The sequence below is a fragment of the Mammaliicoccus sp. J-M40 genome (assembly GCF_022386395.1).
GTDB lineage: Bacteria > Bacillota > Bacilli > Staphylococcales > Staphylococcaceae > Mammaliicoccus > Mammaliicoccus lentus.
In genome coordinates, this window is sequence record NZ_JAJNIQ010000013.1 from 1 (window position 1) to 57,671 (window position 57,671).

Sequence of the window (57,671 nt, forward strand, 5' to 3'; positions counted from 1 at the left end):
CATCAGAGTCTTGTTCTACGTCAGAAGAATTGTCTTCAGCAGTGACATTATCAGATGTAGTGTCATCAGAAGCATTGTCATCTTCCGCTTGCTCTTTAGTATTTACATCAGAGTCTTGTTCTACGTCAGAAGAATTGTCTTCAGCAGTGACATTATCAGATGTAGTGTCATCAGAAGCATTGTCATCTTCCGCTTGGTCTTGATTATTAACGTTTTCATCAGAGTCTTGTTCTACGTCAGATGCATTATCTTCAGCATTAACATTATTAGATGTAGTGTCATCAGAAGTATTGTCATCTTTGGCTTGCTCTTGATCATTAGGTTTTTCATCAGAGTCTTGCTCTACGTCAGATGTATTATCTTCAGCATTAACATTATCAGATGTAGCGTCATCTTGGACCTTTTCTTGATTGCTAGAATTTTCAATAGGATTATTAGCTACATTGGAATAATTATTTTCTTGTGTAGTCTCATTTGAAGTTTGTTGTTCTGTAGTTTCAACGTCACCAATAATTGATGGGTCTTTGTATTCTTTACTACCAGAAATATTTAAAGATTGGTTTTGTAATTCTTGTTTTTCTTTCTGAATTTGATTTGCATTATCGTGTTGTTCAATGATGTTCGAATCTTTATTGCTCTTTGTTTCTTCGGCATTAACTTGATGAGTTACAAGTGTCGTACCTGCTAACGTCATGGCAACAATTGCGGGTGTCTTATAATAGAATTTTTTATCCATATACAATCTCCTTTGAAATAGGTATTATATTATTTAATACTAAGTATAAAGGTTATTAGAAGAAATAATCCTAAAAACACAGATTTGTAATCTAACTTTAATATTTTGTATTAATAATTTTTATAACTTAAAAAAGCTTTTTCATGTAAAAGTGGGGGATGTTTTCTTCTAAAAATTCCTCGCCTTCAGCTTTATACCCTAATTTTTCATAAAATACTTTAGCATGTGATTGTCCATTTAATGCTGTTCCAATGAAACCATCTTCTTTTGCTTTTTCATTTATAAAATTCATCACATCTTTGCCGTAACCGAAACTTCTAAATGGTTTTAACACTGCTACTCGTTCTACTTTAGCTAAGCCATCTTCATATGCTCTATATCTACCAACAGCAACAGGTTGGTTTTCATGATATAGAATAACGTGTTTAGCTATATCTTCAAATTTATCTATTTCAGCTTCTAAAGCTACACCTTGTTCTTTTACAAAAACTTCTTTTCTAATGTTAAGCGCATCATTTTTCTCTTTATCATTTTCAACTATTTTTATCATAATATTTCCTCCTAAAAGTGAATGGATTTATTATACATTAAAATGAAATATAAAAAAAAGCTCATAATCCAATTGTTGAAAAACAGTGGATTGTGAGCTTTTTGTAAGGAAAGAGATTTCCGAACTTTATCTATATTTATAATGCTTCTCTTCTGACGATAGCTGTATATTGCCAAAAAAGTCTTAGTTGGTGAATGTTCCAATTTGTTACACCCATTGTATAGCCGCTTGGTGTAAAAATTTGAATTTGACTTGTTTCAAGTGCTGCTGCTACAAGGTATTGTAAGTGCACACTTAGTGATTGCATTTCTTCAGTTAAGCCTGTTTCTGTATACACCCATGAAAAAGGAAGTGGATTTTCAAAAATATTGATGACATTAAATATTTCTGGTATCGCAATGACATAACATGCGCCATCAACAACAGGGTCATTTTCAGCTTGACTATAATAAACTATTAAAGCTTCATAATTTTCCCGATGTTCATGATTAACGAAATATAGATTTTTTCTGAAGTGTGATAAATCTCCCGCATGAACAATTTGATTTTCTAATGCATCGAACATTTTATTGATTTGTTCATATTTTTCGTATGTTTTTCGCTTTGTCATATTATGCCTCCTTTCTTAATATTGGTCTGGGCTAGGTTCTGCACTTTGATTAAATCCTTGATTATTTTGAGATGGAGCTTCCTGAGCTGGTGCATTCTGCTGTGGTACTTGTTGTTCCTGTTCTTGTGCAGGTGCATCATTGGAAGGAACATTTTGATCTGGTACTGCTTCTTGTTGTGGTACTTGTTGTTCCTGCTCTTGTGGTGGTTGTTCTACAGACTCTTCAGGTGCCGGTTCTACAGCAGGTTCAACGGTATCATTACCATCTGTATCGGCTGTACCGTCTTGTAACTGCTTTTTAGTAACTTCAACATACGGCATTAAATCACCATACGCTTGAATCATGAGATAATTCATAAAATCTGTTTTCTTAGTAGTTGACAATTTTAAGTCTTTTCTCAATTTATTTGAGAGTTTAACTAAATTATCTAAATCTGGGTTGAAGAAATAAACACCATTCACATTAGAATCTGTACCAACTAGTTGTTCAGATTCGATTTTAACTTTACTAGATGAATAAGTTGTTGCTAAATTTTGAATATCTTTGAAAGAGAAATTATGTTTAGCATTTTTACCAACTATTTTCACTAAGTCATCTAATTTATTAATAGAATTTGTTTCTTGCGCTTTTCTAATGATTGCTTTAATCATTTCCATTTGACGTTTACCACGTTCTAAATCTGAATCTTGTTTTCTAGAACGGACAACAGCTAGTGCTTCATCACCGCTTAGGTTATGTTTACCTTTTTTGACTTTTATTCTACCTTTATCTTCCGTGTTAGGTTCATTTAAATCAAATGGCACATTAAATTCTACACCGCCAAGTTCGTCTATTACTTCAACGAATGCTTCCATATTTATTCTCGCGTAGTAATCAACAGGAACATTTAAAGTTGATTCTACACTATCCATTGAACCTTCAGGACCGTCAATAGCATGAGCATGTGTGATTTTGTCATAATATTTCACTGCTGGGACATAACTCAACGTATCTCTTGGGATACTAACCATTCTAATTTGTTTTTTATCTCTATTAAATGTTGTATAAATCATAGCATCTGTACGTGATTGATTAGCTTTTTGGCCACCTTCACGTCTTGATGAGCTATCATCGACACCTAAAAATAATACTGATACATGATCTAAACTAGGATCTACTGGTTTATCTCTTAAAGAAGATTTGCTTTTATTGGATTCTAGGAAGGAATCATTAATAGCACCTCTAGTTTCAAGATAAAGCATTAGGCCGAATACAACAGGTAAAATCATAAGAACGACTGACATTAAAATTAAGCCTATTTTTGCGAATCTCTTCATATTATATATATACCCTTCCGTCTGTAGTCTTTATTTATTTTTGCATATTATACATCATACTCGATTTTACAAGTAAAATTCAACAATTTAAATGAATTATGTTTATTTAAACCAATTGTTGTAATGTTAAATTGTTGTAAAATTTATGGAAATGGTGTAAATTATAGTGAAGAATGTGAGGTGAGACAAATGGCAAAAGTGCTTGAAAAAGATTTAAGTAGAGCGAGTGAGCAAATAGTACTGAATAAAGATAATACTTACGATGTTATAAAACCACAAACGATTAATGTGCTTGGTTTGCCATTTGCAAACCTAACGGCAAATGAAATATTAGATCGTGTGAAGTATTTTATCAATCAAGATACATTTGATAATCTCTTTATCGTAACTGCAAATCCAGAGATTGCTCACTATGCATATAACAATAACCATTACCAAAGACGCATTAAACATGCAGACTATATTGTTCCAGATGGTATTGGTATTGTGAAAGCTGCCAAATATTTAAAAACACCATTAAAAGAACGCGTACCTGGTATTGAATTAATGGAAGAAATGTTGAATATCGCAAATGCTAGCAGTAAGAAGGTGTTCTTACTCGGCTCTTCAAAAGAAGGCGTTAAAGAAACAAGAAAGATATTAGAAGAACAATATCCTAACATTACATTTGATCATAAACATGGTTATAAACATGTATTAGATTATAAAGTAACGAAGAAAGTAAAAAAATTCAATCCTGATTTTATTTTTGTTGCAATGGGCTTCCCTAAACAAGAAGATTGGATTTATTACAACCGTCACCATTTTGAACACACAGTTATGATGGGTGTAGGAGGTTCATTTGATGTTATTAGTGGTAACGTTAAACGTGCTCCTGAAGTCTTTCAAAAACTTAACTTAGAATGGTTATATCGTATTATTACAGATTTAAAACGAGTTGAACGTGCGATGAAAATACCACTCTTTATGAAAGAAGTTCAAATTCAAAAACGTATAGTGCCTAAGAAAGGCAAGCATGATTATATGAAGACGAGATAAATCAAAATGATTTTAGATACCTTGTTATATGAATTAGCTATTTAATTAGTTTAATTTATAACAAGGTATTTTTTATTATTTATTTTTGAAAGTGATAAAATAAAACTAACTTAATTAGAAAGTGAGTCACTTTTATGAATATATTATCATTAATTGAGAGACAAGTAGTAAACAAGAGTAAACATGCAGCTATGATTGTTGGAAATGACCAAGTGAGCTATCAAAAATTATGGCTAGATTCACATCATTTAGTTTATAAATTAAAACAATTTCCTAATAATGCGAAAATAGGTATTGCTATAGAAAACCCAATATCATTTATAAAGTGGTATGTTGCTATTTTAATCAATAAACAGATACCGTGTGTAATTGACCCTCATTTAAACAAAGATAGATTGGATTCCTTAATCGACGAATATAACCTTGATGGATTGATTAATAATAAATCAAATGTATTTAAATATAATGTGCCACATAAAGAAAAACTAGAAAATATATTGCATATTGGATTTACCTCAGGAACAACAGGATTACCTAAAGCATATTTGAGAAATCATGAATCGTGGGTTAAATCTTTTGAATACAATGATATGTTAATTGATAATAATATCGATGTGTTAGTTGCGCCAGGGCCTCATGCTCATTCATTATCTTTATATGTTATGATCTATGCACTATGTACTGGTAGAGCATTTATTGGGCAGGTACAATTTGATACGTTATCTTTGTCAAAAGTATTACAACAAAATACAGATTCAAAAGCAATGTTTATAGTACCTACAATGTTACACAGTATGATGAATCATAATCTAAAATTAAATAAAGTTGAGACTATATTTACTTCTGGTTCTAAACTTTCTCTTCCAATGTTCAACAAATTTAAAGAAATATATCCTGAAATTAAATTAATTGAGTTTTTTGGAAGTTCTGAAGCTAGTTTTATTAGTTATAATATAGATGGTAAAGCAGCATATAATTCAGTAGGCTATTTATTTCCAAGCGTGAAAGTGAAATTAAAGGATAAAGATCAAAATAATATAGGTAAATTGTACGTTAAAAGTGATATGACTTTTAGCGGATATTTAGATGATAATATAGAAGTAAATTGGGTGAAGGTTGGTGACTGGGCTTCTCTCTCTGAAAACGGAGAACTATACTTATACGGTAGAGAAAGCAATCGGCTAATTATAGGAGGAAGAAACATCTACCCAGAAATCATAGAACAAGAACTAGTTAAATTAGATGGTATTGATGAGGTAATGATTTTAAGTGAGAAACATAATAAATTTGGTGAAATAGCGGTTTTGTTATATAAAGGAAGTACATTTCTTTCTCATGTGGAATTGAAACGTACATTACTAAGCATAGGTTTAAACCGATATGAAATTCCATCAAAACTCATTAAAATTCAAAAATTCTTATATACATCTAGTCATAAAATAGCTAGGAATTTGATAGAAGAGGCTTATAAAGAAGGCGGTGCAAAATGGAAGCAGTTATTGTAGAAGCAAAAAGGACTCCTTTTGGAAAATATGGCGGCATTCTTAAACATTTGGAACCTGAAGAATTATTAAAACCACTCTATAATTATTTGAAAGATAATCATAATGAAGCAATAGAGTACTTAGAAGAGGTTGTTTTGGGAAATGTGATAGGGAACGGTGGAAATATAGCTAGAAAATCTTTATTAGAAGCTAAACTATCACAACATATACCGGGGGTAACGATAGATAGACAATGTGGCTCGGGATTAGAAGCTGTTACATATGCTTGTAGGATGGTTCAAGCAAATGCTGGAGAAGTATATATAGCTGGAGGTGTTGAAAGCACGAGTAGAGCTCCTTGGAGAATAAAACGACCACAATCAATATATGAAACTGAACCTCCACAGTTTTATGAGCGAGCTTCATTTGCATCAGAAGAATCCGATCCTTCTATGATTGAAGCGGCTGAAAATGTTGCACAAGTATATAATTTATCTCGAAAATCTCAAGATGAGTATGCTTATAGTAGCCATCAAAAGACTTTGCAGGCTATTAAACAAGGACATTTATTACAAGAAATCTTACCACTAAAAGTAAGAAATGAAACTGTTGATAAAGATGAAAGTATAAAACCTAGATTAAATTTAAAGACTTTATCTAGATTAAAACCATTTATTCAAAATGGCACGGTCTCAGTAGGTAATAGTTGTATGAAAAATGATGGCGCAGTATTGCTGCTTATTATGAGTAAAGAGAAAGCTATTTCATTAGGCTATAAAGAAGGTTTAGAATTTGTGAATAGTGCTGTTTCTGGCGTGAATCCTAATTTGTTAGGAATTGGACCTGTACCAGCAGTTGAAAAATTATTAAAAAGAGAACATTTATCAATTAAAGATATTGATGTCGTTGAATTTAATGAAGCATTTAGCTCACAAGTACTAGCATCAAAAGAGTTGTTAAATATTCCAGATATTAAATTTAATATTTATGGTGGAGCATTGGCAATAGGCCATCCATACGGAGCTAGTGGAGCACAACTAGTAACGAGATTATATCATATGAAGCAAATGGAATATTCCATAGCTACGATGGGTATAGGAGGCGGTATGGGAAATGCGATATTATTTAAACGATGGAAAAGAGAAGATTGAAGTTTCGTTTAATCTTAAAGATGTAGAAAATTATAAAATGTTAGTTTCTATAAACGAGGATAGTCTTTATGTTCCACCATTGTATATTGCAAAAGTTTGGCCTAAATTCAAAATATTTAGTCGCTATATTAATAAGGAAATTTTATTAAGAGAAACTGAAGTTAATTCATACAAAGGATTAAAAGTAGACATCCCATATAATGCAACATTATATAAAGAGACTTCAAAGCAATTAAAAAAATATAAACTGCATACATTTTGCTTAATGATTTCAAAAGATAAAACAACTTATTTAAAAATAAAACAAACATTTGTCGAAAAGAGTGAATATTAATGAAGTTTGATCATCGAATGGTTCAAAACTATTTAGAATTGATTGAGGATTCAAACCCAGTACATGATGAAATTGTTCCAGGACAACTTGTTTGTGAGTGGCTATTACATAACGTTGAATGGAACAGTTTCAAAATAAAATATAAACAACCAATTTCAATAAATGAAAAGTTATATAAAGAAGAACAAGAAACGTTAATAAGATGTTCAAATAGTGAAGGTGTAACAAAGATAGAAATAATGAAATGTTAATAAAAAAGTAGGAACGGGACAGAAAATTTTTTTGAAAGATTTCGTAGAATTGTCTTGCCAAGAATGACTAGGGTTGAAAAAACTTGAGATAAGTACATTTTTAATCCAGTCAGCTACTTCCAATATAACAAAAGAGACTGAGGCATTCATTTGTGTCTCAGTCTCTGCTATTAGGGTGGGAGTATGAAATCTTTTTATTTAACGTAAAATCTTGTAGCATCTAATTCGTCTTTAAAAGCTTTCTTATCTTTAGCCGATTTTTTATTAAATTCTTTTAGGAAGGATTGGTATTTTGGTAGCACTTCTTCTGTATCACCAAATTCTTTCAGTCTTCCCCCCTCAATCCAAGCTATTTTTGTACAGAAATCTTTAACTTGATTAATATTATGACTTACAAAGAATATTGTTTTTCCAGCTTCTTTAAATTGGTTCATTTTGTCTAAACTTTTCTTAGTAAATGTTTGGTCTCCGACTGATAAAGCCTCGTCAATTACAAGAATATCAGGATTAACCGTGACATTTATTGCAAAACCAAGCTTAGATTTCATACCACTAGAATATTTCTTGACCGGTTGGTATATAAACTCGCCTAGCTCTGAGAATTCGATAATTTCAGGTGTTAGTTTTTTTATTTCTTTTTTAGTAAATCCTAATAAAAGCATTTTATATTCAATATTATCAACGCCATTTAATTGTGCATTCAAACCAGAATTGATAGCTATAACATTTACATCGCCATGACGTTCTATAATACCTTCAGTGGGCTGTAATGAACCGCCAATAATATTACTCAATGTTGATTTGCCTGATCCGTTAATACCGACTAGACCGATGATATCTCCTTCATAGGCAGTAAATGTAATGTCTTCTAATGCAAAAAAGCGTTTAGATTTAAAATTTGGGATAAAAACGTCTTGTAATCTTTCTTTATTAGTTCTGAAAATTTTATATTCTTTTGTTAAGTTTTTAATAACTACTGATTCTTTCATTTGTATCCATTCCTTAAAATTAGTAACATATCTATTATGCATTATTTTATCGATTTAGTAAATTTATTGTAAATTATGTGAGAATAATGTAAATTATATATATTCTATAATTCTGTTATTAACCGTTATAAATATATCATCTAACGTAAAATGATGCTATATTTATGATTAGGTTATAAATGTAAAAGCGAAAGAGTGATATTAATGCAAGCTGTATTAACAGTGATAAAGGAACACTTTAAAAACTTTTATTTAATTCAAAGGTTAGCGCGCTTTCAACTGAAAATTTCTAACCATGATAATTATCTAGGTTTAGCATGGGAATTAATTAACCCTATTCTACAAATAGGTGTTTATTGGTTTGCATTTGGTTTCGGTATACGTCAAAATGAACCAGTCGACGGCATACCATTTATATTTTGGCTATTAGTAGGTATTAGTATGTGGTTCTTTGTAAACCAAGGTATTCTTGAAGGCACAAAATCTATATCTACCAAATTTAACCAAGTAGCAAAAATGAATTTTCCTTTATCAGCAATTCCTGCTTATATTTTAACAAGTAGGTTTTATGGACATATTATTTTAGTTTTAGTTATTATTTTAATTTGTATGACTACAGGAATATTCCCGTCTGTTTATGTTTTTCAATTAGTTATATATTTACCAATGGTATATGCATTTGCTTTTTCTGTTTCGATGTTAACATCAACTTTAGGTGTGTTAATTCGAGATACTCAAATGGCCATGCAAGCAGTTCTGAGAATGTTATTTTACTTATCACCAATATTATTCGTACCTGATAAAGGTTCTATAGTAGAAATGTTTATGAAATTTAATCCCGTATACTTCTACGCTCAGGCGTATAGGGCATCAATATTATATGATTATTGGTACATAGTTGAGCATTGGAGACTAGCTCTTTATAATGTCTCCGTCATTGCTTTATTCTTTGTAATTGGATCGATACTACATGTTAAATTCAGACAAAGATTTGCTGACTTTATTTAAATCTAAATAATTCAAATAAGGATTGCTCAAATGAGTAATCCTTATTTTATAAATTCAACTTAAGTTAGGTAGGTTGTGTAACTATGTTAAGAAATATCATTAAACAAATATATTTGTATTTATTATATGGCTTGGATAAGCTTATTAATCATAAAATTAAGCAAGACCATGTGGTCGTTTTTATGACATTTAAAGAAGACGTTTTACCGATTATTAAAGCATTGAAGCAAGAAAATTATAAAATAACGATTATTGCACATCCAAGATGGATGAAAGAAGTAGAATCAATAGATGTTGAAAATGTAATTAATTTGAAAAACAAATACTTATATCAACAAATTAAAGCTATTAAAAGTAGTAAAACAGTAATTATCGATACATATTATTTATTATTAGGCGGAATTAAAAAAAATAAAAACCAAAAAATTATTCAGACATGGCATGCAGCTGGAGCTTTAAAAACATTTGGGCTTGAAGACAAAAGTATTAATCAAAATAATAAACGACAAATTAAAAATTATTTATCCGTTTATCAATTTACAGATTATTATTTAGTTAGCTCAGATATCATGAAAGATATATTTATAAGAAGCCTTGGTGCTAAAGAATCGCAAATGTTACCATTTGGTTTACCAAGATTAGATCAATATAAGCATAAAATAACGAGACCTAAACAAGATAAAAAGATAGCGTTATATGTTCCAACATACAGAGATTATACAGATCAAATTGTAACTATAAATAAACAAGCATTTGAACAAGCATGTCCTGAATATCAATTAATCACTAAACTACATCCTAGTATAAATAGTGAGAAATCAGACAGTCGAGATATCCAAACTTTAGTTGAAATAGCTGATGTAATTATTACAGACTATAGTTCTTTAAGTGTAGAAGCTTCTTTATTAGATAAACCTATTATTTTTTATAGTTATGATGAAGATATGTATAATGAAAAAAGAGGTTTAAATGAATATTATTATGAAATGACAAAGATGAACAAAGCATTTAATGAAGACGAATTGTTCGCACTTGTAAATCAAAACAAAATAAATAAAGATATAAAACCAATGTGGCATAAATATACAGATTTTAATGCAACTGAAAAGTTAATAAATTTTATACAAAAGGATGAATGATGTTATGAAAGTAAGTATTATTATCCCTGTTTACAACGCTGAAAATACAATAAAAGAAACAATAGCATCTATTTCCAGTACATATGGCCATGAAATTATTTGTATTAATGATGGTTCTAAAGATAAAAGTGCAGAAGTAATAAGTGATTTATCTCAAGATAATATTGTCCTGTTAAATAGAGAAAATAAAGGTGCTGCAGCGACAAGAAATGAAGGTATAAGTATAGCGACTGGCGAATACATTATGTTTTGTGATGCTGATGATAAGTTAGGTGAGGGCATCGTAGATAAAATGGTGGAAGCAATAGAAGCAAATAATACTGATATTGTCGTTGGGCAAATATCACATCTAGTAGGTGAAGAAGTACGACCTATTAAGACATTTAATGACTTGAAGCCAATCTCAGATACAGATTTAAATCATTCTCCAGAAATTATTCAATCTATAGGTCCATATGGCAAATTATATAAAAAGAAAGTATTAGAAAATATAAGATTTGATGAAGATATCACATTTTGTGAGGAACATACATTTAATTTAACAGCTTGGGCTAATAGTAAGATAACAATTATAGATGAATTAACTTATTTATATAATATTGGAAATGAAGATTCAATCGTAGCAACAAGTTATAAAAATATAGATAAGTATTTAAATGATGCAACTAAAGTGAGAAAAAGAACTCTAAATATATTAAAGAATTTAGAGGATAATGTATCCCAATATTATAGTTATAGAATGGATTATCTAATCATATATTTCTTAATTAGAAATAATTACTTAAAAACAGAGAATTTAAATAGTTTACTTGATGCAGCGACCAATTATTTAAAAGTAATTAAAGATGTAGATAACGAGCACAAAGAGAAATTAAAAGACATAGTATTAGCAATATCTACTCATGTAGGACATAACAAATTTGTTAGTATATCTAGAGCATTAAACATGTATCATACTAAAAAAACATACAGAACTTACCAAATGAAAGCAATAAAATTAAAAACTAAAATGACATTAAGAGATTTGAAAAATAAAAATAGTAAATCAGCTCATTAAAATTCTAAAAACACCCATTCCATAGTTAATTAAACGGATTGGGTGTTTTTATTTATAAATTTAATTTTGAAAACTTTTTAATTTTATTTCGGTAATAATTTTGTTTCTTCTGGTACACCGTGTAAAGTTTTATAAAATTTAGTCATATATATACCTTCAACAGGGTCAGGCATATGATGATACGATTTAAAAGGAATTTGATCTATTTTTATAACTTTGTCATAATTATCTAAATTATTTAAATAATTATCTCTACTAATTTCAGTATATTTATTAAATGATAAAGGAATGATGTAAAGTAACACAATTAAAATAATTATAGATGTGTTCACATATTTTTGAATATACATATTCATATGTATATCTTTCGTTTCTAGTATATTTAAAATGAATTGCGACATGTCTATAATTATCATGACGAAAAAAATAAGACTAGCAAATGTACATCTACCACCATATGGTGATATAACCAAAAATGGAAGAGTTAATATAATCATACTAAAAACATAGAACAACAATCGGTTGTAATACAAAGTACCTTTAAAGTTAATAACAATAAAAATAGTTAAAGAGATTAACGAGCAAATTAAAAGTGTAGATGGTATGACATTGTTTAATGAATTTATATATTTGAATTGATTGAAAAATATACTAACAATTATCGAAATAATGAATACACTACAAATCAAGACATTAACTTTTTTGTTTTTGTTAACTAACTTTGTAATAGTAATAAGCAATATAGTGAGCAATGATAATAATAACCCGTTATGTGTAAAGAAATATAACGTCATTTCATCATTAAATACTTTAATTGCACTAGTAAAAATATTATCATGGTTATTAAGTTTTTGATAGTCGTTTTTTCCTGTAATTGATGAGATATAAGCTTCATTTGTAAACATGATAAGAGATCCTATTAAGTGACCAATAAGAATAACAAAGTATAACCCATTTAGTTTTTTATTTTTCACATAATAAAATGTATTTATTAGAAAACTAATGAAAAGTAAATATAATGTAACGTGTTCTACTACTAACATAGCTATAATACTAAATAAAAAATAAAAAATAATTTTTAAGAAGTTAAGTTTTGTTAAAGTTTCTTTTGTATATAACCTTATAAAAGATAGCATTATAACAACAGAGATTACATAATTGACATATCCTGCTGTCCAACCTAATGTTTGTTTGAATACTGATAAAGGCATTAATAAAACTAAAACTAAAATATAAAGCATAAATATTGGGTTCTTCTTAATAGTTGAAATTTTATACATGTAGTAAATCAATAATGTTGAACCAATCGCCATAGCTAATATTCTAACGAAAGTAAATCTAACGAATATTAATTCTAGTATATTACTTATGTAGCGACCATTGTAGTTTTCGAAAAAGGATTCCAACCTTTTAATACCAATATAAGATTTCCAAGTCCAATCATCTCCAGTTAAAGGAGTGAGTGAACTCAACAATAGAAAAAAAGCAAATATTGATAAATAAATATATGAAATTTTATTAAATTTTGTAAGCATGTAATGTACTCCTTAATATGGTGTTGTTTAATCTTTTAAAATTCTTTTTGACAACAAAAAAGTTATAGGTATTGTTATTAGTAATCCTATAAATGGTGCAAAATCTGCATTAAGTTTTAGTATTTGAACAAATATAAATAGTAAAATAGTTTGCATCCCCATATTTATAACTTGAGTTAAAGGAAATTTAATGAACTTTTTTAAAGTAGGTGTAACTTTATAAACAAAATAACAATTCAAGAAATATGAAAGTATAAAACTAACAATAAAAGCACTTATATGGCTTAGTAAATAATGAACGGTTAAAATATCTAATAAAAAAATATATATAATATAGTAATTTAAAGTATTGATAACGCCTACAATTATAAATTTAATGACTTCGATATAACTTATTTTATTTAGCATTGTAACCTTCCTTTGTTTCTTTGTTACTATTAACATTAGTATCTTCTATTAAATAGTGGGGTCTAGCTTTAACTTCATAATATATTCTACCTACATATTCACCAATTATACCAATAGAAATAAGTTGAACGCCGCCTAAAAATAAAACAGCAAAAATAGTTGTAAAATAACCTGGCAAGTCTATTCCATTAACAAGAATGTTGATAAAATTATATAAAATGTAAATTATACTAAACAAACATGTCAAAAAGCCAAAATATAATAATAGCCTTAATGGTTTATTATTAAATGAAATAATACCATCTACTCCATAATCTAATAATTTAAAAAAGGACCACTTAGATGTTCCTCCTACACGCTCTTGATTTTTATAATTTATAATTTCTTGAGAATAGCCTACCCATGAGAATATTCCCTTAGAAAATCTTTGAGATTCATTTATCATGGCTATGGAACGTACTACTCTATTACTTAAGAGTCTGAAATCCCCAATACCATCAATGATTGGTACATCAACAAGTTTATTTATAAATTTATAATAAAATTTAGTATAAAGCTTACGAATGAATTTTTCTCCTTTACGATCTCTCTTTGCAATAACTTGATCAGTACCTTGTTTAAACTTTTCTATCATAACTGGAATAAGTTCAGGAGGGTGTTGTAGATCGCAATCAATTATTATAACAGCATCATAAGTTTGACTATGTGTTAAACCAGCAAACATTGCTGATTCTTTACCAAAGTTCTTACTTAATGAAATATAGTCAACTCTTTTGTCTTTCTCAGCTTGTTTTTTTATTAGTTCAATAGTTCTATCACTACTACCATCATTTATAAATAATAAGTTATATTCATAATTGTTTTTTCGAGAATCATTGTCTAAAATATCAGTAATATGCTGATAACTTTGATCTAAAATCGTTTCCTCATTAAAACAAGGAATTAAAATTCTGATTTTCATCTTTTACCTCCTATATATAATACTTTCATATTTATTATATATAGACTATACTACATGATTAATGCTTTTTAAATAAAAATATTTCTTTAAAAGATAATAAAAACATTTAAAGATGGATAATTTAACAATAAAACTTCTAAATCCTGAAATTGTAGCTGGTTTGCTCATCATATTATTATCAATAGCTGTAAGTGTTGTAACGACAAAATATATTGAAACACCTATTAGGAACACAAAATTTAATAAACTTGCTTTTAAACGTATAGGGTTTATTTCGCTTATTAATATCTTATTAATTACTGGGTTAGTATCATACAATCAATACGTGAAAATACAAGATAAGAAAGCAGTTGCAAATAAAGACTATCCAGGAGCTTTATCAATCAATTTAGACAAAGATAAAATTAAAGAAAACAAACCCAAACCTGAATTTGCTAATGTCTTTGATGATTTACCACAATCTCATTTGGAAAATAGTAACCAAAGTATGAGCAAATCTGAAGTTAAAGTAGGTGAATATGGTAAGCAAAAGGATTATAAAGCAACTATTGCGTTAGTTGGAAGCTCACATTCAGAGCATTGGTTAGGTGCCGTTATTAAGGCAGCTGAAGAGAATGACTTTAGAGTCATAAATATTACTAGGTCTGGAACAAGGTTCTCAACTGGATACAAAGAGAATACATTGCAAGATGATTGGGTGAAAAATGTCGAAAATTATCTAGAAAAAGCTGATGATATTGATTTAGTTTTAGGCCATGTTACAGCTTCAGATACAGAAAATGAAAAAACCCAACAGCAGATGGTAGATCAGCTGCTTAAAGTTAAAAACAACTATGGCATTGAAGTAATGGCTATAAGAGATATTCCTAGATATGATTTTAATGTATCTGAAGAATTAGAAAAACGTGGTGAAAAAGATACGATAGAGAGAATGAATAAAGGAAATAGACAATTAGATGAGGCATTCTGGGAAAAGATATCTAACGAAGAGAAAGATTTACCACAATTTGATCCTTCAGAATATTTTAAAGTTAATGGTAAATACCGACCGATAATAGGTAATATTGTAATATACAGAGATATGGACCACATGACGAATACTTATTCTGAAACATTTGGACCAATTTTAGGTGATGAAATTAAAAAAGTAGTACAAAAATAGAGTATGTTAAATAATTATAAAAAACAGCAAAATTCTTTTATAGAATTTTGCTGTTTTTTATAAATGATTATATTGGCTGGTTCAATATATTAGTGAAAATATGTTCTAATGCTTTTTCAGTATTACCATCGTAAGGCTGATCAAGCTTATTACAAGCTAACGTAATAATATAATTATTATTTGCATAAGCTACTATATCATTAGCAAAAAAGATACCTCTTACTCTTTGATGATGTTTGTATTTATAAAAACCATACCTATAAGGTTTGGGATAAGTATTTTTACCATCTTCTGATAATAAACTTTGGGTAGTTGATTTATTTAATAATTGATTTGTTCTAAAGGCGTGTATTAACTTTGTCATGTCATTTGTGGACATATATACGTTACCGGCGCCGTCATATTTGTCTAAATTATATGTAGGTGTATGAATATTTTGAGTAGGCCGGGATTTATAGCCGCGCACCAAATATTTTCATGTTCCAAATCATCATACCTTGAAGTAAAGTGTAAATCTGCTTTATTAATAATTCTTTCTTTTAAATTCTGTTCGAAGGATTTATTTGTAGCAACTTCTATTATTTTCGCAATTGTTATGTAATTGACATCATTATAATTATATTGATGATATTTCTCTGGTAAAACACCTTTTTGTTTAATGCTTTCAATTGCACTGTCTAAACCAAAACTATTTGAATTAGGTGAGAATTTAGCTAAACCACTTTGATGAAACATTAAATCTCTAACTGTAATTGCATAGTAATTCTGGAAGTTAGGTATATATTTATTAACATTATCATTTATATTAATCTTACCCTCATCTTCTAATTGTCTTAGCATTATTCCAGTTAAAAATTTGTTTGCAGAACCAATAAGATACATTGAATTTTCATCATTAGGTATATTATGTTCTATGATTTTTTGACCATATGCTTTTGAAAACATTGTATTATCTTTTCTATATATTGTGACATTTCCATTAAAGTTTATTGATTTTAAGTATGCATCGACATCTTTATATACTGGATCGTCATCTTTTCGTTTGTAAGTTTCTTTATTAGTAGCGCTATTTTTATCTTTTGTTTCACTTTTTTTCTTTTGGGTTGAAGCGATAGGTTTTGATTGTTGCTCCTCAACTTTTGAACATTTGATGTTCAATGATATATAAACAATTAAAGCTACAATGATTAAACTCATTAATATTAATAGTATATTTTTCATTTGTTACTCCTATTTTACTTATAAATACATTACTTCTAATATTTTACAATATTCCTTTTAAAAATAGAACACATAATGTGTTCTATTCGTTGCCATATAATTCTTTTTTAATTTGAGTAGTTGAAATACCTTCTGTTCTTTTTAAATAAATAACTTCGCATTCGTCTTTTAAGAAGTCAAATTTGCCTTCCCAATCATGACCCATTAAGAAAGTATCCACTTTGAAAGTTTTTACATCATCAACTTTTTGTTCCCAATTGTTCTCAGGGATAACTAAGTCAACATATCTAATGGATTCAAGCATCATTTTTCTTTGTTCGAAATTATAGTAAGATTTTTTGCTTTTTATTTTATTAAACTCATCAGTAGATAGAGCAACAATTAAATAATCACCATATTGCTTTGCTCTTCTCAAAAGTTCAATGTGACCATAATGTAATAAATCATATGTACCATATGTGATAACTCTACGCATATTTTCACCTCATTTAATATATATTAAAGCTTAATACATAAATAAATATATGTAAACAATTTGTATACTTAGTAAAAATGATGTTAATATTTAAAATGATATAATCACTATTTGAATAAATCATATTTTTACACGTGTCCTTAGTTTTATAGTGTTTATTATTAGTGTATTATATAAACGGATATTAAATTCAGTTGAAACTAAAATAAGAGGAGTATGTATGAATAAGAAACTTTTTTTAATGACCGAGGAATCGTTTAAAGAAACGATAATATTTTATAATAAAAATGAAATAAATCAAGACGGTAAGATTAAATTAAATACGTATTTAGACAAAGTGCTGAATCCTCTTTTTCCTTATAAATATGATTTTATACTTAACAATAAAGACCAATTTATACGATTAATAAATAAGATGGAATATCAAACTTCAAAGAAAAGTTTCTTTAAGTATTTAGAAATCAAATTTATGAGCCAAGGAAAATTTTATTTTTCTTATTTATTCTCACGTATCAGGAAATTATTGAGTTCTTTGAAATCGAATTATTATTCTGCAATGATCATTCCACAGAAAATAGAAAACATAATTATTTATGAATCATTTAGTGGAAAAGCATTCTCCGATTCTCCCAAAAAACTCTATCAATATTTATCTAGCCAATTAAAAGGATATGAACATGTAGTAGTAGTGGACGATGAGAAATTAAAAAATGAATTAAATAAGTTAAATATTCAAACGGTAAACAAAAATACAAAAGAATATTTTAAATTGTATAATAAAGCTAAAATATGGATATCTAACATTAGATTATCTCCGCAAATAGAAAAGAAATCTAATCAAATTTATATTCAAACTTGGCATGGTACACCATTAAAGAAATTAGCAAATGATCAAACTGTTATCTCGATACCAGACGTTACTTTAGAAGAATATTTATATGGGTTCACGAAAGAAACTGAGCGTTGGGATTATTTAATATCACCTAGTGAAATTGCTACAAGTAGATTTAAATCAGCTTTCAAGCTGAAAGATGACCAAATCTTAACATTAGGTTACCCACGTAATGATGACTTAATCAATTTCAATCATAAAAATTATATAAATGAATTGAAGAAAAAACATAATATTCCTTCTGGTAAAAAAGTTATATTATATGCGCCTACATGGAGAGATAATGATAGAGAAGAAAAAGGTCAGTATAATTTGAATTTAAAATTAGATTTGAAAGATTTTAAATCGAAACTTGCTGATGAATATATATTAATTATACGTGCACATTATTTGGTTTCTAAAAATTTAGAATTAGATAATTACAGCAACATTTATGATTTATCAAATGCAAATGATATAAACGAGTTATTTTTAATGAGTGATATACTGATTACAGACTATTCTTCGGTATATTTTGATTATGCTAATTTAAAACGTCCTATTTTATTTTTTGCATATGACAAAGATGAGTATGCAAATGATATTAGAGGATTTTATACACCGTATGAAGAAGGGTTACCAGGTCCGATTTTTACAGAAAGCGAAGCCTTAATAAAATATATTGAAAATAAATATTACGAAACACTTCCATTAGATGATAAATATATTAATTTTAATAAAAAATATAATTATTTAGATGATGGTGAAGCAACTAATAGAGTTGGTAATGAAATCATTGCTTCTCTACAAACAAAAAAGGAGTTACATTGATATGAAGACTTTAAACATATATCAAGTAGGAGAACTTTTAACATTAGAATTTGATCAAACAATAGATAATATTAAAAATGTATATGTAAAAAATGAGTTTGATGAGGTTAGTTTTGAGCAAACAGAAGTAAAAAACAAGTTCGTCATCAACTTATTTGAAATTCTTAATGTGTTTGATAAATACGATAGAGAAACAATCTTTTTCTTACTTGAAAAAACAGATGGTATTACTCAATCTATTCAAAAAGTAAACGTAAAAAAATATGATTATGAGATTTATAACTTTGAATCAGTTGTTAATGAAGAGGCTACTTTAACACCATACTTAACAAAAAATGGCGTATTGCAATTTACTAAAAAAACACAAATACCAATTTCGACTTATTTTGCAAGAAGACATATAGATAAAATAACAATAAACAATAGACATGCATTTATAAAAGGGAAGTTTTCACTTCAGAATTCATCTTTAGAAGACGCTAAATTATTAATCACATCAAGATTAAGCGAAAACGTAATAGAAGTTCCATTAAATACAACGGTATTTAATGTCTATAAATCTTTAAATTCAATAAGTTATGATTTTGAAGTAGATATTATTAACAACTTAAAACAATTTTTACTTAACGATTTTGATTCTGAAGATATAATAGATTTATTTTTAGAAATTAAAATTCAAGAATTTAGAGAATCTATTAATGTTAAATTAGGTAACCCTAGAATACTCGTGGAGAGATTATCTAAAGGCGAAATATCAATAGAACAAAATGATAAGATTAAAACAGCAGTACCTTACTTTACAATGAAAGGTAGAAACTTATCATTTAGAATAAATGAATATGACATCGAAGATTACAATGCATATAAAAAATTAATGCACGATTATCCAACTTTAATAAAAAATACATTTAACAAAAATAAAATATGGATCGTTGGTGAAAAGTCTTATAAAGCTCAAGATAATGGTTATCATTTCTTTAAATATATGAGAACACAACATCCAAATGAAGAAGTTTATTACGTGATAGATAAAGATTCCGAAGAAAGAAAGAATGTAGAACCATTTGGTAACGTCATATACTTTAAATCAAAAGAGCATTTTGAATTAATGGTTAAAGCTGACATAATATGCAGTACGCATCATACAGAGTTGTTGTTCCCAAGTCACGAAGCAAATTATATCAAAAAAATCAGGGCCAAACGTATATTCTTGCAACATGGCGTGCTAGGTACTAAAAATTTAACTCAGATTAATGGTAAACAGTTAAAAGACTTTAACGTCGATATGTTTATAACAAGTTCACCAAGAGAGAAACAAATTGTAAATAGAGATTTATTATTCGATGACTACCAAATTAAATCAACGGGCTTATCTAGATTTGATGAATTATTTAAGGATAATGTAACTCAAAAGAATCAAATACTCATTATACCGACATGGAGAGATTGGATAACTAACATCAATAGTTTATTAGAATCAGATTATCTACAATACTATAATGATTTATTAAACAAACCAGAATGGGAACAGATAGCAAACAAACAAAATATAGATATAATTTTCTGTTTACATCCAAATATGCAAGCATTTGTCGATCTGTTTAATATACCTGACTACATTAAGGTTATTAGACAAGGTGAAGTAGATGTACAATTATTAATTAAAGAAAGTAAATTAATGATTACGGATTACTCGAGCGTAGCATTTGATTTTAGCTTTTTAGAAAGACCAGTTATTTACTATCAATTTGATAGGGATAGATTTATAGGTAATTTACCATCACATCTTGATTTAGATGAAGAATTGCCTGGTAGAATATATGATGAAGCAGAAGATGTACTAGTAGCGACAAAAGAATATATTGATAATAATTTCATAAATGAAGCATCTATTATTAAAAAAGCTAATAATTTTATTGAACATAAAGATACTGATAACTCTAAGAGAATTTACCAAGCAGCAAAAGATTTTAAGCGTAAAAATAAAATTAAAGATATACTTAAATATGATATATTATCACAACATATATTTATGAGATTTAGAAAAAATAAACGATATTTTGATGCAATGTCATATATGAATAAGTTTTTAGTGAGGTTTGCAAAAATTGATGAAAAGCTAATCGTAATTGAAAGTAATTTAGGAAAACAAGTTACGGATAGTCCGAAAATGATTTATGATCAAATTAAGCAATTAGACAAAGGATACAAAATTGTATGGGTAACAAATAAAATTTATCCATTTGACGATGAAAATGTCATTACAGTTAAAAGGTTAAGCCCAGACTATTATAGATACTTATCGATTGCGAAATATTGGATAAACAATCAAAACTTCCCTTATTACATTAAAAAGAAAAAACAAACTGTATTTATTCAAACGTGGCATGGTACTCCACTTAAGAAGATGTTAAACGATGTAGACGAGTTTAAAGGTAGAGACGAAGGTTATATTAATCGTATTAATGAGTCAGTTTCTAAATGGGATTATTTAGTTTCTCCAAGTCCATATGCTACAGAATGCTTTAAATCAGCATTTAGATTTAATAAAGAAATGTTAGAAGTGGGTTATCCGAGAAATGATATATTCTACCAAGATGAAAAATTAATAGAAGAACAGAGAAAGACAATTAAACGAAAATTATCTATACCAAAAGATAAAAAAGTGATATTGTATGCACCAACATTTAGAGATGATGAAGTTTCTGCTGCTAAAAAACATCTCATCAATTTAAAATTAGATTTACATCAAATGAAAGAACGACTAGGTGACGAGTACGTGTTATTGCTAAGACCTCATATCATAATTAGCAATAAAATAATTATAGATAAATCATTAGAAGACTTTATTTATAATGTTGCTGATTACGAAGAAATTAGCGATTTATATTTAATCAGTGATATATGTATTACTGATTACTCATCAGTAATGTTTGACTTTGCGAATACAAGAAAGCCATTACTATTTTTCACTTATGACTTAGATCATTATAAAGATAACTTAAGAGGATTCTATATGAATTTTGAAGATGAAGCACCCGGACCATTGCTAAAAGACAATGAAACTTTAATTGATTCTATTAAAAACATTGAAACAATAAATAAAAGCTATCAAGAAAAATATGATAAATTCTACGACAAATTCTGTTCATTTGAAAAAGGTAATGCAGCAAAACGAATTGTAGAAAAATTATTTTAAAAATAAAAGCAGAAAAAATTCGTATTGATTGAATTTTTTCTGCTTTTTATTGTGTGTATCGTATAACCTGTTTGTACTCGCATCTAATTAAAGGTATTATTTCATTAGTTAGTGTTTCATTGTTAAGAGTAAGTCAATTTTATTAAAAGTATGAAATAGGTTGAGGTGTAATATGATTAAAATAATTGAATTGAACAATGATGAAAAAATCATAGAAATAATTAATAAACTTTCTTCTGATATTTCACATGTCATATTAAAAGAAAATACTACTAAAATTAATAAAGATGTTCTAGAAACTTTAAATTTAGATAATTATTCTGCTGTTGTAGATTTTACTGTGAATGGTTATTACATAAATGATTGTCGTTATTTTGGAGATGGAAAAATAACTGCGAATAAGTGGTTTAGTAATAATGTTCTATATCCGAATATTATTTTTAAAGTAGAAGATTTGAAATGGTTGCTTGACCGTCATGAGTGGGCGAGCCTTCTTGATATATGTGTTAAAGCTGTTGTTGAATTAGAAAATATATTCATCAATGGTCATGTCATTTTCGACTTTGATGAGAAATCTTCAAATAATTATTTAGATTTAAATAATTATGAAGATGATGATTACGTTAATCATTTTTATTTAAATAAATGGTTATTACTTAACAATCAAAAGGCGCAATTTAATAGGAAGAATACAACTTTACCTAATAATGCTAGAATGATAGATAAGGTAATGTACCGTTCGTATTTCAAATTACCTAATAAAATCTATTTGAAGATGCATCATCAATCATTAAAGAAACAGAAAAATGCAGTTAATATATATCATAAAAATAAGGATGCTATTAAACCTTATATTGTATTTTTAGGATTTGACTATGGCTACAGAGGAAATTCTAAATATTTATTTGAATATATAAAAAATCATACGAACTTTACTGTATATTTCATTACAGATGAACAGCAAGGTGAAAGTTTTGTTTCTCCCCAACATTCTGAAACTCAAAACTTAATTGAACAAGCACAAGTATTAGTACTAGAAAGCTATATACCTGACGGTTTAAAACCAAATGGCACTATCATACAATTGTGGCATGGTACGCCAATTAAAAAGCTATTTTTAGATAGTAATGAACTTCATCAAAATAAAAATATATATAATTATAGAGCACGTAAATATAATAAGTTGATTAAACATAACTATTTCATTACTGATACTAAAGAGATTAATTCAGTATTCAATACTGCTTTTCCTATGCAAGAAACTAAAATAATAAGCAGTGGATATCCAAGAAATCAATTTTTGATAGAGCATAATGAGGATAACCAATTGATTAGTCAAATAAAAGAAGACTTACAATTAAATAATCATAAACAAACGATATTATATGTGCCTACATGGAGAGATAATAAAGAAGAGCAATATTTATTGGAGTTTCCAAAAGAAATTACTGATCATTATAATATTATTTATAAATGTCATATAGAAGATAAAAATATAAAAAAAACAAATTATATTGATCCATTAGATTATGAAACGCAGCAATTAATACTTGTTGCTGATATGTTAATAAGTGATTATTCTTCGATTATATTTGATGCATTGACGATTGATAAGAAAGTATACTTATATACACCTGACTTTGAATCGTATAAATATCATCGTGGCTTATATGAAGAAGTATTTAATACAGTTAATCAAAATCAATATTTTGAATCTAATAAAATGTTTGAAGCAATATCAAATCAACATTATATTAAAGTAAATAGCAAATATATTAATAAAAATAATCATTCATATGAAACAATACAAAGTATAATTGATAAACATATGAATAAAAATAGGTGATGACATGAAGTCTTTTACATTTATCGTGCATAATATTTATCATATGGGCGGTACAACTAAATCAATATCGAATTTAGCAAATGTACTAAGTGAAAAAGGGCATAAAGTTAAGATTATTTCTGTTTTTAAAGCAGCTTCAAATCCATACTTTAATTTAAATAAACAAATTGAAATTATACCTGTAATAGAATATAAGAGATCAATTAAAGGTATACAAAATGTAGTAATGAATAGAATTAATAAATATACATCATTTATAAGACCAAAAGTTATTAATAAATATGAACCTGGATTTTATCAGTTTTCAAGTTATATTGAAAAGAAATTAATAAAAGCTATAAAACGTGTTGATACAGATGTTCTTATAGGTACAAGGGCAAGTTATAATTTACTTGTTGCAGAATTTGCCCCTCGTAACATTCTTAAAGTAGGTATGGAACATATGTATTTGCATGCTCATGAAGAAGCATATCAAGATGATTTAATTCAAGGATATGAAAACTTAGATATTGTCACGACGCTTACGAGTGAGGATCAATTGGATTATCAACAAGAGTTGAAACATACACCTGTTATTATTGTTCCTAATATATTAAAAGAACATAAATACAGTATACCAAAAGAAAATCTGATTGTAGCGGCAGGACGTTTTGAACATGAAAAGGGCTTCGATTTATTAATTGAAAGTATCAATAATATACAACAAACAATGAGAGACTTGGATTATAAATTACATTTATATGGATCAGGTCAAGAAAAGAATCAATACTTGAAACAAATTAATGAATATAATATTGAAGATATTGTAGAGATTAAAGAAACAACTAATGAATTATCTAAAGTATTATCTACAAGTAAAATTACTGCAGTGCCTTCGAGAGTTGAAGGTTTCGGGTTAGTTATATTAGAAGCGATGTTACAACAAAGTGTAGTAATAGGATTTCACGATTGTTATGGTCCAGAATTTCTTATAGATAATGAAGTGAATGGCTATTTAATAGATAAAAATGATATAATAAGTTTTAGCAATCGTTTAACTCATATTATGCAAAACTATGAAGATTCAAATATACAAAATATAATCAATCATGCTGAGCAAAAAGTAAAAGAGTTTGACGAAAATATTATATATACACAATTTATAAAAGATATAAAAGAGATAAAATAGTTATTGATTGATGTTAAAGGAGAATGACTATGGTTAAGAAGGTTAAAAAAGCTATAATTCCAGCAGCAGGTTTAGGAACGAGATTTCTACCAGCAACAAAAGCAATGCCAAAGGAAATGTTGCCAATATTAGATAAGCCAACAATTCAATATATCGTTGAAGAAGCGGTAAGAGCAGGTATAGAGGATATCATTATTGTGACTGGTAAACATAAAAGAGCGATTGAAGATCACTTCGATAATCAGTTAGAACTAGAACTTAACCTGAAAGAAAAAGATAAACATGAATTATTACATAAAGTTCAACATGCTACAAATTTAGCTAATATGTTCTATGTAAGACAGAAAGAACAAAAAGGATTAGGTCATGCTATATGGTCTGCTAAACAATTTGTAGGCGGGGAACCATTTGCTGTACTATTAGGTGATGATATTGTTGAGTCAGAAGTACCAGCAATCGAACAACTTATAACACAATACAATAAAACAGGTAAATCAGTCATTGGTGTACAAGAAGTAGATTATAAAGATACACACCGTTACGGTATTGTAGACCCGATTTTAACGAAAGACAGATTGTATGAAGTAAAGAAGTTTGTTGAAAAGCCAGCTGAAGGGACAGCACCATCTAACTTAGCTATAATGGGTAGATATGTATTAACACCCGATATTTTTGATTACTTAGAAAATCAAGAAATAGGAGCAGGTGGAGAAGTCCAATTGACTGATGCTATTGAAAGATTAAACCAAGATGATCAAGTTTTTGCTTATGATTTTGAAGGGGAACGTCATGATGTTGGAGAGAAACTTGGATTTGTAAAAACAACAATTCAATTTGCATTAAACAACGATGAAATGTCAGAAGATGTTAAAGAATTTATTAAATCATTAGATATTAAATAATAAAAAAAGTCCGGCACATGAATAATGTCTCGGACTTTTTTATTGCTTTGTTGATATTTGTTAGGAAAAAATATTTTTATTTTGTTCTATTTTTAATTTAGTATTAAGATATTGTAAATTTTATATATTAACCTTTATATTCAATTTTCTTAAAGATATACTTACCTTTGTATAATATTTTAAGGAGTTTTGAATATGGTTAATAACCCGATTGTCATAGAACGTAAATTCAGGCCAGAAATAGAAGGTTTAAGAGTAGTTGCAGCTCTACTCGTTGCCATATATCATATATGGTTTGGTAAAGTGTCCGGAGGCGTAGATGTTTTCTTTGTTGTTTCAGGGTTTCTAATCACAACCTCTATTATTTCAAGATACAATAAAGAAGGTGAATTTAAATTTTTACCCTATATTAAAGGTTTAATAAAGCGCTTATTCCCTTCGGTATTAACTGTGATATGTGTTACAGCAATTTTGAGTTTTTTCTTTTTACCACAATCTATTTTAGGAAAAACAATTAAAGAAATATTCGCTTCTTTATTTTATTATCAAAATTGGCAACTCGCTTTATCTAGTACAGATTATTTAGATAAAGATCAGATGAAAACACCCGTTGAACATTTTTGGGCCATGTCAATACAAGGTCAATTTTATATTATTTGGTTTATTTTATTTAGCGCAATATTTTTGTTATATAAAAAGAAGAAAAACTTAAATATTATTAATATCATGAATTTATTTTTAGGGACTATATTTGTAACATCTCTCATATATTCAATTTATTTAACCCATGTAAACCAACCGTGGGCATATTTTCATACTTTTACACGAGTATGGGAATTTTCTTTAGGTGGTTTGTTAGCAATTAATTTATCCAAAATTAAAGTGAATAGATATATCGCGAGTATAATCGGTTGGGTCGGTCTATTTGGACTTATACTAACAGGAATATTATTTGACGTATCTACAATGTTTCCTGGTTATATCGCTTTATGGCCAATGTTATGTGCCGTATTCATATTAGTTTCAGGAAATCACGAAACTAAATTCGGTGTAAAAAGATTTTTAGGTTCACCAGCAATGGTTAAAATTGGTGGTTTATCATTTGGTTTATATTTATGGCATTGGGTTATTTTATCGTTTTATCAATATCATAATGATAATCGACCAGGGGTTTTTATAGGAATATGCATTATTATACTATCATGGCTGTTGTCATATTTAATGACACGCTATATTGAAAAACCTATTAGAACAAATCAAAATGATAAAAATTCATTCAAAAAAATGGGAGTAGGTTTAGCGGTAAATATATGTGTATTAGCAGCGTTATACGTAATCATTTTAAACTCTCCATTTGATAAAGAAAAAGAAGCATTAAGTAAGACTTATCCAGGAGCTATGGTCATAGATAAAAAAATGCAAGGTAACAACGAAAGTGAACATATACCAAACTTTTCAGATATTCGAGATGAAACACCTGATTCATCTAAAGATAAAGTGCATCAAGCAATTGGTAAATCCAAAGTACTCGTTGGAGAATATGGAGAAAAAGAAAATTATGATAAAACAATCGCATTAGTCGGAAGTTCACATGCTGAACATTGGCTAGGCGCATTACAACAAGCAGCAAAAGAAAAAAATTATCGAGTATTAAATATGACTAAATCAGGATGTGTACTTACAACAAATGATGCTGATAAAGACTGTACAGAATGGAATAAGAATTTAATAAAAGAAATTGAGAAACAAGATATCGACTTAGTTGTAACAACTGCAGATGTCAGTTCAGATATAAATGGTAAAGTAGATCCATTACAAATTGAACAATTTAATAACATAACTGATACTAAGAAACCTATTTTAGCAATAAGAGATAATCCCAGATATGAATTTAATGTACCTGAAACATTAGAAAAGGTCGGTGAAAAAGAAACAATCAAAAAAATGAATGCAAAAAATAGATTGCCGAAAACATCAAAATGGGATCAATTAAAAGAAACACCTAAAAACACAGAATATGTAGATTATACAAAATACTTTAAGAAAAACGGACAATTCGTACCTGTAATCGGTAATGTCGTCGTATACATGGATAAAGGCCACATGACGAATACTTATTCAAAAACATTTGGTCCGATAATTCAAGAAGATATAGAAAAATATTTAAAAAAGACTGGGACTTAACTTTCCTAGTCTTTTTTATTTATATTCGTGATTTATTTACTTTATATTGTTTAGCAATTGTAAAGTTTGATAAAAGACTGTAAACCCTTCCTTAAGTATCTGTTAATCGACTGTTTATTGCTTTTATAATCGTTACAATGTATTTAACATTACAAAAGTAATAGCTTAACAATTTATTATTAAAGGATGGTTATAATATGAAATTAACAACTATAGGTCTTGGATATATTGGTTTACCAACTTCAATTATGTTTGCAAAGCATGGTGTAGATGTAGTTGGTGTAGATATCAATAAAGAAGCAGTAGATAAATTAAATAACGGACAAATTCATATTGAAGAACCAGGTTTACAAGAAGCATATGAAGAAGTTCTTGCAAAAGATAAATTTAAAGCAAGTTTAGAACCAGAAAGAGCAGATACATTCATCATCGCAGTACCGACACCTAATAATAATGACGAATATGAATCTTGTGATATTACGCTTGTCATGAGCGCTGTTAAATCAATCGTACCTTATTTAGAAAAAGGTAATACTTTAATAGTCGAGTCAACAATAGCACCTAGAACAACTGACGATCATGTGAAACCGTACCTTGAAAGTCAAGGTTTTACAATAGGTGAAGATATATATTTAGTACACTGTCCAGAACGTGTATTGCCTGGAAAAATACTACATGAACTAGTACATAATAATAGAATAATAGGTGGTATGACACCTGAGTGTGTTGAAGCAGGTAAAAAAGTTTATGGAACATTTGTTCAAGGAGAAATGATTGAAACGAATGCTAAAACTGCTGAAATGAGTAAATTGATGGAAAATACGTACCGTGACTTAAATATAGCTTTAGCAAATGAACTCGCTATGGTATGTAACAACTTAGATATTAACGTACTAGAAGTTATCAAAATGGCTAACAAACATCCAAGAGTAAATATTCATTTACCAGGGCCAGGCGTGGGCGGTCATTGTTTAGCGGTGGATCCTTACTTTATTATTGCGAAAGACCCAGAAACTACTACTTTAATTCAAGAAGGTAGAAAGATTAATCGCTCAATGCCTCAATACGTTATAGAAGAATCTAAAAAAATATTGAACGAAGTAAATGGAAATAAAATTGTTGTATTTGGTTTAACTTATAAAGGAGATGTAGATGATGTACGAGAATCTCCGGCGTTTGATATATACAATGAATTAAGAAAAGAAACAGATTTAGAAATAGAAGCATATGACCCTCACGTTGAGTTGGCATTTGTTGAAAAAGATGTACAAAAAGCAGTGAAAGATGCTTCATTAGTATTAATATTAAGCGATCACTCTGAATTTAAAACATTAACAGATAATGAATTCGAAGGTATGAGAGATAAAATTATATTTGATACTAAAAATATCGTTAAAAATGATTTTAATAATACTCAATATTATAATTACGGTAATTTATATACTTTTGGTAAAGAAAATATATATTCATTCAATAAGTAAAAAATGAGGGGTCTATTATGATTGATAAAAATAATCCATATATTAATGCTGGATTAAGTTTTCAAATAATTTTAAAAGAGAAAGAGAATCAAGAAGTTTATGATGCTGATAATATAGAAATATCAGTAGGTTTAGTAACTCAATATTTACACAAAGTATTGAAAGTTATTTCAATAAAACATATTGGTGACGACTTATATGGTTTAATAGCTCAAGGTACAAATTTGATAGGTTGGACTAAGTTAAAAGATTCTATCAAATTGATTTCTAAACCGTTCGATACAGTTAGAGTAGATTTATCTAACTTTAACGCACCACAAATAAATAGAGAATTAGGGTTTAAAGTCGATTATAATTTATTGTTTAATGAGAAAAACTTTTCATCTAGGGCACTATATATATATGAAGGAGAAGTAGTAGAAGCGGTGTTTAATAAAGGATTGTTTGCAGGTTTTGTTTATGCAAAAGATATTGATCGATCAATTGTATGCAATACTAATACAGCAATTAAACAATCAACAACATTTTATCAAGATAGTTCGTTGAACAAGTCTATAACGTTAGATTTACTCTCCGAAAGTATTAATTGTGAAAATATAAAAGTTGATCTAGTTTTTACAAGAGCCCAGTCAGCACGAATCATAATTAAAAAAAAGAAATATTGGATTAGCATATCAGATTTTGAGGATATAACGTTATTTAACCATTTGGAAAATTACTCATATGAATCATATACAGAAAAAGAATTAGAAAATCTTGATATTATTACTAGAATCGAAGATGAGCGTAATGAATCAAAGGTTGCTATAACTAAACTTATAAAAGAAAATATTGCTTTACAAAAATATAAACATACAAATAACTCTGGAGATATAGGTAGATATGAGCAGTTATATCATAACTTAAGAAATTCAAAATTAGGTAAAATCCAAACGAAATACTGGACTTGGAGAAATAGGAGGAGATCGAGATGAACATAAATAAATCGACAAAAAAAGAAAACCTTCCAATTCAAACCACTAAAAACGAACTTACAAACTTTGATGATAAAAGCAAAACACAACAATTAAAAGAAGTTTTAGAAATTGTTGAAAATGATTATATGCATGCAATATATAAACTAAAGAAAGTAAAAGATAATACAAATCTTCAAAATTATTATAAAAGAGTAGCAGTGGAATCAAAATTAGATTTTCTTGAAAACCATAAACAATATTTATCTCAATCTATCTCTTCTAATAAATCTAGAATATTTAAAAAGTCTGAGTATAACGTAGGTTTAGTAGCAGATGAATTTTTATATAATTCATTTAAAGATATTGGCAATATCGTCTATATAAATAGTGAATTTAAAGGTTTAAATCAAGATATGGATGTCTTAATTGTAGCAACTACTTGGAAAGGAATAGACGATAGCTGGACGGGTTTAGCTTCTGTTAATGGTGAGAAAAGACAACTGTTAATGGAAGGTATACGAAAAGCTAAAAGCATGGATATTCCTGTAGTATTTTATTCTAAAGAAGACCCTGTTAACTTCCATCTGTATAAAGATATCGCAACAGAATGTGATGTCATTTTAACATCAGCAGCTGAAGTCGTAGAGGATTATAAAGCTTATTGTAACAATGAAAATGTTCATGTCTTACAATTTGGTGTTAATCCTCATTATCATAACCCTATTGATACTCGAAAAGAGGATAATCAAAAGTATAATAATGATGTTATATTTGCCGGTAGCTGGACTAAAAAGTATCCAGTTAGAAATCAAGAATCAGCTAGAATGTTTGATGAATTGATTAAAAATGATAATGACTTAACAATTATAGATCGTAATTTACCTTTAAGAAGAGAACGTTATCAGTTCCCATCGAAGTATATACCATTTTTAACAATGCCCATTGATCATGAAGAATTGATGAAGATACATAAAATATATAGGTGGGCTATAAACGTAAACTCAGTTAAATATTCAGAAACAATGTTTGCTAATCGAATTTTTGAATTGCAAGCATTTGGTAATTTAATATTATCTAATTACTCAGTAGGTGTGAATAACCAATTTCCGAATATATTCATGGTAAATCATGAATCAGACGTTGCTACTATTATGAATGGCTATAAAAATTATGAATTAAATGATATGCAAGCTAAAAGTATTAGAAGTGTGATGCGTAATCATACAACTTATCACCGATTAGATGAAATCTTTAGTTATATCGATAAGAAGCCGTCTCAAAAAGAAATGTTAATCTTAGTAGTTGTAGATAAAAAAACACCAGAGATGGAAGAAATTTTGAGAAGACAACTCAATGTTAATTTTGATGTAATTGAGCAAAATGAATCTATAGCTGAACAAGAAAAGTATGACTTTATAACCTTTATGAATGATTCAATACAATATGAAGAGTATTATTTAGAAGATTTAATTTCAGCTTTTAAATATGTTGATGTAGATTTTGTTACTAAAGATGAACAATCTGAACCACACCAATATATAGAAAAAGTACAAAATAAATATTTAACAATGTATCATAGAGATGTTATAGATTCAAATTTAGAAGTAAAAGAAACAAATAATGGATACAACCTTGATCAGTCAGAAATTTATAAGCCTTCTTTATACGGTCAAAATAATCAAGAGAAAAAATTAAGCGTGATTGTACCAATTCATAATAATGGTACATATTTAGAAGATAAATGTATGAGAAGTTTAAGACGTTCTTCTATATTTAATAATATGGAGATTATTTTTGTAAATGATGGAAGTACTGATAAAGAAACAATTGCGATAATTGATAGATTAAGACGTCGATTCCCAGAGATTGTTTATCATGCATACGAGGATGGTTCTGGAAGTGCCTCTAGACCACGAAATAAAGGTGCAGAATTAGCTTCTACAAAATACATTACTTATCTTGACCCAGACAATGAAGCGACGGGTGACGGATATGCTAAATTATTAGAAGAAATCGAAAATAATAAAGACGTTGATATGGTAATAGGAAATATTATAAAAGAAGACAATAAACGTCGAGCTATTTTTAACTATGCTGGTACTGTAACAAAATATAATGATGGTAAATTATTAATTAACGATCCTAAAAAATATATGAAAAAATGTGGTTTAAGAGCACAAAGTATACAGGCTCTTATTATAAAAGCTGATATCATTAAAGATAATAATATTAAAATGATTGAAGGCGCTGCAGGTCAAGATACATTATTCTTCCAAGAATTGATGATACATACAAATAAAGTAAAAGCAGTTAAAGATGTTATTCATATGTATTATGCTGCTGTAACAGGGTCCGTTACAAATTCAGTATCAAAAAAGTTATTCGAAAAATATTATGCGTTAGAAATTGAAAGAATACCATTTTATGAAAAACATGATTTAATGAATTCTTATTTAGAAAATAGATTTAATTTTTACGTTAAAGGGTGGTATTTACCACGATTAGAAAAAGTAAAACCTGAAGAAAGAACAGAAGCTATAAAGCGATTTTTAGATATTTATGCTTTATACGATCAATATAAGAGACCAGAAGATAATGATTTAATCAATTATGTAGAAAATTTAAAAAAAGAAATACAATAGTTTTTACATTTTTAATAAATGATTGATAGAACTATTAAAAATATAACAATCAAGTAGGTCGTTAAGCATGAAAATTGTTGCAGAGATATTTAAAGAACAAATCTATAATTTACCCAAGATATTTAAACTAGCGATATATAATATGAAGAGTCAATACGCTAATCATTATCTTGGTGTATTTTGGAATATATTACAGCCTATGCTTCAAGTAGCTGTATATTATCTTGTATTTGGGTTAGGTTTAAGAGGGGATGCAAGTGCTCAAGTTGTAGGTGTTCCCTTTTTAGTGCATTTAATTTCAGGTTTGTTCCCTTGGCTGTTTATATCCCAAGGAATTAATACTGGAGCAGCTGCCATACAAGGTAATGTTGGTCTATTATCCAAAATGAAGTTCCCATCTTCAATATTTATCTCTATAGCTTTAACAAATAATATGATTAATCTGATGATTACTTCGTCTATATTATTTGTTATTTCTGTTATAAATGGTTATGTACCATGGTGGCATTATTTCTGGTTTATATATTTTATCGTTGCATCATTTGCGATTATTTTTGGTATTTCATTAATAATGAGTACTTTAGTTATTATTATACGAGATACTAAAAACTTATTACAAAATATTATAAGAATGCTATTCTTTATGACACCAATATTTTGGGCTATGGAAGAAGCACATGGTATTTTACAAAGAATTGCGAGCTTAAATCCTTTCGCATATTTAGTAGGTGTGTACAGAACAGCCTTTGTACATGGTAATGTTTCAATATATGGTCAATGGCATGACCATATTTATTTCTGGTTAATTACAATATTATTAATATTAATTGGTTCACTTGTTCACTCAAGATTTAAACGAAGATTACTAGACTACTTATAGGGTGTTTTTGAAATGACAAAGAAATTACTTATGATTTCACAAAATTTTTATCCTGAACTTGGTTCTGCTGCAAATAGAATGAGAATGATGTTTAAAGCTTTTAAAACTAAAGGCGCAGATCCAACGATGTTAACAACTGAACCAACATATCCAAATAGAGATTTGTTTCAAGATAGTTCATATTTTACAGATGAAGATTTAAATGAACTAGAACATAGTAAAATTATAAGAATGAAAATGCACGGTAATAAACAAAATAGCAACTTTATTATGAGATTGGTTTATTATATTGAACAATATATGCGTCTTCGAATTTACTTGAAAATGCATGATAAAGATTATGACTATGTCTATGTATCAAGTCCTAATATATTTTTAGCTTGGGCTACTTTATTTTTCAAAAAAAGTAAACATCCAACTTATGTTCTGGAAATTCGTGACTTATGGCCAGATAGTGTAAATGGATTAAAACACGTTAATATTAGTCTATTTATGCCATTACTTAAGTATCTAGAAAGAAAAATGTATAATGAAGCAGACAAAATTGTTATAAATAATGAAGCATTTAGATCTCATATTCAGTCAAAATTAAAAACAAAAATACCTATATTTTATTTACCTAATGGTTTATCGAAAACTGAATTGAAAACAGAAGAAAAGTATCGTGATTTCAGTGTTATATATACTGGAAATATTGGATATGCTCAAGATGTAAACCAGTTAATAGAGATTTGCAAAAAGTTAAATGAAAAGAAAATTAGTTTAACAGCAATCGTGTATGGTGTACAAGCTACTAAATTTAGAGATGCAGTCCGTGAATTACCATACATTCAATTACAGAAACCTTTAGGTAGAAGTGAGTGTTTAAAAGAAATAGCAAAACATCATGTTTCACTTTCTATATTAGAATCATCTGAAGTTTTTATGAACGTTATGCCAGGTAAAATTATAGATTCAATCGGTGTAGGGACACCGCCTATATCTAATATTAGCGGTCCTACAGAAGCGATTATTCAAAAATATAATTTAGGATTTGCGAGAAAACAATGTTCCGTTAATACAATTGTTAATGAAATAGAATCATTAAAGCGTAATGAAAAATCATTAATTCAAAAATCCGAAAATGCGAAAAAATATAGGGATGAACACTTAATATGGGAAGACAATATTAAAAAATTAATTGCTTTTTTAAGAAAAGGTGAGACGCATGACACAAACATATAAAATCAAATGTGAAAATGTATCTAAAGTATATGACTTAAATGTTAGTAGAAAAGATAAATTATTATCATTATTTACGTTTGGATTAAGTTATAAATCAAAACCATATTATGCTCTTCATGATATTTCGTTTGAAGTTGAAGAAGGTACATCAGTTGGAATAATAGGGTTAAATGGTTCAGGAAAATCAACTTTATCAAATATATTGGGTGGGGTTATCGAACCTTCATCAGGCACAGTTTATACAAATGGTAAGCCATCTTTAATTGCTATAGGTGCAGGTTTGAATCCCGATTTCACAGGTGAAGAGAATATACATTATAAATGTTTGATGCATGGTATGTCTCAAAAAGAAATCAATGAAAAATTTGATGATATAGTTCAGTTTAGTGAATTAGATGATTTTATTTATCAACCTTTAAAGTCATATTCTAGCGGTATGAAATCAAGACTTGGCTTTGCAATAGCGATTCATACTGATCCTGATATTTTGATTGTCGATGAAGCATTATCAGTAGGTGATGAAACATTTTCTAATAAGTGTATTGAAAAAATGCATGAATTACAAGAACAAGGTAAAACAATCTTTTTTGTATCACATTCTGCAGGTCAAATTAAGAAAATGTGTAAAAAAGCAATATGGATTCATTACGGTGAAATGGTTGCATATGGAGAAGTACAAGAAGTAGTTAAAAGATATGTTAATCTCATACAAAAAGTTAAAAAGAAATCTAAAAAAGAGCAGTTAGAATATAAACGTATAAAAATCCAGCAACAAAGAGAAAAAGAAGTAAATGAAAAAGATGTTCATAAAGAGAAAAGACCTATAAGTTTATTAGCAATGATAGGCATGCTCAGCGTCGCTTGGATATACGTTATGCTATTTCAAGTAGGCATTTTATAATTTAATTATTTCAATTTTAAATGGGGTAATAGAATGAAGAAAGTAACAATGTTTGTGTGGAATCATTTTACGAATGATGCAAGGGTCAATAGAGAATGTACTACTTTAGCTGAAACAGGATATAATGTTGATCTAATTGCAATAAATGACCCGAAAAACCCAATGATTACAGCTTATGAAGAAATATCTGAAAGGTTCAAACTACATAGAGTAAAACGTTATCCTTGGATACTACAAGCTTATCAAGATTATGGAAAGAAATTTTTACTTGTAGTTGCAGGTGTGCAAATTGCTATAATACCAAGTTTATTTTATGTCAGCTTCACATTAATGTCTGCATATTTAATGTCTTTATTATTAGCGGCTGGAATGATTAAATTTAAAAAAGTGAGAAAGTGGTTTATAAACAGTGCGATTATCATAAGAATGATTGTAAAAGGCTATATACAAAATGCCGATATTTATCATGCTAATGATTTAAATACATTACCACAAGCAATTGTCTGCTCTAAATTGAGGTTTAAACCGAAACCACTCATTTATGATAGTCACGAAGTACAATCAGATAGAACAGGCTATAATAAAGAAAAAATTAAAAAGATTGAATCATATATGCTTAAATTTGTTGATCAAATGATTGTAGAGAATCATACAAGAGCAGCATATAACGAAAAAATATATCATTTTTATCCGAAGACTTTATATAATTACTCTGAAAAATATGATATTCAAGATAAACCTAAAATAAATTTACACGAATTAATAGGTATTTCGAAAAATGAAAAAATATTACTATATCAAGGTGGATTACAACAAGGTAGAGGGCTTGAACTATTAATAGAAGCTATGGATCAAATAGAAGAAGGGCATTTGCTATTTATAGGCGGAGGTAAGCTAACACAATCGTTAAAAGATCAAAGTAAACAATCGGCTCAGTCCTCTAGAATACATTTTCTTGATAAAGTTCCATTTCAACAATTACCTTCTTATACGAGAGAAGCTTATTTAGGTTTTCAAGTATTACAAAATATATGTTTTAATCACTATTCAGCTAGTTCAAATAAATTATTTGAATATATGATGGCACATGTACCAGTTGTGAGTTGTGACTTTCCTGAAATTCAGAAAGTTGTAGAAGAAACAAATACAGGAATTGTAATAGATTCACATAATGTAAATGAAATAGCAGAAGCAGTTAATAAACTTGTTAAAAACCCTCAATTAAGAAGTGAAATGAGTGAAAATACTAAAGTAGCTAAAGAAATATATAATTGGGAAAATGAGAAAGTTAAATTATTAGATATTTACAACGAATTCGCTCCATTAACTCGTGAAGATTATGAAACAAGTTTAATATAAATATTATTTAATAGAGATAATTACGCCATTAGTTGCATGTAAAGCTAATGGCGTGTTTTATTACCTTGAGTTTTATAAATAGAGGGATTACAATAATAGCATTAATGAATTATAAGTGGGGGCAAAAGTAAAGGTTATGTATATTAAAAAAAGTATAGAAAATGTTTGTAATTATATTAAGTCAGATAACAATAAGGAAGCAATGATATTATTAAGAGATATTGAAGCAAATCTCGTTAGATATGATTTTGAAATTATGGGTAATGGATTTTTACAATTTGCAGAATTATATAAAACAAAGAAAAATAGGAGAAAGGCAATTGAAATGTATCAGAAAGCTATTATTTATTTCAGAGAAACAAATAATACCGATAAAATAGCTGAAATAAGTAAAGACTTTGAAAATCTTATAATGTAATTGATTTACAAAAAACAGTCGCAGTTCTTATTAGTAAGAACTGCGACTGTTTTATTTATTTAAACTTAGATTTTTATTATAGGTGAGAGCTGTGTCCACCAACCATAACCCAATAAGTACCGATTACAATAATTAAAGTAATGATTACTGCGAAGAGTACTTTGAATGCAGTTGCTCGACCGTCTCGTCCTTCTGTTAAGTGCATAAACATTAACAATTGTACAAGTGCCTGAATAAAAGCAAATCCAACAATAATTGAAGTTCTTACTTGTAGAGACATGCCAGTGTATAACATAACGTAAACAGCTAACAATGTAAGTACAATTGAGAATATTAAACCGACTGTATGATTTACGACTGTTTTATTCATGATCCACTCACCATCCCTACAAGATAAACTAGTGTAAAGATAAAGATCCATACAACATCTAGGAAGTGCCAATATAAACTACCTATGAAAATTTTAGGTGCGTTATGTTCATTTAAACCACGTCTAGCAATTTGGATTAAAACTCCTGAAATCCAGAATATACCTACAGTTACGTGAAGTCCGTGTGTTCCTAGTAAAATAAAGAACGCAGACCAGAATGAACCTAATTGAGCTGTAACACCTTCACCTACATAATGGGTAAATTCATATAATTCAAATCCAACGAATCCTGCACCAAGTAAAACGGTAATAATCATCCAAATCATCATCATTTTAACATTTTCTTTACGCATAAAGTAAACAGCTATACCACATGTGTAACTACTTACTAATAGTAAGAATGTCATTATCATGACTAAAGGTAATTCAAATAGTTCAGGCGTTGAAGCGCCACCATAAGAACCACTTTTTTGTAAGACTAGGAATGTTGCAAATAATGTACCGAATAACGCAATTTCAGCAGTAAGAAAGACCCAAAATCCGAGTTTATTTAATTGGCCTGTTTCATTAACAGTATCAATTGTATTATGTTGCTCATTACTCATCTTTATTGTCCTCCTTTTCCTTAAGTTCTTGTTCGCGTAATTCGCGTAATTTTGCTTCATTTTCTTCTAGCTCTTCAGCATGAATGTGGTAGCCATAGTCTTCTTCGAAACTTCTCCAAAACATACATGCAATAACACCAAATAAGAATATAAGTGCAGGTATATAAGTTTCAAATACTAAGAAGAAACCTCCGAATAAGAAACTAACTGCCATCCAGAATCCAACGTGTGTATTGTTAGGCATATGAATATCTTCATAATTTCTATTATCAAGATAATGTTTGCCATTTTGTTTCATTTCTACAAACGTTTCAGTGTCATACCACTCAGGTGTGATAGCAAAGTTATAGTGTGGTGGAATTGCTGATGCAGTAGACCATTCTAATGTTCTACCTAAGCCATCCCAGTTATCGCCTGTAGCTTCACGTTTTGCTCTACCGAAGCTGTATACTACGTTCCAAATTAATGCTAAGAATCCAATACCCATCAAGAATGCACCGATTGTTGAGATGAAGTTTAATGTGAACCATCCATCTTCAGGTACATATTGATATAGTCGACGAGGCATACCATCTAAACCTAATAGGAATTGTGGTAAGAAACATAGGTTAAAGCCTAATGTAAATGTCCAGAATAACCATTGGTTGATCTTTTCATTTAATTTGTAACCAAACATTTTTGGATACCAGAATATTAAACCAGCGAAACAAGCGAATACTACAGCTGCAATAATTACGTAGTGGAAGTGTGCCACTAAGAAATACGTATTATGATATTGATAGTCAGCTGCTGCCATTGCTAGCATAACACCTGTTACTCCACCTAAAGTAAAGTTAGGGATAAACGCTAAAGCGAATAACATTGGTGATTCAAAGGTGATTCGACCTTTAAATAGGGTGAATAGCCAGTTGAATATTTTAACACCCGTTGGTATTGCGATTAACATAGTTGAAATTGAGAAGAATGAGTTAACTAATGCGCCATTACCCATAGTGAAGAAATGGTGAACCCAAACTAAGAAACTTAAGAATGCAATACCGCCTGTTGCCCAAACCATACTTTGATGTCCAAACAAACGTTTACGAGCAAATGTTGGAATAATCTCTGAGAACATACCAAATGCAGGTAATACAAGTATATATACTTCAGGATGACCCCAAACCCAGAAGAAGTTTGCCCATAACATAGGCATACCACCATTTGCTATTTCAAAGAAGCTCGTTCCCATTAAACGGTCAAATGTCATTAAAGCAAGTGCGACAGTCAAAATAGGGAAAGCTAGAATAATTATTAATGACGTAATTAAAGTCGTTATTGTAAACATAGGGATTTCCATAAATTTCATTGATTTAGTACGTAATTTAAGGATAGTAACAAAGAAGTTAATACCTGTCATTAATGTACCAATACCTGCAATTTGTATTGCAATTAAATAATAGTTAATCCCAGTACCTGGACTGAAGTCAGTTGCTAATGGTGCATAGTTTGTCCAACCAGCAGCTGGCGCACCGCCAAGTACGAATGAAATATTGAATAATCCCATTCCTGCAGCAAATAACCAGAAACTCAAGTTATTTAACATAGGGAATGCAACGTCACGAGCACCAATTTGTAATGGAACAACCACGTTCATTAAACCGATTAAGAATGGCATAGCCATAAAGATAATCATGATTACACCGTGAGTTGTAAAGATTTCGTTATAGTGCTGTGACTCTAGTAATGTATTGTCTGGTGTCATTAATTGTAGACGAATAAGTAAAGCATCTACACCACCACGGAAGAACATTAGGATAGCAGAAATAATATACATAATCCCAATTTTCTTATGGTCGACAGATGTTAGCCATTCTGAATATAACCAATTCCATTTTTTATAGTAAGTTAAACCACCAACAACGCATATACCTGTTAATACAAGTAGAACTTGTGCCATTGTGATCATCCAGTCACTTTGGATGATGAGTTCATGCCATGGAAAATTCATTACTTGTCACCTCCATGGTTTTTATTAGAAGATTGATTGTTTCCTTTTTCATCTTCATTTTTTGCATCTTCTGATATTTTTTCCATTTCATCCATATGATGTTCTTCTTCTTTCTTGAATTCACTATCATATTTCTCGTTATTTTTAAGAATCATAGGTTTCATTCCATGACGTTCGTAGTTAGGGTTAGTAACCGTAACTTTACGTGGAGGGAGAACTGGTTTTTCAGTTACACCTTCACTTTCATCATAGAAGTTTGGATCTTTTGGTTCATAACGGTAACGTTTATAAGCATGGAAGATGTATTCTGGGTCTGCTGCTGGATCTACATATGCTAAGTGTGTTCCGCTATAAGTAAGTTCCTGATTCTTTGTTGTCGGAAGAATTTGATGATCAAATGTATCTTGATCTATTGTTTTACGTTTTTGCGATTTAGATACCCATTTATCGTAATCTTCGTTACTTACTGAATTTACGTTAAATGTTTGTCTTGAGAAACCTTCACCATTAAAGTTTGAGTTTCTACCTTTGAAAGTACCTGTCTCATTTGCTTCTAAAGTCCAATCCATAGTCATACTTGTCATGGCATATTTTTGACCACCTAGTTGAGGTACCCAAAAACTAGTCATTGTATCCATTGACTGTAGCTTGAATAATACAGGACGGTTTTCTGGTATCGTTACGTGATTTACTGTTTCTACTTTTTCCTCTGGATAACTGAAGAACCATTTGAAACCAGCGCTCGTTGCATAAATAACGACGGGCTCGTCTTCTGATTTTGGTGCTTCTTCATAGTTATATAGAGATTTAACTGTAGGTACAGCCAATATCACTAATATGATAACAGGAATAATAAACCATACTGCTTCTAAAATGAGATTGTGATGCATTGTACCTGATGTTACATTTTTTGTTTTTCTATATTTAATGATAAATATTAAAAACAAAATTAAGACCACTACGACAATGAAGACCATCATAATAATTGAGAAAATAATTAAGAAATGTGAATCTTCCGCCATGGGTCCTTTAGGGTTTAATACTTCTAAGTTTGAACAACCACTAAGTAAAATACCTAGCGTTGACATGAGAAGTATTGACTTTAACTTTGCCACGTTTTTTACCTCCCATTTTCTATATACCTATATATATGGCTAGACCTTAATTTTAAAGGATTTATCCATATTTACAAGGCTATTTAAAGCCTTGTAAGCATTGTTTCCAATAAATGCATTGCTCTAGCTTTGATATGACGCTATTTAACCTAATTGTTAAATTTTTGTGTACTTTTTGAATTGAATAAGGAAATAATAAATTTTCCCTTTTTATTAATAATTTCAATGATTTTTCTTTAAATTTAGTAAAGTTTGTATATACAATTTTATATTATAAAAAACATAAATAAAAGAGATAAAAAGAAAGACTTCTAATTTTTAGAAGTCTTTCTTTTTAGAATATTATTTTACTGTAATTGTTCTACCTTGTGCTGTAATATGTCCGTCTTTATCTGATACAGCGTAACCAACTTTATATTTACCTGGTTTATTTGTGTTAACTTCACCGCTTGTAACGATGTCTGAAGTTAAATCATCGCCAGAATTAGATTTTGCTTTAACATCTTTAAGTAAATCGAAGTCTTCACCTTTATTTACTGTAATATCTTTAACACCTGTTAATTCAGGTTTAGGTGCTAAGTCACCGTCGTTAACATACACGCCTCGTTTATACGTGTAATAGTAACCATCTGAATCTTTTACATGATAAGTAATGTATTGTAAACCTGTTTTTGAAGTGTCGATATCACCTTTAACAGTTACTTTATCAGTTATATCACCATCTTTTTTATCTAAAGCTTTAACGCCTTTCATAGGATCAAAGTTATCACCTTGATACACTAAGTCTTTAGTTGGGACAGTAATTAGTGGCATATTTTCATCTAAATCTTTTTTAGAAATTTCTTTATTAGATGCTACTTCTGCTTTTTCTTTATTTTTATCTTTAGAAGCTTTATCTTTTGACCCATTTAATGAACCTTCTTCTACTACATAAACATAGTGCCATTTCGTTCTATAAGCACCGTCAGAATCAGTAACTTTATATTGAACTTTGTATTTTCCTAATTTTGAAGTATCAACATCGCCAGTTACTTTTATTTTTTTAGTTAAATCTCCATCTTCTTTATCAAATGCTTTAATTCCTTTTAATAAATCATAGTCAGAGCCTTTTTCAACTACGTCGCCTTCAACACCTTTAATTTCAGGTAAGCTGTTTCCAGTTGCGTTTGCAGTTAGGGAAGGTGTAACAAGTGTTGCAGAAACACCTAAGACAGTTAATGATTGTATTAATTTATTCATCATAATATTATGTACTCCTTTGTTGTAAGGTTATAAGGAAAGGATAACATTTTTTTAAGTTGATTTCCTTATAGTTACAAGATTATCGCAAACTTGTAACATTTACATCGACCTTAAGACCGATATCTACTATTAAGGAGTGTAGAGTGTATCTTTTAGATTATTTTTGGGTACGATATCACTTAAAGTATATTGATCTAGCGTTTTGAGGTATTCATTTAATGCGTGGTGGAGTGCACCTTTGAGGCCACAATTTAGAGCTATAGGGCAAGTGTTCGTTTCCATATTGAAACATTCGACTAGTTCGAAATGTTCTTCTGTTTGTCGAACAAGTGTACCGATATTTATGTCTTCAGGTGATAAATTAAGCGTAATTCCGCCATTTCTACCTCTGACTGATTTTAAATAACCTAATTTAACAAGTTGATGAACAATTTTTGTTAGATGGTTCTTAGATATACCATAAAAGTTTGCTATTTCTTCTATTTGAGATTGTTTCTTTTGCTGAGCAAGGTACATGAGAACTCGTAATGAATAATCCGTATATTGGGTGAGTTTCATAGGTCAGACCTCCTTATAATATACTTATTATACTTATTATTTATAACTTTACCAACAATTCAGATTGAAATATAAAAATGACAATTTTGTAAACAAACTGATAATTTATTGAATTACATTGTGAAACTATTTACAATTAAAGATGTATTTAAAATATATCTTTAAGAGGGGGCCTTCTGATGTTATCAGAACAAACTAGAGAAATAGTAAAACAAACAGTGCCTGTATTGGAACAGCACGGAACTGAAATTACAAAAGTATTTTACACAAGAATGTTTGAAGCACATCCTGAATTATTGAACATTTTCAACAAATCTAACCAAAAACAAGGTAAACAACAAACAGCTTTAGCACAAACAGTTTTAGCGGCTGCAAAACATATTGATAATTTAGGTGCTATCGTTCCTAATGTTAATCAAATTGCACATAAACACCGTGCTTTACAAGTTAAAGAAGAGCATTATCCAATAGTAGGGGAATACTTATTAAAAGCTATTAAAGAAGTACTTGGAGATGCAGCTACAGATGAAATTATGAATGCATGGGAAGAAGCATATGGTGAAATAGCAAGTGTATTTATTTCAATGGAAAAAGAAATGTATGAAAAAGCAGCTTGGGATGGTTTCCAACCGTTTAAAATTACGAATATTTTAAATCAAGGTACGACAATGAAATCATTTGAAGTAGAACCAGAAGTTGCATTAGAAATACCAGAATTAGTAGCTGGACAATATATAACAGTGCGTGTGAAGCCTGAAAATGATGAAAATCTAGCATTAAGACACTATTCTCTTTATTCTGTAGAAAATGATGGAACATTAAAATTCGCTGTTAAAAAAGAAGGTACAGGAGAGAAAAAAGGTATCGTGTCACATGAATTACACGATAATACTTCTATAGGTGATAGTATTGAAATTTCAGCACCAGCAGGGGACTTTAAAGTGAATTCAGAAGCTGGTAAAGAATTGTTATTATTATCTTCTGGTGCAGGTGTTACGCCAATGCTTGCTATGTTAGAAGATGAAGCTAAAAAAGGAAAAAAAGTACATTTTGTACATGTTAATGAAAGTGAAGCAGATGTTCCGTTTAAAACTGAGCTTACAGAAATTAACGAAAAATATGATAACGTCGATGTAACTTATCATTTGAAATTAAGAGACGGATATTTAACAAGCGATTCTTTACAACATTGGATTAATGAAAATACTGACATTTATTTATGTGGTGGTATATTATTTATGGATACAATATTCGATGAATTTGCTAAATTAAATATTAGTCAATCAGATGTTAACTTCGAACCATTCGGTCCAAAAATGAGTATTACAAACGTATAATACGAACAAAAGTGAATTAATTAAAAAAGCCTTAACGCCAGTTGTAATCATTCTGTACAACAAAGCGTTAAGGCTTTTTCTTATTCTATATTATTTTTCCATTTTTCAGCTAACAGTGTGTTGTTTAATACCATTGTAATCGTTAATGGACCAACACCACCTGGTACTGGCGTAATAGCACTCGCAACTTCTTTTACTGCTTCAAAGTCTACGTCACCTTTCAGTTTTCCATTTTCATCTGGTGTGTTACCAACATCTACAATGACTGCTCCTGGTTTTACTAAATCTTTTGTAACAAGATGTACACGTCCAACAGCACTAACGATAACATCAGCTTGCTTTAGAACTTCTTCTGTATTTGTTGATTTGGAATGTAATAAAGTAACGGTAGCATCTTGATCTGTTAATAATTTACTTACTGGTTGCCCAACTATATGACTTCTGCCTATAACAGCAACATTCTTACCTTTTAAGTCTATATCAGCATGTTTTAATATTTCCATTATACCTAATGGAGTACATGGAATAAATGTACGCTCACCAGTATATAATCTTCCTATGTTGATAGGATTAAAACCATCTACATCTTTATCTGGGTTAATGGCTTCTAGTACTTTTGCCTCTGATACTTGCTTTGGTAAAGGTACTTGAACTAATATACCACTCACTGAATCATCATTGTTTAAGCGTTCTAATTCATTTAACACTTCTTCTTCCGAAGATGATTCATCCATATGTACTATTTCAGAAATCATGCCAATTTTTTCAGCTGCTTTCTTTTTAGAATTAACATAACTCTGGCTCGCACCGTCATTTCCAACAAGAATAACAGATAGTTTAGGTACGATATTTTGTTCTTTTAATTTTTCCACTTCACTTTGTAGACCACTTCTGTATGCTTTTGCAATCTCTTTACCATCTAATATTTTTGCTGACATATAAATCCTCCTAAATTATAAATCGAACTTTAACATTGTTTACATAGTAAATTATGTCGTTAATACGAACATAAATCAAATATTTTTGTATAAAAATATAAAAATGTTCGTTTTTCCATTGAAAATAGCAAAATCAATTGTTATGCTATATCTGTAATATACACAATAAAACTTTAACATTTCAACTAATTGAAAGGGTGACAAAGATGAAAGTGGCAGTAATAATGGGTAGTTCTTCCGACTGGCCAATCATGAAAGAAGCATGTGACATGCTTGATTATTTTGGTATTGAATATGAAAAAGAAGTCGTGTCTGCTCATAGAACACCATTAAAAATGGTCGATTATGCTAAGAGTGCAACAAAAAATAACATAGATATTATTATTGCTGGTGCCGGTGGTGCAGCTCATTTACCAGGAATGGTAGCGTCATTAACGACTGCTCCTGTTATAGGCGTGCCAATAGAATCTAAAAGTTTAAAAGGTCTAGATTCTTTATTATCTATAGTTCAAATGCCAGGGGGTATTCCTGTTGCTACAACAGCTATAGGTAAAGCAGGTAGTAAAAATGCTGGCATTCTTGCAGCTAGAATGATAGGTATGCACGATAATAAAGTTAGACATCAATTAGTTAAATATGAAGAAAGTTTAGTTGATAAAGTGGAGGAAATGCAAAATGACTTATTATAACCTTGAAGCAGGTGACATGATAGGTATTGTAGGTGGCGGCCAACTAGGAAAGATGATGGCACAATCGGCACAAAAAATGGGGTTTAAAGTTGCAATACTAGATCCTGACGAGAATTGTCCAGCTCAATATGTAGCACATGAATTTATCAATGCGGCATATTCAGACGATTTAGCCCTTAAACGTTTAGGTGAAATTTCAAAAGTAATTACTTACGAATTTGAAAATATTGATGCACATCAATTAGAAACACTCTCTAACCAATTTAATATTCCTCAAGGAAGTGAAACAGTAGCTTTATTACAAGACAGATTAACTGAAAAACAAACATTACAAGAAGCAAACGTAAATATTGTTCCTTTTATAGAAGTTAAAGAAATATCTGATCTTGAGGAAGCTATTGATGAAATTGGACTTCCATTTATAATCAAAACGCGTTTTGGTGGATATGACGGTAAAGGTCAGTTAATTATACGTGAAAAGAGCGAACTAGAAGAAGCACGCAAATTAGTCACTGATACACCATGCGTTGTAGAAAAGTTTATTTCCCTTAATAAAGAAGTATCTATTACGGCAACACGTGATATATACGATCAAACAGTTTATTTTCCACTACAAGAGAATGAACATAGAAATCAAATATTATACAAAACGATTGTTCCAGCACGAGTAGATTTAGAAAACAAAGCAATAGAAGAAGTTAAAAAAATTATGACTAAGCTCCATTTTGTAGGAACTTTTACAGTCGAATTTTTTGTAACAAACGATCAAGATTTATTTGTTAATGAGATTGCACCGAGACCACATAATTCAGGTCATTATTCAATAGAAGCTTGTGATTATTCTCAATTCGATACACATATTCTTGCTGTGGCTGGATGGCACTTACCTAAGCAAATCTCATTATTGAAACCAGCGATTATGATGAATTTATTAGGTCAAGATGTGAACTTATTATATGAAACTTTTTACAAACATCCGGAATGGCACGTTCATTTGTACGGTAAAAAAGTAAATAAAAAAAATCGTAAGATGGGGCATATCACAAAATTAACAGAAGACTTAAATAAAGATGAAGCGATGTTTAACAATTTGTTTGAAGGGCGGAACAATTAAATGACTCTATTATATGAAGGAAAAGCCAAAAGAGTTTTTAACACCGAGAAAGAAAATATTTTAAGAATTGAATATAAAGATGAAGTCACAGCTGGCAACGGTGCAAAAAAAGATGAAATGACTGGTAAAGGTCGTTTAAATAATCTTATTACATCTAAAATTTTTGGAATTTTGCAAACAAGAGACATCGAAAGTCATTTTGTTGAAAAACTATCAGATACGGAACAATTAGTAAAAGCAGTAGAAATATTTCCATTAGAAGTAGTTGTACGTAATGTAGCAGCTGGTTCCATTTGCAAAAGACTTGGTTTTGAAAAAGGACATCAATTTGAAAAGCCATTACTAGAATTGTTTTATAAGAAAGACGAATTAAATGACCCGCTTATTACAGATGACCATGTAGAACTATTAAATATTGCTACAACAGAACAATTAGAAGTTATTAAAAATAAGGCATTACAAGTTAACACAGTTTTAAGTGAAATCATGGAAGAAATAAATCTTTTATTAGTGGATTTCAAAATAGAGTTTGGGTATACAGCTGACGGCAAAATCTTGTTAGCAGATGAGATATCTCCAGATACATGCCGTATATGGGATAAAGATACTCATGAAAACTTTGATAAAGATGTATATAGAGAAGACACTGGATCATTAATTGATACGTATGAAACTTTTTATAATAAATTGGAGGAACTATAAAATGAAAAATATTGAATTGCACATTACATTACAAGGACAAGTTTTAGATACACAAGGACAAGCATTGAATAGAGCTGTACACGATTTAGGTTATGAGCAAGTCAATAATATTAGAGTAGGTAAAGTAATATACATGACAGTTGAAGAAACAGATGAAGCAACAATCCATAATATCGTTAATACACTTAGTGAAAAATTATTTGCGAATACTGTAATTGAAGAATATAGTTTTAAAATTTTAGAAGATAAGGAGAACGCATAATGAAATTAGCTGTATTAGTCTTCCCAGGTTCAAATTGTGACCGCGACATGTACAATGCTGCTACACGTTCTGGAGTTGAAGCGGAGTATGTTGATTATAGAGAAACATCTTTAAAAGGTTTTGATGGTGTTCTGATACCAGGCGGTTTTTCATTTGGTGACTACTTAAGATCAGGAGCTATGGCTAGAGTTGCTCCAATTATAAAAGAAGTTAAAAGACTAGCAGAAGAAGGGAAACCAGTATTAGGTGTTTGTAATGGCTTCCAAATTTTAACTGAAATCGGATTATTGCCAGGTGCGCTTTTGCATAATGATGATCATTTATTCGTTAGCAGAAATGAAGAATTAACGATTGTTAATAATCAAACAAAATTTACGCATCAATATGATGAAAATGAAACAGTTGTATATCCAGTTGCGCATGGCGAAGGCCACTACTATTGTACGGATGAAATGTATGAAGAATTGAAAAAACATAATCAAATTATTTTAACGTACCAAGATAATCCAAATGGTTCATACAAAGATATAGCAGGGATTACAAATATAGAAGGTAACGTTTGTGGTATGATGCCACATCCTGAGAGAGCTATGGAAACATTACTTGGCTCAGATAGTGGTGTTAAGTTATTTCAATCTATGATCGAAAGTTGGAGGGAACAACATGTCTAAGTTTTTAGAACCGAGTATTAAAGAAATCGAAACTGAACATTTATATAGAGATATGGGATTAACGGATGAAGAGTATCAAAAAGTTATAAGCATATTAGGAAGAAAACCTAATTTCACTGAAATTGGTATTTTCTCAGTTATGTGGAGTGAACATTGTTCTTATAAACATTCTAAACCATTTCTTAAACAGTTTCCTACAACTGGAGAACGCGTATTAATGGGACCTGGTGAAGGTGCAGGTGTTGTAGATATTGGTGATAATCAAGCAGTAGTATTTAAAGTTGAATCTCATAACCACCCTTCAGCAATTGAACCTTATCAAGGTGCAGCTACTGGTGTAGGCGGTATTATCCGTGACATCGTATCTATCGGTGCTAGACCAATTTCATTATTAAATAGTTTAAGATTTGGTGAATTATCAAATAAAACAAACCGTAGATTATTTAGCGGAGTTGTAAAAGGGATAGGTGGTTACGGAAACTGTATAGGAATCCCTACTGTAGCTGGTGAAATTGAATTTGATGAAAGATATGATGGTAATCCTCTTGTTAACGCAATGTGTGTAGGTATTATCGATCACGATAAAATTCAAAAGGGCACTGCAAAAGGTAAAGGTAATCCAGTAATATATGTAGGTTTAAAAACTGGTAGAGATGGCATTCATGGTGCAACTTTTGCTTCTGAGGAATTGAGTGAAGCATCTGAAAGTAAAAGACCTTCAGTACAAATAGGCGACCCATTCGTTGGTAAAAAATTAATGGAAGCAACACTAGAAGCAATTACATATCCTGAGCTTGTAGGTATTCAAGATATGGGGGCAGCAGGTTTAACTTCTTCATCTTCTGAAATGGCAGCAAAAGGTGGTAGTGGTATTCATCTACATTTAGAAGAAGTCCCAACAAGAGAAGAGGGTATTTCACCATATGAAATGATGTTGTCTGAAACTCAAGAACGTATGTTACTTGTAGTTGAAAAAGGAACAGAACAAAAATTCTTAGATTTATTTGAACATCATGAATTAGATTCTGCAGTAATTGGAGAAGTAACTGATACAAACCGCTTCGTTTTATCTTATGAAGATGAAGTTTATGCAGATATACCTGTAGAACCTTTAGCAGACGAAGCACCTGTGTATATTTTAGAAGGTAAAACACCTAACTATGAAACAAAAGATAATAAATATGAAGATATTGATGTAAAAGATGTATTTAATCAATTAATTAGTCATCCAACTATAGCTTCAAAAGAATTTGCTTATGAACAATACGATCAACAAGTTGGGGCAAATACTATACGCAAACCAGGTATTCACGCTGGTGTCGTTAGAGTAGAAGGTACTAAAAAAGCAATTGCTTCAACTATTGATGGCGAAGCTAGATATGTTTTCAATAATCCTTATGAAGGTGGAAAAATGGTTGTTGCAGAAGCGTATCGTAACCTGATTTCAGTCGGTGCAACGCCTTTAGCAATGACTGATTGTTTAAATTATGGTTCACCAGAAAAACCAGAAATATATCAACAATTAGCTGATTCAACAAAAGGGATGGCAGAAGCTTGTGAAATACTCAAAACACCAGTAGTTTCAGGTAACGTTTCCTTGTATAACGAAACAAAAGGTACTTCAATATTCCCAACACCAGTTATTGGTATGGTTGGTTTAATTGAAGATGTAGAATATTTAAATGATTTTAAACCTCAAGCTTCAGAACGCATTTATCTAGTAGGCGACACTGAAAATAACTTTGGTGGAAGTCAAATCGAAAAACTTCTATATAGAGATGTTAACCATGAACATTGTGAAATAGATTTAAATACAGAAGTACAAAGAGGAGAAACAATTAAAAAAGCAATTGTAGATGGGAAAGCGTCACATGTACAAGCATTAGGTAAAGGCGGAATCGCAATAGGCTTAGCTAAACTTAGCGCACACTTTAATTTAGGAGTTGAAGTTAATTTAGAACTTACAAACGCACAATTGTTTAGTGAAACACAAGGTCGATATATTGTCGTAGCAAAAGAAGGCGAAACAATAGATATCGATGGCGCAATTGAAATTGGTAAATTAACTGACGATACGCAATTTAAACTATCGAACCAAACTACACAATTAACTGTCGACGTGAAGAATATAAGGGAACAATTGAAAGGGGCAATTGGCCAATGCATGAAATCAAAAGTCTAAATGAGGAATGTGGCGTGTTTGGTATATGGAATCATCCAGAGTCAGCACAATTAACATATATGGGCTTACACAGTTTACAACATAGAGGTCAAGAAGGAGCAGGAATTGTTGGGTCAAATGGCAATGAATTAAAGGGTGAACGTGGTTTAGGCTTATTATCAGAAGCGATTTCTGATGCGCAATTAGAATCTTTCAAAGATTATAACCATGCAATAGGACACGTGAGATATGCGACATCTGGCAATAAAGGAATAGAAAACATTCAGCCATTTTTATATCATTTTTACGATATGAGTGTTGGCGTTTGCCATAACGGTAACTTAGTAAATGCACAAAGTTTGAGAAAAAAACTAGAAAAAGATGGCGCGATTTTTCACTCTTCATCAGATACAGAAGTGATTATGCACCTAATCAGACGAAGCAAAGCAACTGATTTCGAAGGAAGTTTAAAAGAAAGTTTAAACATAATTAAAGGCGGATTTACGTTTGCATTACTAACAAAAGATGCATTATATGGAGCAGTTGATCCAAATGCCATTAGACCTTTAGCGGTAGGTCGAATGAAAACTGGAGCTTATATTATAGCTAGTGAAACATGTGCAATCGATGTATTAGGCGCTGAATTTGTAAGGGATATACATGCAGGAGAATATGTTGTGATTAATGACGACGGAATAAGAGTAGAATCTTACACTAAACAAACCTCAACAGCGATTTCAGCTATGGAATATATTTATTTTGCAAGACCAGATTCAACAATTGCAGGTAAAAATGTTCATGCAGTCCGTAAAGAATCAGGAAAACGTTTAGCTGACGAAAGCCCAGTAAAAGGTGCAGACATGGTAATAGGGGTGCCAAATTCATCTCTATCTGCAGCAACTGGATTTGCTGAAGAAAGCCACTTACCTTATGAAATGGGTCTAGTTAAAAATCAATATGTCGCAAGAACATTCATTCAGCCAACACAGGAACTTCGTGAACAGGGTGTGCGTGTGAAATTATCAGCTGTAAAAGATATTGTTTACGGTAAAAATATAGTGCTCGTAGATGATTCAATTGTGAGAGGAACTACAAGTAAAAGAATCGTAAGAATGTTAAAAGATGCTGGTGCAAATGAAATACATGTACGCATAGCATCTCCTGAGTTTATGTTCCCAAGTTTCTACGGTATCGATGTTTCAACATCATCAGAATTAATTTCTGCTCACAAATCACCAGAAGAAATACGAGACTATATAGGAGCAGATTCTTTAGCATATTTAAGCGTAGATGGTTTGATTGACTCAATTGGTTTAGATTTAGACGTACCTTACAACGGATTATGTGTTGAAAGTTTCACTGGTGATTATCCAGCAGGCTTGTATGACTATGAAACACGTTATTTCGAAAACTTAAGTAAACGACAAAAAGAATATTTAAGTGAACACAAACAATACTTTGATAGAGAGGGTAATCTTAATGTCGAAAGCATATAAAGCATCCGGTGTTGATATTGAAGCAGGTTATGAAGCAGTTAATAGAATGAAATCTCACGTACAAAGTACGATGAGAAAAGAGGTACTTGGTGGTCTAGGTGGTTTCGGAGCAGCGTTTGATTTATCCCAATTAAATATGAAGAAACCAGTTTTAGTTTCGGGTACTGATGGTGTAGGAACAAAATTAAAATTAGCTATCGATAATGATAAACATGACACAATAGGTATAGATGCAGTCGCTATGTGCGTAAATGATATTTTAACAACTGGGGCAGAGCCATTATATTTCCTTGACTATATTGCAACAAACAAAGTAAATCCGGAAACGATTGAAAATATCGTTTCTGGTGTATCTGTTGCTTGTAAAGAAACAAACTGTGCTTTAATCGGTGGAGAAACTGCAGAAATGGGCGAAATGTATCATGAAGGTGAGTATGATATAGCTGGTTTCTGTGTAGGCGCAGTTGAAAAAGATGAATATATCGATGGCAGTAATGTGTCTGAAAATGATGTCATTATTGGTATAACTTCAAGTGGTATTCATTCGAACGGATATAGCTTGGTAAGAAACTTAATCAAAATAAGTGGTATTAATCTAGAGGACCAATTTGATGATCAACATAGTTATTTAGATGTGTTTTTAGAACCTACTAAATTATATGTAAAACCTGTACTTTCTGTATTGAAAAAAGTGAAAGTAAAAGCTATGTCGCACATTACTGGCGGCGGTTTTATAGAAAATATACCAAGAGCTATTCCAGATAATATGGATGCAAATATTGATGTGAATACTTATAAAATTCCTAAAATATTTAAATGGTTGCAAGAACAAGGCGAGATTGATGCAACTGAAATGTATAACGTGTTCAATATGGGTATTGGTTTCGTATTAATAGTTGATCAAAATGATAAAGATGAAGTATTGAATACATTAAAAGAACAGAACGAAGAAGCTTACGTTATTGGGGAAATTACAAAAGGTTCTGGTAACGTGAATTTATCGGGGGTTCAATTATGATAAAAACTGCTATTTTTGCTTCAGGTAACGGATCTAATTTTGAAAAAATTATGGAAAATATTGAATATGGCCATTTAAGTCATATCGAAGTTACTGCTTTATTTACAGATAACCCGAATGCATTTTGTGTTGAAAGAGCAAGAAGGTTTAATCTACCTGTATATATCATTGATCCTAGAACATATGATAATAAAAAGGAATATGAGGAAGCTCTAATTACAAGATTATCTCAAGAAAGAGTGAGTTGGATTATTTTAGCTGGTTATATGAGACTTGTAGGTCCAACTTTACTTAGTCAATATGAAGGAAAAATTTTAAATATACATCCTTCAATATTACCAAGCTTTCCTGGTAAAGATGCAGTTGGTCAAGCACTAGATTATGGTGTAAGAGTTACAGGAGCAACTGTACATTACGTAGACAGTGGCATGGATACAGGAGAAATTATAGACCAACTAAGTTGCCCAGTTTATCCAGATGATACAAGAGATACATTACAGCTGAGAATACAGAACTTAGAATATGAACTATATCCGCGCGTCATTAAAGAAATCATAAAATAAAGGAGTCTTTACAAAATGAAAAATGCAATATTAAGTGTTTCAGATAAAACGAACATTGTCGAATTTGCACGTAATTTAATTAAAAATGACTACAAAGTCTATTCTACTGGTGGCACTAAAAAAACTTTAGAAGAAGCGAATGTTGAAGTGTACTCAGTATCAGAACTAACAGACTTTCCTGAAATAATGGATGGTCGTGTAAAAACACTTCATCCTGGTGTACATGGTGGTATACTTGCAAATCGTTCTATTCCTGAACATTTATCAGCATTAGAGGAACAAGGTATCGACTTAATCGATTTAGTCGTTGTTAATCTATATCCGTTTAAAGAAACAATTAAAAAAGAAAATGTTACTGAAGAAGAAGCAATTGAGAATATAGACATTGGTGGACCAACTATGTTGAGAGCTGCTGCTAAAAACTTCAAATTTGTAACGACAGTTGTTAATCCTGATGATTATGAAGAAGTGATTCGACGTATAGAGAACAATGAATTAGATGAGAATTACAGAAAATCATTAATGATAAAAGTTTTCAAACATACTAATGATTATGATAATACGATTGTAGAATTCTTTAATGATGCTTCTGAAGAATTAAGATATGGAGAAAATCCACAACAAAATGCTACGTTTGTTAAGACTTCTCAAGAGCCTAATACTTTAGCTGGAGCTAAACAGTTACATGGAAAAGCATTAAGTTTTAATAATATAAAAGATGCAGACGCAACATTATCATTGATTAAGAAGTTTGAACAACCTGCAGCAGTAGCTGTTAAACACATGAACCCTTGTGGGGTAGGTGTAGGTGAAACAATAGAACAAGCATATGAATATGCTTATGAAGCGGATTCACAATCAATATTTGGTGGAATAGTTGCACTTAATAGACCTGTTACAAAAGCTTTAGCAGAAAATCTACATTCTATTTTCTTAGAAGTTGTTATCGCTCCTCATTTTGAAGAGGAAGCATTGGAAGTTCTTAAAGGTAAGAAAAATATTAGATTGTTAGAAATCGATATGGCTGAAACAAAAGATGAACAAGAATTTGTTTCTGTTTCAGGTGGATACTTAGTTCAAGATAAAGATAATGCAATTATTAAAAGAGAAGATATGAAAGTAGTAACAGATGTTGAACCAAGTGAAGAGCAATGGAAAGCATTAGAACTTGCTTGGAAAGTAGTACGTTCAGTTAAAAGTAATGCGATTGTTCTAGCAAATGATCATCAAACTGTCGGTGTCGGCGCTGGACAGATGAATAGAGTAGGATCAGCTAAAATTGCGATAGATAGAGCAATTGAAATGAATGATAATGTAGCTTTAGCCTCTGATGGCTTTTTCCCAATGGGAGATTCAGTTGAAACTGCTGCAAAAGCTGGCATTAAGACAATTATTCAACCAGGCGGTTCAATAAAAGATCAAGAATCTATTGATATGGCAAATAAATATGGCATAAGTATGGTATTTACTGGCGTGAGACACTTTAAACATTAGGAGGTTCATAAATGAAAGTACTGATAATCGGCTCAGGTGGTCGTGAACATGTTTTAGCTCAAAAATGTAAACTTTCAAATACAGTCGAAGAGGTATTTGTTATTCCAGGAAATGATGCGATGAGTGGTGTAGCAACTGTCATTTCAAATATTAAAGAAGATAATCATGAAAAGATAAAAGAGTTTGTTGTAAATAATGATATTGAATGGGTTATTATCGGCCCAGAACAACCTTTGATTGATGGATTAACTGATGTTTTAAGTGAAACAAATGCTAAAGTATTTGGACCTAATAAAGAAGCTGCACAATTAGAAGGGTCAAAAGAATTTGCTAAAAAAATAATGGACAAATATAATATTCCAACAGCTGAATATGAAACAATTTGTTCTAAAGAAAAAGCATTAACATATGTTGAAGCATGTCCTATACCAATTGTATTGAAAAAGGATGGGCTGGCTGCTGGTAAAGGTGTTATCGTAGCTTTGACTAGAGAAGAAGCTCGACAAGCTGTAGAAACTTTATATACAACAGATGATGAAAAAGTTGTATTTGAAGAGTTTCTTGAAGGCGAAGAATTTTCAGTTATGACATTTGTAAATGAAGAATTTGCGGTACCTTTTGATTGTATAGCTCAAGATCATAAACGTGCATTTGATGCTGATAAAGGTCCTAATACTGGAGGTATGGGTGCTTACTGCCCGGTTCCACATATTTCAAAAGAAATCATCGAAGAAACAAATCAAAAAGTAGCGCAACCTATAGCTCAAGCACTTGTAAGTGAGGGTATACAATACTTCGGGTTAATATATATCGGTGCAATTTTAACAGAAGATGGTCCAAAAGTTATTGAATTTAATGCGAGATTTGGAGATCCTGAAGCACAAGTATTATTAACAAAATTAGATTCAGATTTTATTGAACTGCTAGAAAAAACATATAAAAAAGAACCTATCAAGCTTGAATGGAAAGATGAAAGTGTAGTAGGCGTTGTATTAGCATCAAAAGGGTATCCTGCTAATTACGAAAAAGGTCATATAGTTGAAGGCTTAGACCAAATAGAA

General features: G+C 30.0%; 52 protein-coding genes and 1 pseudogene (1 of these 53 running past the window's edge). 35 read left to right on the forward strand and 18 right to left on the reverse strand.

Translation table 11 applies throughout. The annotated features are described in order from the left end of the window. The 4 genes and pseudogenes from LQ688_RS12070 to LQ688_RS12085 all read right to left on the reverse strand — a co-directional run. Positions 1–736, reverse strand: a pseudogene (locus LQ688_RS12070) (hypothetical protein); the annotation flags it as partial. A 127-nt stretch (positions 737–863) separates the two neighbouring features. Further along, the gene (locus LQ688_RS12075) at positions 864–1,286 is read right to left on the reverse strand and encodes a GNAT family N-acetyltransferase (RefSeq protein WP_239752818.1); all 423 of its coding nucleotides are present in this window, start codon (positions 1,284–1,286) and stop codon (positions 864–866) included. 136 nt (positions 1,287–1,422) lie between these two features. Next, positions 1,423–1,896, reverse strand: a complete 474-nt coding sequence (locus LQ688_RS12080) for a DUF2538 family protein (protein WP_016999622.1) — start codon at positions 1,894–1,896, stop codon at positions 1,423–1,425. A 15-nt stretch (positions 1,897–1,911) separates the two neighbouring features. Continuing rightward, the gene (locus LQ688_RS12085) at positions 1,912–3,213 is read right to left on the reverse strand and encodes an LCP family protein (protein ID WP_147641244.1); all 1,302 of its coding nucleotides are present in this window, start codon (positions 3,211–3,213) and stop codon (positions 1,912–1,914) included. Positions 3,214–3,402: 189 nt separating this feature from the next. On the opposite strand from LQ688_RS12085, the gene LQ688_RS12090 reads away from it, so the two are divergent. The 5 genes from LQ688_RS12090 (at position 3,403) to LQ688_RS12110 (ending at position 7,471) form a co-directional block, all read left to right on the forward strand. Further along, on the forward strand, positions 3,403–4,251 hold the full coding sequence (locus LQ688_RS12090; RefSeq protein WP_016999624.1) for a WecB/TagA/CpsF family glycosyltransferase: 849 nt from the start codon (positions 3,403–3,405) through the stop codon (positions 4,249–4,251). Between the two features lie 134 nt (positions 4,252–4,385). Next, entirely contained in the window at positions 4,386–5,756 is a 1,371-nt protein-coding gene (locus LQ688_RS12095; RefSeq protein WP_239752819.1) for an AMP-binding protein, read from the forward strand. Next, on the forward strand, positions 5,738–6,886 hold the full coding sequence (locus LQ688_RS12100; protein ID WP_239752820.1) for a thiolase family protein: 1,149 nt from the start codon (positions 5,738–5,740) through the stop codon (positions 6,884–6,886). Before LQ688_RS12095 ends, LQ688_RS12100 begins: the two co-directional genes overlap by 19 nt. Further along, positions 6,849–7,220, forward strand: coding sequence for a protein vraC (locus LQ688_RS12105; RefSeq protein ID WP_239752821.1), 372 nt, complete (start codon positions 6,849–6,851; stop codon positions 7,218–7,220). The genes LQ688_RS12100 and LQ688_RS12105 overlap by 38 nt, the downstream gene beginning before the upstream one ends. After that, on the forward strand, positions 7,220–7,471 hold the full coding sequence (locus LQ688_RS12110) for a hypothetical protein (RefSeq protein WP_070045535.1): 252 nt from the start codon (positions 7,220–7,222) through the stop codon (positions 7,469–7,471). The genes LQ688_RS12105 and LQ688_RS12110 overlap by 1 nt, the downstream gene beginning before the upstream one ends. A gap of 194 nt (positions 7,472–7,665) precedes the next feature. Here the strand turns inward: LQ688_RS12110 and tagH are convergent, their stop codons facing one another. Next, positions 7,666–8,460 carry a teichoic acids export ABC transporter ATP-binding subunit TagH gene (gene tagH / locus LQ688_RS12115; RefSeq protein WP_147641246.1) on the reverse strand — a complete coding sequence of 265 codons (795 nt, stop codon included), beginning with the start codon at positions 8,458–8,460 and terminating at the stop codon, positions 7,666–7,668. A 204-nt stretch (positions 8,461–8,664) separates the two neighbouring features. Here tagH and LQ688_RS12120 point away from each other — a divergent pair, with 204 nt between their 5' ends. The 3 genes from LQ688_RS12120 to LQ688_RS12130 all read left to right on the forward strand — a co-directional run bounded on the left by LQ688_RS12120 (position 8,665) and on the right by LQ688_RS12130 (position 11,664). Beyond that, on the forward strand, positions 8,665–9,468 hold the full coding sequence (locus LQ688_RS12120) for an ABC transporter permease (protein ID WP_064205009.1): 804 nt from the start codon (positions 8,665–8,667) through the stop codon (positions 9,466–9,468). Positions 9,469–9,551: 83 nt separating this feature from the next. Then, positions 9,552–10,607: a CDP-glycerol glycerophosphotransferase family protein gene (locus LQ688_RS12125; RefSeq protein ID WP_239752822.1), complete on the forward strand. Its 1,056-nt coding sequence runs from the start codon at positions 9,552–9,554 to the stop codon at positions 10,605–10,607. Between the two features lie 4 nt (positions 10,608–10,611). Further along, positions 10,612–11,664, forward strand: a complete 1,053-nt coding sequence (locus LQ688_RS12130; protein WP_239752823.1) for a glycosyltransferase family 2 protein — start codon at positions 10,612–10,614, stop codon at positions 11,662–11,664. A gap of 83 nt (positions 11,665–11,747) precedes the next feature. On the opposite strand, the gene LQ688_RS12135 is transcribed toward LQ688_RS12130, so the two are convergent. The 3 genes from LQ688_RS12135 to LQ688_RS12145 are packed head-to-tail and all read right to left on the reverse strand — an operon-like array spanning position 11,748 to position 14,568. After that, positions 11,748–13,199, reverse strand: a complete 1,452-nt coding sequence (locus LQ688_RS12135) for a DUF6056 family protein (RefSeq protein WP_147641248.1) — start codon at positions 13,197–13,199, stop codon at positions 11,748–11,750. Between the two features lie 27 nt (positions 13,200–13,226). Next, positions 13,227–13,607, reverse strand: a complete 381-nt coding sequence (locus tag LQ688_RS12140; protein WP_147641249.1) for a GtrA family protein — start codon at positions 13,605–13,607, stop codon at positions 13,227–13,229. Beyond that, entirely contained in the window at positions 13,597–14,568 is a 972-nt protein-coding gene (locus LQ688_RS12145) for a glycosyltransferase family 2 protein (RefSeq protein WP_239706364.1), read from the reverse strand. Before LQ688_RS12145 ends, LQ688_RS12140 begins: the two co-directional genes overlap by 11 nt. 112 nt (positions 14,569–14,680) lie before the next feature. On the opposite strand from LQ688_RS12145, the gene LQ688_RS12150 reads away from it, so the two are divergent. Beyond that, on the forward strand, positions 14,681–15,730 hold the full coding sequence (locus LQ688_RS12150; protein WP_239752824.1) for an SGNH hydrolase domain-containing protein: 1,050 nt from the start codon (positions 14,681–14,683) through the stop codon (positions 15,728–15,730). 67 nt (positions 15,731–15,797) lie between these two features. On the opposite strand, the gene LQ688_RS14045 is transcribed toward LQ688_RS12150, so the two are convergent. From LQ688_RS14045 to tagD, 3 genes are all read right to left on the reverse strand, one after another. Beyond that, positions 15,798–16,109 carry a hypothetical protein gene (locus tag LQ688_RS14045; protein WP_345773184.1) on the reverse strand — a complete coding sequence of 104 codons (312 nt, stop codon included), beginning with the start codon at positions 16,107–16,109 and terminating at the stop codon, positions 15,798–15,800. Positions 16,110–16,138: 29 nt separating this feature from the next. Next, complete coding sequence (locus LQ688_RS14050; protein ID WP_275589837.1) at positions 16,139–16,951, reverse strand: serine hydrolase domain-containing protein; 813 nt, start codon at positions 16,949–16,951, stop codon at positions 16,139–16,141. 82 nt (positions 16,952–17,033) lie between these two features. Continuing rightward, the gene (tagD, locus tag LQ688_RS12160) at positions 17,034–17,426 is read right to left on the reverse strand and encodes a glycerol-3-phosphate cytidylyltransferase (protein WP_239706362.1); all 393 of its coding nucleotides are present in this window, start codon (positions 17,424–17,426) and stop codon (positions 17,034–17,036) included. A gap of 220 nt (positions 17,427–17,646) precedes the next feature. Here tagD and LQ688_RS12165 point away from each other — a divergent pair, with 220 nt between their 5' ends. The 14 genes from LQ688_RS12165 (at position 17,647) to LQ688_RS12230 (ending at position 38,288) form a co-directional block, all read left to right on the forward strand. Beyond that, positions 17,647–19,128 (forward strand): CDP-glycerol glycerophosphotransferase family protein, encoded by a 1,482-nt coding sequence (locus tag LQ688_RS12165; RefSeq protein ID WP_239752825.1) that lies wholly within the window; start codon positions 17,647–17,649, stop codon positions 19,126–19,128. Position 19,129: 1 nt separating this feature from the next. Then, positions 19,130–22,327 (forward strand): CDP-glycerol glycerophosphotransferase family protein, encoded by a 3,198-nt coding sequence (locus LQ688_RS12170; protein WP_239752826.1) that lies wholly within the window; start codon positions 19,130–19,132, stop codon positions 22,325–22,327. A 172-nt stretch (positions 22,328–22,499) separates the two neighbouring features. Beyond that, entirely contained in the window at positions 22,500–24,173 is a 1,674-nt protein-coding gene (locus tag LQ688_RS12175) for a CDP-glycerol glycerophosphotransferase family protein (RefSeq protein WP_239752827.1), read from the forward strand. Between the two features lie 4 nt (positions 24,174–24,177). Continuing rightward, on the forward strand, positions 24,178–25,341 hold the full coding sequence (locus LQ688_RS12180; RefSeq protein ID WP_218705831.1) for a glycosyltransferase: 1,164 nt from the start codon (positions 24,178–24,180) through the stop codon (positions 25,339–25,341). Between the two features lie 29 nt (positions 25,342–25,370). Then, positions 25,371–26,243 (forward strand): UTP--glucose-1-phosphate uridylyltransferase GalU, encoded by an 873-nt coding sequence (galU, locus tag LQ688_RS12185; RefSeq protein WP_064205015.1) that lies wholly within the window; start codon positions 25,371–25,373, stop codon positions 26,241–26,243. A gap of 195 nt (positions 26,244–26,438) precedes the next feature. Continuing rightward, positions 26,439–28,427, forward strand: a complete 1,989-nt coding sequence (locus LQ688_RS12190; RefSeq protein WP_239752828.1) for an acyltransferase family protein — start codon at positions 26,439–26,441, stop codon at positions 28,425–28,427. Positions 28,428–28,624: 197 nt separating this feature from the next. Beyond that, the gene (locus tag LQ688_RS12195) at positions 28,625–29,908 is read left to right on the forward strand and encodes a nucleotide sugar dehydrogenase (protein ID WP_064205017.1); all 1,284 of its coding nucleotides are present in this window, start codon (positions 28,625–28,627) and stop codon (positions 29,906–29,908) included. A 17-nt stretch (positions 29,909–29,925) separates the two neighbouring features. Continuing rightward, positions 29,926–30,882 (forward strand): hypothetical protein, encoded by a 957-nt coding sequence (locus tag LQ688_RS12200; RefSeq protein WP_239752829.1) that lies wholly within the window; start codon positions 29,926–29,928, stop codon positions 30,880–30,882. Further along, positions 30,879–33,506: a glycosyltransferase gene (locus LQ688_RS12205; protein WP_239752830.1), complete on the forward strand. Its 2,628-nt coding sequence runs from the start codon at positions 30,879–30,881 to the stop codon at positions 33,504–33,506. Before LQ688_RS12200 ends, LQ688_RS12205 begins: the two co-directional genes overlap by 4 nt. Before the next feature lie 67 nt (positions 33,507–33,573). Next, complete coding sequence (locus LQ688_RS12210) at positions 33,574–34,386, forward strand: ABC transporter permease (RefSeq protein WP_016999646.1); 813 nt, start codon at positions 33,574–33,576, stop codon at positions 34,384–34,386. 12 nt (positions 34,387–34,398) lie between these two features. After that, complete coding sequence (locus tag LQ688_RS12215) at positions 34,399–35,610, forward strand: glycosyltransferase family 4 protein (protein WP_239752831.1); 1,212 nt, start codon at positions 34,399–34,401, stop codon at positions 35,608–35,610. Continuing rightward, entirely contained in the window at positions 35,594–36,511 is a 918-nt protein-coding gene (locus LQ688_RS12220; protein WP_064205021.1) for an ABC transporter ATP-binding protein, read from the forward strand. Before LQ688_RS12215 ends, LQ688_RS12220 begins: the two co-directional genes overlap by 17 nt. Positions 36,512–36,544: 33 nt before the next feature. Continuing rightward, the gene (locus LQ688_RS12225) at positions 36,545–37,870 is read left to right on the forward strand and encodes a glycosyltransferase (protein WP_214269798.1); all 1,326 of its coding nucleotides are present in this window, start codon (positions 36,545–36,547) and stop codon (positions 37,868–37,870) included. Positions 37,871–38,006: 136 nt separating this feature from the next. Continuing rightward, a complete protein-coding gene (locus LQ688_RS12230; protein WP_016999650.1) occupies positions 38,007–38,288 on the forward strand; it encodes a hypothetical protein in 282 nt (93 codons plus the stop codon). Between the two features lie 76 nt (positions 38,289–38,364). Here LQ688_RS12230 and qoxD read toward each other — a convergent pair whose 3' ends face one another. The 6 genes from qoxD to LQ688_RS12260 form a co-directional block, all read right to left on the reverse strand. Next, complete coding sequence (gene qoxD, locus LQ688_RS12235; RefSeq protein WP_016999651.1) at positions 38,365–38,658, reverse strand: cytochrome aa3 quinol oxidase subunit IV; 294 nt, start codon at positions 38,656–38,658, stop codon at positions 38,365–38,367. Further along, positions 38,655–39,263 (reverse strand): cytochrome aa3 quinol oxidase subunit III, encoded by a 609-nt coding sequence (gene qoxC / locus LQ688_RS12240; RefSeq protein WP_016999652.1) that lies wholly within the window; start codon positions 39,261–39,263, stop codon positions 38,655–38,657. The genes qoxD and qoxC overlap by 4 nt, the downstream gene beginning before the upstream one ends. Continuing rightward, on the reverse strand, positions 39,256–41,250 hold the full coding sequence (gene qoxB, locus LQ688_RS12245; RefSeq protein WP_064211317.1) for a cytochrome aa3 quinol oxidase subunit I: 1,995 nt from the start codon (positions 41,248–41,250) through the stop codon (positions 39,256–39,258). Before qoxB ends, qoxC begins: the two co-directional genes overlap by 8 nt. Further along, complete coding sequence (gene qoxA, locus LQ688_RS12250) at positions 41,250–42,365, reverse strand: cytochrome aa3 quinol oxidase subunit II (protein ID WP_147641057.1); 1,116 nt, start codon at positions 42,363–42,365, stop codon at positions 41,250–41,252. Before qoxA ends, qoxB begins: the two co-directional genes overlap by 1 nt. 342 nt (positions 42,366–42,707) lie before the next feature. Then, positions 42,708–43,607, reverse strand: a complete 900-nt coding sequence (locus tag LQ688_RS12255; protein WP_147641056.1) for an immunoglobulin-like domain-containing protein — start codon at positions 43,605–43,607, stop codon at positions 42,708–42,710. Between the two features lie 129 nt (positions 43,608–43,736). After that, entirely contained in the window at positions 43,737–44,165 is a 429-nt protein-coding gene (locus tag LQ688_RS12260; protein ID WP_016999656.1) for an RrF2 family transcriptional regulator, read from the reverse strand. Between the two features lie 179 nt (positions 44,166–44,344). Between LQ688_RS12260 and LQ688_RS12265 the strand changes: the two genes are divergently transcribed. Further along, the gene (locus LQ688_RS12265; RefSeq protein ID WP_218729674.1) at positions 44,345–45,502 is read left to right on the forward strand and encodes a globin domain-containing protein; all 1,158 of its coding nucleotides are present in this window, start codon (positions 44,345–44,347) and stop codon (positions 45,500–45,502) included. An 80-nt stretch (positions 45,503–45,582) separates the two neighbouring features. Here LQ688_RS12265 and folD read toward each other — a convergent pair whose 3' ends face one another. Continuing rightward, positions 45,583–46,440 carry a bifunctional methylenetetrahydrofolate dehydrogenase/methenyltetrahydrofolate cyclohydrolase FolD gene (gene folD / locus LQ688_RS12270; RefSeq protein ID WP_016999658.1) on the reverse strand — a complete coding sequence of 286 codons (858 nt, stop codon included), beginning with the start codon at positions 46,438–46,440 and terminating at the stop codon, positions 45,583–45,585. Between the two features lie 206 nt (positions 46,441–46,646). Here folD and purE point away from each other — a divergent pair, with 206 nt between their 5' ends. The 11 genes in view from purE to purD are tightly spaced (at most 15 nt apart) and all read left to right on the forward strand, a layout consistent with a single transcriptional unit that may run on beyond the window. Further along, entirely contained in the window at positions 46,647–47,129 is a 483-nt protein-coding gene (gene purE / locus LQ688_RS12275) for a 5-(carboxyamino)imidazole ribonucleotide mutase (RefSeq protein ID WP_016999659.1), read from the forward strand. Then, complete coding sequence (gene purK, locus LQ688_RS12280; protein WP_218729673.1) at positions 47,116–48,243, forward strand: 5-(carboxyamino)imidazole ribonucleotide synthase; 1,128 nt, start codon at positions 47,116–47,118, stop codon at positions 48,241–48,243. Before purE ends, purK begins: the two co-directional genes overlap by 14 nt. Beyond that, positions 48,244–48,945 carry a phosphoribosylaminoimidazolesuccinocarboxamide synthase gene (purC, locus tag LQ688_RS12285; protein ID WP_218729672.1) on the forward strand — a complete coding sequence of 234 codons (702 nt, stop codon included), beginning with the start codon at positions 48,244–48,246 and terminating at the stop codon, positions 48,943–48,945. 1 nt (position 48,946) lies between these two features. Continuing rightward, a complete protein-coding gene (gene purS, locus LQ688_RS12290; protein ID WP_064205026.1) occupies positions 48,947–49,207 on the forward strand; it encodes a phosphoribosylformylglycinamidine synthase subunit PurS in 261 nt (86 codons plus the stop codon). Further along, positions 49,207–49,878 (forward strand): phosphoribosylformylglycinamidine synthase subunit PurQ, encoded by a 672-nt coding sequence (gene purQ, locus LQ688_RS12295; protein WP_016999663.1) that lies wholly within the window; start codon positions 49,207–49,209, stop codon positions 49,876–49,878. The genes purS and purQ overlap by 1 nt, the downstream gene beginning before the upstream one ends. Continuing rightward, positions 49,871–52,060 carry a phosphoribosylformylglycinamidine synthase subunit PurL gene (gene purL, locus LQ688_RS12300; protein ID WP_239752832.1) on the forward strand — a complete coding sequence of 730 codons (2,190 nt, stop codon included), beginning with the start codon at positions 49,871–49,873 and terminating at the stop codon, positions 52,058–52,060. The genes purQ and purL overlap by 8 nt, the downstream gene beginning before the upstream one ends. Next, the gene (purF, locus tag LQ688_RS12305; RefSeq protein ID WP_016999665.1) at positions 52,039–53,535 is read left to right on the forward strand and encodes an amidophosphoribosyltransferase; all 1,497 of its coding nucleotides are present in this window, start codon (positions 52,039–52,041) and stop codon (positions 53,533–53,535) included. The genes purL and purF overlap by 22 nt, the downstream gene beginning before the upstream one ends. Further along, positions 53,519–54,553, forward strand: coding sequence for a phosphoribosylformylglycinamidine cyclo-ligase (purM, locus tag LQ688_RS12310; protein WP_239752833.1), 1,035 nt, complete (start codon positions 53,519–53,521; stop codon positions 54,551–54,553). Before purF ends, purM begins: the two co-directional genes overlap by 17 nt. Continuing rightward, positions 54,550–55,116 (forward strand): phosphoribosylglycinamide formyltransferase, encoded by a 567-nt coding sequence (gene purN, locus LQ688_RS12315; RefSeq protein WP_064205031.1) that lies wholly within the window; start codon positions 54,550–54,552, stop codon positions 55,114–55,116. The genes purM and purN overlap by 4 nt, the downstream gene beginning before the upstream one ends. A 15-nt stretch (positions 55,117–55,131) precedes the next feature. Further along, on the forward strand, positions 55,132–56,610 hold the full coding sequence (gene purH, locus LQ688_RS12320; protein WP_194200882.1) for a bifunctional phosphoribosylaminoimidazolecarboxamide formyltransferase/IMP cyclohydrolase: 1,479 nt from the start codon (positions 55,132–55,134) through the stop codon (positions 56,608–56,610). 11 nt (positions 56,611–56,621) lie between these two features. Then, positions 56,622–57,671, forward strand: partial view of a phosphoribosylamine--glycine ligase gene (purD, locus tag LQ688_RS12325; protein WP_064205033.1) — the 5' portion only. Its footprint extends 201 nt past the window's final position; only the first 1,050 of its 1,251 coding nucleotides appear in the window; it begins with the start codon at positions 56,622–56,624; the stop codon falls past the right edge of the window.

Excerpts from the sequence above, each read along its gene's own strand:
- qoxB (WP_064211317.1), bottom strand. The coding sequence starts at position 41,250 with ATGAATTTTCCATGGCATGAACTCATCATCCAAAGTGACTGGATGATC.
- LQ688_RS12135 (WP_147641248.1), bottom strand. The coding sequence starts at position 13,199 with ATGCTTACAAAATTTAATAAAATTTCATATATTTATTTATCAATATTT.
- LQ688_RS12230 (WP_016999650.1), top strand. The coding sequence starts at position 38,007 with ATGTATATTAAAAAAAGTATAGAAAATGTTTGTAATTATATTAAGTCA.
- LQ688_RS12200 (WP_239752829.1), top strand. The coding sequence starts at position 29,926 with ATGATTGATAAAAATAATCCATATATTAATGCTGGATTAAGTTTTCAA.
- folD (WP_016999658.1), bottom strand. The coding sequence starts at position 46,440 with ATGTCAGCAAAAATATTAGATGGTAAAGAGATTGCAAAAGCATACAGA.
- LQ688_RS12085 (WP_147641244.1), bottom strand. The coding sequence starts at position 3,213 with ATGAAGAGATTCGCAAAAATAGGCTTAATTTTAATGTCAGTCGTTCTT.
- LQ688_RS12075 (WP_239752818.1), bottom strand. The coding sequence starts at position 1,286 with ATGATAAAAATAGTTGAAAATGATAAAGAGAAAAATGATGCGCTTAAC.
- tagH (WP_147641246.1), bottom strand. The coding sequence starts at position 8,460 with ATGAAAGAATCAGTAGTTATTAAAAACTTAACAAAAGAATATAAAATT.
- LQ688_RS12205 (WP_239752830.1), top strand. The coding sequence starts at position 30,879 with ATGAACATAAATAAATCGACAAAAAAAGAAAACCTTCCAATTCAAACC.
- LQ688_RS12080 (WP_016999622.1), bottom strand. The coding sequence starts at position 1,896 with ATGACAAAGCGAAAAACATACGAAAAATATGAACAAATCAATAAAATG.
- LQ688_RS12150 (WP_239752824.1), top strand. The coding sequence starts at position 14,681 with ATGGATAATTTAACAATAAAACTTCTAAATCCTGAAATTGTAGCTGGT.
- LQ688_RS12125 (WP_239752822.1), top strand. The coding sequence starts at position 9,552 with ATGTTAAGAAATATCATTAAACAAATATATTTGTATTTATTATATGGC.
- LQ688_RS12110 (WP_070045535.1), top strand. The coding sequence starts at position 7,220 with ATGAAGTTTGATCATCGAATGGTTCAAAACTATTTAGAATTGATTGAG.
- purM (WP_239752833.1), top strand. The coding sequence starts at position 53,519 with ATGTCGAAAGCATATAAAGCATCCGGTGTTGATATTGAAGCAGGTTAT.
- LQ688_RS12170 (WP_239752826.1), top strand. The coding sequence starts at position 19,130 with ATGAAGACTTTAAACATATATCAAGTAGGAGAACTTTTAACATTAGAA.
- qoxD (WP_016999651.1), bottom strand. The coding sequence starts at position 38,658 with ATGAATAAAACAGTCGTAAATCATACAGTCGGTTTAATATTCTCAATT.
- LQ688_RS12215 (WP_239752831.1), top strand. The coding sequence starts at position 34,399 with ATGACAAAGAAATTACTTATGATTTCACAAAATTTTTATCCTGAACTT.
- purH (WP_194200882.1), top strand. The coding sequence starts at position 55,132 with ATGAAAAATGCAATATTAAGTGTTTCAGATAAAACGAACATTGTCGAA.
- LQ688_RS12195 (WP_064205017.1), top strand. The coding sequence starts at position 28,625 with ATGAAATTAACAACTATAGGTCTTGGATATATTGGTTTACCAACTTCA.
- LQ688_RS12165 (WP_239752825.1), top strand. The coding sequence starts at position 17,647 with ATGAATAAGAAACTTTTTTTAATGACCGAGGAATCGTTTAAAGAAACG.
- purN (WP_064205031.1), top strand. The coding sequence starts at position 54,550 with ATGATAAAAACTGCTATTTTTGCTTCAGGTAACGGATCTAATTTTGAA.
- purE (WP_016999659.1), top strand. The coding sequence starts at position 46,647 with ATGAAAGTGGCAGTAATAATGGGTAGTTCTTCCGACTGGCCAATCATG.
- LQ688_RS12100 (WP_239752820.1), top strand. The coding sequence starts at position 5,738 with ATGGAAGCAGTTATTGTAGAAGCAAAAAGGACTCCTTTTGGAAAATAT.
- purC (WP_218729672.1), top strand. The coding sequence starts at position 48,244 with ATGACTCTATTATATGAAGGAAAAGCCAAAAGAGTTTTTAACACCGAG.
- LQ688_RS12190 (WP_239752828.1), top strand. The coding sequence starts at position 26,439 with ATGGTTAATAACCCGATTGTCATAGAACGTAAATTCAGGCCAGAAATA.
- LQ688_RS12265 (WP_218729674.1), top strand. The coding sequence starts at position 44,345 with ATGTTATCAGAACAAACTAGAGAAATAGTAAAACAAACAGTGCCTGTA.
- LQ688_RS12255 (WP_147641056.1), bottom strand. The coding sequence starts at position 43,607 with ATGATGAATAAATTAATACAATCATTAACTGTCTTAGGTGTTTCTGCA.
- LQ688_RS12145 (WP_239706364.1), bottom strand. The coding sequence starts at position 14,568 with ATGAAAATCAGAATTTTAATTCCTTGTTTTAATGAGGAAACGATTTTA.
- purS (WP_064205026.1), top strand. The coding sequence starts at position 48,947 with ATGAAAAATATTGAATTGCACATTACATTACAAGGACAAGTTTTAGAT.
- LQ688_RS12120 (WP_064205009.1), top strand. The coding sequence starts at position 8,665 with ATGCAAGCTGTATTAACAGTGATAAAGGAACACTTTAAAAACTTTTAT.
- LQ688_RS12140 (WP_147641249.1), bottom strand. The coding sequence starts at position 13,607 with ATGCTAAATAAAATAAGTTATATCGAAGTCATTAAATTTATAATTGTA.
- LQ688_RS14050 (WP_275589837.1), bottom strand. The coding sequence starts at position 16,951 with ATGAAAAATATACTATTAATATTAATGAGTTTAATCATTGTAGCTTTA.
- LQ688_RS12180 (WP_218705831.1), top strand. The coding sequence starts at position 24,178 with ATGAAGTCTTTTACATTTATCGTGCATAATATTTATCATATGGGCGGT.
- LQ688_RS12225 (WP_214269798.1), top strand. The coding sequence starts at position 36,545 with ATGAAGAAAGTAACAATGTTTGTGTGGAATCATTTTACGAATGATGCA.
- LQ688_RS12175 (WP_239752827.1), top strand. The coding sequence starts at position 22,500 with ATGATTAAAATAATTGAATTGAACAATGATGAAAAAATCATAGAAATA.
- LQ688_RS12220 (WP_064205021.1), top strand. The coding sequence starts at position 35,594 with ATGACACAAACATATAAAATCAAATGTGAAAATGTATCTAAAGTATAT.
- LQ688_RS12095 (WP_239752819.1), top strand. The coding sequence starts at position 4,386 with ATGAATATATTATCATTAATTGAGAGACAAGTAGTAAACAAGAGTAAA.
- galU (WP_064205015.1), top strand. The coding sequence starts at position 25,371 with ATGGTTAAGAAGGTTAAAAAAGCTATAATTCCAGCAGCAGGTTTAGGA.
- purQ (WP_016999663.1), top strand. The coding sequence starts at position 49,207 with ATGAAATTAGCTGTATTAGTCTTCCCAGGTTCAAATTGTGACCGCGAC.
- LQ688_RS12210 (WP_016999646.1), top strand. The coding sequence starts at position 33,574 with ATGAAAATTGTTGCAGAGATATTTAAAGAACAAATCTATAATTTACCC.
- LQ688_RS12090 (WP_016999624.1), top strand. The coding sequence starts at position 3,403 with ATGGCAAAAGTGCTTGAAAAAGATTTAAGTAGAGCGAGTGAGCAAATA.
- LQ688_RS12130 (WP_239752823.1), top strand. The coding sequence starts at position 10,612 with ATGAAAGTAAGTATTATTATCCCTGTTTACAACGCTGAAAATACAATA.
- purL (WP_239752832.1), top strand. The coding sequence starts at position 49,871 with ATGTCTAAGTTTTTAGAACCGAGTATTAAAGAAATCGAAACTGAACAT.
- tagD (WP_239706362.1), bottom strand. The coding sequence starts at position 17,426 with ATGCGTAGAGTTATCACATATGGTACATATGATTTATTACATTATGGT.
- LQ688_RS14045 (WP_345773184.1), bottom strand. The coding sequence starts at position 16,109 with ATGTCCACAAATGACATGACAAAGTTAATACACGCCTTTAGAACAAAT.
- qoxC (WP_016999652.1), bottom strand. The coding sequence starts at position 39,263 with ATGAGTAATGAGCAACATAATACAATTGATACTGTTAATGAAACAGGC.
- purK (WP_218729673.1), top strand. The coding sequence starts at position 47,116 with ATGACTTATTATAACCTTGAAGCAGGTGACATGATAGGTATTGTAGGT.
- LQ688_RS12260 (WP_016999656.1), bottom strand. The coding sequence starts at position 44,165 with ATGAAACTCACCCAATATACGGATTATTCATTACGAGTTCTCATGTAC.
- purF (WP_016999665.1), top strand. The coding sequence starts at position 52,039 with ATGCATGAAATCAAAAGTCTAAATGAGGAATGTGGCGTGTTTGGTATA.
- LQ688_RS12105 (WP_239752821.1), top strand. The coding sequence starts at position 6,849 with ATGCGATATTATTTAAACGATGGAAAAGAGAAGATTGAAGTTTCGTTT.